General features: G+C 59.6%; 64 protein-coding genes and 2 pseudogenes (1 of these 66 running past the window's edge). 49 read left to right on the forward strand and 17 right to left on the reverse strand.

Annotation, left to right across the window (positions count from 1 at the left end; genetic code table 11):
- The 11 genes from HPY58_09670 to csaB form a co-directional block, all read left to right on the forward strand.
- A partial coding sequence (locus HPY58_09670; GenBank protein NPV29899.1) for a hypothetical protein occupies positions 1–935 on the forward strand: 935 nt, incomplete at its 5' end.
- A 146-nt stretch (positions 936–1,081) separates the two neighbouring features.
- Complete coding sequence (locus HPY58_09675) at positions 1,082–1,939, forward strand: decaprenyl-phosphate phosphoribosyltransferase (GenBank protein ID NPV29900.1); 858 nt, start codon at positions 1,082–1,084, stop codon at positions 1,937–1,939.
- A 174-nt stretch (positions 1,940–2,113) separates the two neighbouring features.
- Entirely contained in the window at positions 2,114–3,277 is a 1,164-nt protein-coding gene (locus HPY58_09680) for a DUF362 domain-containing protein (protein NPV29901.1), read from the forward strand.
- A 47-nt stretch (positions 3,278–3,324) separates the two neighbouring features.
- Positions 3,325–3,720, forward strand: a complete 396-nt coding sequence (locus HPY58_09685; GenBank protein ID NPV29902.1) for a hypothetical protein — start codon at positions 3,325–3,327, stop codon at positions 3,718–3,720.
- A gap of 134 nt (positions 3,721–3,854) precedes the next feature.
- The gene (locus HPY58_09690; GenBank protein NPV29903.1) at positions 3,855–5,549 is read left to right on the forward strand and encodes a hypothetical protein; all 1,695 of its coding nucleotides are present in this window, start codon (positions 3,855–3,857) and stop codon (positions 5,547–5,549) included.
- 139 nt (positions 5,550–5,688) lie between these two features.
- Positions 5,689–7,356 carry an HD domain-containing protein gene (locus HPY58_09695; GenBank protein NPV29904.1) on the forward strand — a complete coding sequence of 556 codons (1,668 nt, stop codon included), beginning with the start codon at positions 5,689–5,691 and terminating at the stop codon, positions 7,354–7,356.
- A gap of 257 nt (positions 7,357–7,613) precedes the next feature.
- Positions 7,614–8,930 (forward strand): efflux RND transporter periplasmic adaptor subunit, encoded by a 1,317-nt coding sequence (locus tag HPY58_09700; GenBank protein ID NPV29905.1) that lies wholly within the window; start codon positions 7,614–7,616, stop codon positions 8,928–8,930.
- Entirely contained in the window at positions 8,927–12,070 is a 3,144-nt protein-coding gene (locus tag HPY58_09705; GenBank protein NPV29906.1) for an efflux RND transporter permease subunit, read from the forward strand. The genes HPY58_09700 and HPY58_09705 overlap by 4 nt, the downstream gene beginning before the upstream one ends.
- The gene (locus HPY58_09710) at positions 12,067–12,708 is read left to right on the forward strand and encodes a TetR/AcrR family transcriptional regulator (GenBank protein ID NPV29907.1); all 642 of its coding nucleotides are present in this window, start codon (positions 12,067–12,069) and stop codon (positions 12,706–12,708) included. Before HPY58_09705 ends, HPY58_09710 begins: the two co-directional genes overlap by 4 nt.
- Positions 12,709–13,040: 332 nt before the next feature.
- The gene (locus HPY58_09715) at positions 13,041–14,636 is read left to right on the forward strand and encodes an FMN-binding glutamate synthase family protein (GenBank protein NPV29908.1); all 1,596 of its coding nucleotides are present in this window, start codon (positions 13,041–13,043) and stop codon (positions 14,634–14,636) included.
- Positions 14,637–14,864: 228 nt separating this feature from the next.
- Entirely contained in the window at positions 14,865–16,064 is a 1,200-nt protein-coding gene (gene csaB / locus HPY58_09720) for a polysaccharide pyruvyl transferase CsaB (protein ID NPV29909.1), read from the forward strand.
- Here the strand turns inward: csaB and HPY58_09725 are convergent.
- Positions 15,993–17,558, reverse strand: coding sequence for a polymerase (locus HPY58_09725; protein NPV29910.1), 1,566 nt, complete (start codon positions 17,556–17,558; stop codon positions 15,993–15,995). The genes csaB and HPY58_09725 overlap by 72 nt on opposite strands.
- Before the next feature lie 104 nt (positions 17,559–17,662).
- Between HPY58_09725 and HPY58_09730 the strand changes: the two genes are divergently transcribed.
- Entirely contained in the window at positions 17,663–18,802 is a 1,140-nt protein-coding gene (locus HPY58_09730) for a glycosyltransferase (protein NPV29911.1), read from the forward strand.
- Between the two features lie 82 nt (positions 18,803–18,884).
- On the opposite strand, the gene HPY58_09735 is transcribed toward HPY58_09730, so the two are convergent.
- Positions 18,885–19,367 (reverse strand): DUF4330 domain-containing protein, encoded by a 483-nt coding sequence (locus HPY58_09735; GenBank protein ID NPV29912.1) that lies wholly within the window; start codon positions 19,365–19,367, stop codon positions 18,885–18,887.
- Positions 19,368–19,563: 196 nt separating this feature from the next.
- Here HPY58_09735 and fabZ point away from each other — a divergent pair, with 196 nt between their 5' ends.
- The 5 genes from fabZ to HPY58_09760 all read left to right on the forward strand — a co-directional run bounded on the left by fabZ (position 19,564) and on the right by HPY58_09760 (position 23,834).
- The gene (fabZ, locus tag HPY58_09740; protein ID NPV29913.1) at positions 19,564–20,007 is read left to right on the forward strand and encodes a 3-hydroxyacyl-ACP dehydratase FabZ; all 444 of its coding nucleotides are present in this window, start codon (positions 19,564–19,566) and stop codon (positions 20,005–20,007) included.
- 223 nt (positions 20,008–20,230) lie between these two features.
- Positions 20,231–21,331, forward strand: coding sequence for an undecaprenyl/decaprenyl-phosphate alpha-N-acetylglucosaminyl 1-phosphate transferase (locus tag HPY58_09745; GenBank protein ID NPV29914.1), 1,101 nt, complete (start codon positions 20,231–20,233; stop codon positions 21,329–21,331).
- Positions 21,328–21,921, forward strand: a complete 594-nt coding sequence (locus tag HPY58_09750) for an SH3 domain-containing protein (GenBank protein NPV29915.1) — start codon at positions 21,328–21,330, stop codon at positions 21,919–21,921. The genes HPY58_09745 and HPY58_09750 overlap by 4 nt, the downstream gene beginning before the upstream one ends.
- Positions 21,922–22,090: 169 nt before the next feature.
- Complete coding sequence (locus tag HPY58_09755) at positions 22,091–22,345, forward strand: hypothetical protein (GenBank protein ID NPV29916.1); 255 nt, start codon at positions 22,091–22,093, stop codon at positions 22,343–22,345.
- Positions 22,346–22,691: 346 nt separating this feature from the next.
- On the forward strand, positions 22,692–23,834 hold the full coding sequence (locus tag HPY58_09760) for a hypothetical protein (protein NPV29917.1): 1,143 nt from the start codon (positions 22,692–22,694) through the stop codon (positions 23,832–23,834).
- 129 nt (positions 23,835–23,963) lie between these two features.
- On the opposite strand, the gene HPY58_09765 is transcribed toward HPY58_09760, so the two are convergent.
- Both HPY58_09765 and HPY58_09770 read right to left on the reverse strand, forming a co-directional pair.
- Positions 23,964–24,455, reverse strand: coding sequence for a hypothetical protein (locus HPY58_09765; GenBank protein NPV29918.1), 492 nt, complete (start codon positions 24,453–24,455; stop codon positions 23,964–23,966).
- Complete coding sequence (locus tag HPY58_09770; protein ID NPV29919.1) at positions 24,400–24,828, reverse strand: nucleotidyltransferase domain-containing protein; 429 nt, start codon at positions 24,826–24,828, stop codon at positions 24,400–24,402. The genes HPY58_09765 and HPY58_09770 overlap by 56 nt, the downstream gene beginning before the upstream one ends.
- Positions 24,829–25,107: 279 nt before the next feature.
- Here HPY58_09770 and HPY58_09775 point away from each other — a divergent pair, with 279 nt between their 5' ends.
- From HPY58_09775 to HPY58_09800, 6 genes are all read left to right on the forward strand, one after another.
- Positions 25,108–26,391, forward strand: a complete 1,284-nt coding sequence (locus HPY58_09775) for an S-layer homology domain-containing protein (GenBank protein NPV29920.1) — start codon at positions 25,108–25,110, stop codon at positions 26,389–26,391.
- A 236-nt stretch (positions 26,392–26,627) separates the two neighbouring features.
- Positions 26,628–27,215, forward strand: coding sequence for an HDIG domain-containing protein (locus HPY58_09780; protein ID NPV29921.1), 588 nt, complete (start codon positions 26,628–26,630; stop codon positions 27,213–27,215).
- 112 nt (positions 27,216–27,327) lie between these two features.
- Positions 27,328–30,447, forward strand: a complete 3,120-nt coding sequence (locus tag HPY58_09785) for a hypothetical protein (protein NPV29922.1) — start codon at positions 27,328–27,330, stop codon at positions 30,445–30,447.
- A gap of 138 nt (positions 30,448–30,585) precedes the next feature.
- Positions 30,586–31,017: a hypothetical protein gene (locus tag HPY58_09790; protein ID NPV29923.1), complete on the forward strand. Its 432-nt coding sequence runs from the start codon at positions 30,586–30,588 to the stop codon at positions 31,015–31,017.
- A 171-nt stretch (positions 31,018–31,188) separates the two neighbouring features.
- Positions 31,189–32,037: a hypothetical protein gene (locus HPY58_09795; GenBank protein ID NPV29924.1), complete on the forward strand. Its 849-nt coding sequence runs from the start codon at positions 31,189–31,191 to the stop codon at positions 32,035–32,037.
- Between the two features lie 115 nt (positions 32,038–32,152).
- Entirely contained in the window at positions 32,153–34,138 is a 1,986-nt protein-coding gene (locus HPY58_09800; protein ID NPV29925.1) for a polysaccharide biosynthesis protein, read from the forward strand.
- Here HPY58_09800 and HPY58_09805 read toward each other — a convergent pair.
- The 5 genes from HPY58_09805 to HPY58_09825 all read right to left on the reverse strand — a co-directional run bounded on the left by HPY58_09805 (position 34,023) and on the right by HPY58_09825 (position 36,181).
- Complete coding sequence (locus HPY58_09805) at positions 34,023–34,733, reverse strand: hypothetical protein (GenBank protein NPV29926.1); 711 nt, start codon at positions 34,731–34,733, stop codon at positions 34,023–34,025. The two genes, HPY58_09800 and HPY58_09805, sit on opposite strands and share 116 nt — an antisense overlap.
- Positions 34,723–35,244, reverse strand: coding sequence for an N-acetylmuramoyl-L-alanine amidase (locus tag HPY58_09810; GenBank protein NPV29927.1), 522 nt, complete (start codon positions 35,242–35,244; stop codon positions 34,723–34,725). The genes HPY58_09805 and HPY58_09810 overlap by 11 nt, the downstream gene beginning before the upstream one ends.
- A gap of 37 nt (positions 35,245–35,281) precedes the next feature.
- Positions 35,282–35,512, reverse strand: a complete 231-nt coding sequence (locus HPY58_09815; GenBank protein NPV29928.1) for a YvrJ family protein — start codon at positions 35,510–35,512, stop codon at positions 35,282–35,284.
- A gap of 156 nt (positions 35,513–35,668) precedes the next feature.
- The gene (locus tag HPY58_09820; protein NPV29929.1) at positions 35,669–35,890 is read right to left on the reverse strand and encodes a DUF2922 domain-containing protein; all 222 of its coding nucleotides are present in this window, start codon (positions 35,888–35,890) and stop codon (positions 35,669–35,671) included.
- 66 nt (positions 35,891–35,956) lie between these two features.
- The gene (locus HPY58_09825) at positions 35,957–36,181 is read right to left on the reverse strand and encodes a DUF1659 domain-containing protein (GenBank protein ID NPV29930.1); all 225 of its coding nucleotides are present in this window, start codon (positions 36,179–36,181) and stop codon (positions 35,957–35,959) included.
- A gap of 580 nt (positions 36,182–36,761) precedes the next feature.
- Here HPY58_09825 and HPY58_09830 point away from each other — a divergent pair.
- The 8 genes and pseudogenes from HPY58_09830 to HPY58_09865 all read left to right on the forward strand — a co-directional run bounded on the left by HPY58_09830 (position 36,762) and on the right by HPY58_09865 (position 40,405).
- Positions 36,762–37,298 carry a nucleotidyltransferase domain-containing protein gene (locus tag HPY58_09830; protein NPV29931.1) on the forward strand — a complete coding sequence of 179 codons (537 nt, stop codon included), beginning with the start codon at positions 36,762–36,764 and terminating at the stop codon, positions 37,296–37,298.
- Positions 37,295–37,459: a HEPN domain-containing protein gene (locus HPY58_09835; GenBank protein NPV29932.1), complete on the forward strand. Its 165-nt coding sequence runs from the start codon at positions 37,295–37,297 to the stop codon at positions 37,457–37,459. The genes HPY58_09830 and HPY58_09835 overlap by 4 nt, the downstream gene beginning before the upstream one ends.
- A gap of 184 nt (positions 37,460–37,643) precedes the next feature.
- Positions 37,644–38,108: a HEPN domain-containing protein gene (locus tag HPY58_09840; GenBank protein NPV29933.1), complete on the forward strand. Its 465-nt coding sequence runs from the start codon at positions 37,644–37,646 to the stop codon at positions 38,106–38,108.
- Positions 38,050–38,436, forward strand: coding sequence for a nucleotidyltransferase domain-containing protein (locus HPY58_09845; protein ID NPV29934.1), 387 nt, complete (start codon positions 38,050–38,052; stop codon positions 38,434–38,436). The genes HPY58_09840 and HPY58_09845 overlap by 59 nt, the downstream gene beginning before the upstream one ends.
- Positions 38,437–38,742: 306 nt before the next feature.
- Positions 38,743–39,009: a nucleotidyltransferase domain-containing protein gene (locus tag HPY58_09850; protein ID NPV29935.1), complete on the forward strand. Its 267-nt coding sequence runs from the start codon at positions 38,743–38,745 to the stop codon at positions 39,007–39,009.
- A 14-nt stretch (positions 39,010–39,023) separates the two neighbouring features.
- Positions 39,024–39,359 carry a nucleotidyltransferase domain-containing protein gene (locus HPY58_09855; GenBank protein ID NPV29936.1) on the forward strand — a complete coding sequence of 112 codons (336 nt, stop codon included), beginning with the start codon at positions 39,024–39,026 and terminating at the stop codon, positions 39,357–39,359.
- 51 nt (positions 39,360–39,410) lie between these two features.
- A complete protein-coding gene (locus tag HPY58_09860) occupies positions 39,411–39,815 on the forward strand; it encodes a HEPN domain-containing protein (GenBank protein NPV29937.1) in 405 nt (134 codons plus the stop codon).
- A gap of 341 nt (positions 39,816–40,156) precedes the next feature.
- Positions 40,157–40,405, forward strand: a pseudogene (locus tag HPY58_09865) (transposase).
- Positions 40,406–40,455: 50 nt separating this feature from the next.
- Here the strand turns inward: HPY58_09865 and HPY58_09870 are convergent.
- Entirely contained in the window at positions 40,456–40,677 is a 222-nt protein-coding gene (locus tag HPY58_09870) for a DUF1657 domain-containing protein (GenBank protein NPV29938.1), read from the reverse strand.
- Between HPY58_09870 and HPY58_09875 the strand changes: the two genes are divergently transcribed.
- From HPY58_09875 to HPY58_09885, 3 genes are all read left to right on the forward strand, one after another.
- Positions 40,670–40,855, forward strand: a complete 186-nt coding sequence (locus HPY58_09875) for a hypothetical protein (GenBank protein NPV29939.1) — start codon at positions 40,670–40,672, stop codon at positions 40,853–40,855. The two genes, HPY58_09870 and HPY58_09875, sit on opposite strands and share 8 nt — an antisense overlap.
- A gap of 638 nt (positions 40,856–41,493) precedes the next feature.
- The gene (locus tag HPY58_09880; GenBank protein ID NPV29940.1) at positions 41,494–41,772 is read left to right on the forward strand and encodes an AbrB/MazE/SpoVT family DNA-binding domain-containing protein; all 279 of its coding nucleotides are present in this window, start codon (positions 41,494–41,496) and stop codon (positions 41,770–41,772) included.
- On the forward strand, positions 41,720–42,139 hold the full coding sequence (locus HPY58_09885) for a type II toxin-antitoxin system VapC family toxin (GenBank protein ID NPV29941.1): 420 nt from the start codon (positions 41,720–41,722) through the stop codon (positions 42,137–42,139). Before HPY58_09880 ends, HPY58_09885 begins: the two co-directional genes overlap by 53 nt.
- Before the next feature lie 200 nt (positions 42,140–42,339).
- Here HPY58_09885 and HPY58_09890 read toward each other — a convergent pair whose 3' ends face one another.
- A complete protein-coding gene (locus HPY58_09890; protein ID NPV29942.1) occupies positions 42,340–42,801 on the reverse strand; it encodes a PIN domain-containing protein in 462 nt (153 codons plus the stop codon).
- Positions 42,758–43,063 (reverse strand): hypothetical protein, encoded by a 306-nt coding sequence (locus tag HPY58_09895; protein NPV29943.1) that lies wholly within the window; start codon positions 43,061–43,063, stop codon positions 42,758–42,760. Before HPY58_09895 ends, HPY58_09890 begins: the two co-directional genes overlap by 44 nt.
- A 315-nt stretch (positions 43,064–43,378) precedes the next feature.
- Here HPY58_09895 and HPY58_09900 point away from each other — a divergent pair, with 315 nt between their 5' ends.
- From HPY58_09900 to HPY58_09915, 4 genes are all read left to right on the forward strand, one after another.
- Positions 43,379–43,660 carry a hypothetical protein gene (locus HPY58_09900; GenBank protein ID NPV29944.1) on the forward strand — a complete coding sequence of 94 codons (282 nt, stop codon included), beginning with the start codon at positions 43,379–43,381 and terminating at the stop codon, positions 43,658–43,660.
- A complete protein-coding gene (locus HPY58_09905) occupies positions 43,661–44,062 on the forward strand; it encodes a PIN domain-containing protein (protein ID NPV29945.1) in 402 nt (133 codons plus the stop codon).
- A gap of 141 nt (positions 44,063–44,203) precedes the next feature.
- On the forward strand, positions 44,204–44,437 hold the full coding sequence (locus HPY58_09910; GenBank protein ID NPV29946.1) for a DUF433 domain-containing protein: 234 nt from the start codon (positions 44,204–44,206) through the stop codon (positions 44,435–44,437).
- Positions 44,434–44,691: a DUF5615 family PIN-like protein gene (locus tag HPY58_09915; GenBank protein NPV29947.1), complete on the forward strand. Its 258-nt coding sequence runs from the start codon at positions 44,434–44,436 to the stop codon at positions 44,689–44,691. Before HPY58_09910 ends, HPY58_09915 begins: the two co-directional genes overlap by 4 nt.
- Positions 44,692–44,821: 130 nt before the next feature.
- Here the strand turns inward: HPY58_09915 and HPY58_09920 are convergent, their stop codons facing one another.
- The gene (locus tag HPY58_09920) at positions 44,822–45,058 is read right to left on the reverse strand and encodes a DUF2283 domain-containing protein (protein NPV29948.1); all 237 of its coding nucleotides are present in this window, start codon (positions 45,056–45,058) and stop codon (positions 44,822–44,824) included.
- A complete protein-coding gene (locus HPY58_09925) occupies positions 45,043–45,348 on the reverse strand; it encodes a hypothetical protein (GenBank protein ID NPV29949.1) in 306 nt (101 codons plus the stop codon). The genes HPY58_09920 and HPY58_09925 overlap by 16 nt, the downstream gene beginning before the upstream one ends.
- 456 nt (positions 45,349–45,804) lie before the next feature.
- On the opposite strand from HPY58_09925, the gene HPY58_09930 reads away from it, so the two are divergent.
- The 11 genes and pseudogenes from HPY58_09930 (at position 45,805) to HPY58_09980 (ending at position 51,082) form a co-directional block, all read left to right on the forward strand.
- Entirely contained in the window at positions 45,805–46,035 is a 231-nt protein-coding gene (locus HPY58_09930) for a DUF433 domain-containing protein (protein ID NPV29950.1), read from the forward strand.
- Positions 46,036–46,052: 17 nt separating this feature from the next.
- Positions 46,053–46,379 (forward strand): DUF5615 family PIN-like protein, encoded by a 327-nt coding sequence (locus HPY58_09935; protein ID NPV29951.1) that lies wholly within the window; start codon positions 46,053–46,055, stop codon positions 46,377–46,379.
- A gap of 207 nt (positions 46,380–46,586) precedes the next feature.
- The gene (locus HPY58_09940; GenBank protein ID NPV29952.1) at positions 46,587–46,940 is read left to right on the forward strand and encodes a nucleotidyltransferase domain-containing protein; all 354 of its coding nucleotides are present in this window, start codon (positions 46,587–46,589) and stop codon (positions 46,938–46,940) included.
- Positions 46,937–47,137, forward strand: coding sequence for a HEPN domain-containing protein (locus tag HPY58_09945; protein ID NPV29953.1), 201 nt, complete (start codon positions 46,937–46,939; stop codon positions 47,135–47,137). Before HPY58_09940 ends, HPY58_09945 begins: the two co-directional genes overlap by 4 nt.
- 400 nt (positions 47,138–47,537) lie before the next feature.
- A complete protein-coding gene (locus HPY58_09950; GenBank protein NPV29954.1) occupies positions 47,538–47,732 on the forward strand; it encodes a hypothetical protein in 195 nt (64 codons plus the stop codon).
- Between the two features lie 70 nt (positions 47,733–47,802).
- Positions 47,803–48,237, forward strand: a pseudogene (locus HPY58_09955) (transposase).
- A gap of 571 nt (positions 48,238–48,808) precedes the next feature.
- Positions 48,809–49,237, forward strand: a complete 429-nt coding sequence (locus HPY58_09960) for a hypothetical protein (protein NPV29955.1) — start codon at positions 48,809–48,811, stop codon at positions 49,235–49,237.
- Positions 49,186–50,061, forward strand: a complete 876-nt coding sequence (locus tag HPY58_09965) for a hypothetical protein (protein ID NPV29956.1) — start codon at positions 49,186–49,188, stop codon at positions 50,059–50,061. The genes HPY58_09960 and HPY58_09965 overlap by 52 nt, the downstream gene beginning before the upstream one ends.
- Before the next feature lie 173 nt (positions 50,062–50,234).
- Positions 50,235–50,510 (forward strand): hypothetical protein, encoded by a 276-nt coding sequence (locus HPY58_09970; protein NPV29957.1) that lies wholly within the window; start codon positions 50,235–50,237, stop codon positions 50,508–50,510.
- Positions 50,511–50,567: 57 nt separating this feature from the next.
- Positions 50,568–50,834: a type II toxin-antitoxin system HicB family antitoxin gene (locus HPY58_09975; protein NPV29958.1), complete on the forward strand. Its 267-nt coding sequence runs from the start codon at positions 50,568–50,570 to the stop codon at positions 50,832–50,834.
- Positions 50,835–50,842: 8 nt separating this feature from the next.
- Complete coding sequence (locus HPY58_09980) at positions 50,843–51,082, forward strand: type II toxin-antitoxin system HicA family toxin (GenBank protein ID NPV29959.1); 240 nt, start codon at positions 50,843–50,845, stop codon at positions 51,080–51,082.
- Positions 51,083–51,301: 219 nt separating this feature from the next.
- Here HPY58_09980 and HPY58_09985 read toward each other — a convergent pair whose 3' ends face one another.
- The 3 genes in view from HPY58_09985 to HPY58_09995 are tightly spaced (at most 50 nt apart) and all read right to left on the reverse strand, a layout consistent with a single transcriptional unit that may run on beyond the window.
- On the reverse strand, positions 51,302–53,590 hold the full coding sequence (locus HPY58_09985) for an AAA family ATPase (GenBank protein NPV29960.1): 2,289 nt from the start codon (positions 53,588–53,590) through the stop codon (positions 51,302–51,304).
- A gap of 50 nt (positions 53,591–53,640) precedes the next feature.
- Positions 53,641–54,312: a hypothetical protein gene (locus HPY58_09990; protein NPV29961.1), complete on the reverse strand. Its 672-nt coding sequence runs from the start codon at positions 54,310–54,312 to the stop codon at positions 53,641–53,643.
- A gap of 13 nt (positions 54,313–54,325) precedes the next feature.
- Positions 54,326–55,166 carry the final stretch of a hypothetical protein gene (locus tag HPY58_09995; GenBank protein ID NPV29962.1) on the reverse strand. It continues 1,085 nt past the right edge of the window, so the window shows 841 of its 1,926 coding nt (coding positions 1,086–1,926); its start codon lies off the right edge, out of view; it ends in the stop codon at positions 54,326–54,328.

The following is a 55,166-nucleotide window of genomic DNA, read 5'->3' on the forward strand; positions in this document are numbered from 1 at the left end:
TCGACATGCGGATGGCCGAAATTAAGGTGACAAGGCAGGATTTCGAAGAGCTCAAAGGCGCGGTCAGGGAGCTGGCGGAGGCTCTAAAAGAGGCCCAGAAGGAGACGCGCCAGGAGGTGGCCCGCCTTGACAGGGCCCTTGCGGAGCTTGCCGAGTCCCACAGGGAAACCCGCGAGGAGCTGAAAGCCCTTGCCGAGTCCCACAGGGAAACCCGCGAGGAGCTGAAAGCCCTTGCCGAGTCCCACAGGGAGACCCGCGAGGAGCTCAAAGCTCTTGCTGAGGCCCAGAAGGAGACGCGCCAGGAGGTGGCCCGCCTTGACAGGGCCCTTGCGGAGCTTGCCGAGTCCCACAGGGAAACCCGCGAAGAGCTCAAAGCTCTCGCTGAGGCTCACAGGGAAACCCGCGAGGCCTTGAATGCCCTCGTGGAGTCGCACATGGAGACCCGCGAGGAGCTGAGAGCCCTCGCCGAAGCTCAGAAGGAGACGCGCCAGGAAATGGGCCGCCTGGAGCGGGCCGTCGCCGAGCTTGCAGATGCGGTGAAGAAGACCCGCCAGGAGGTTGGGCGCCTTTCTCAAACGGTTGGGTTTGGCCTGGAAGACATCGCCCGCGTGGTTCTCCCCGGGTACCTCGAGCGGCACCTGGGGGTGAAGGTGGACCGCCTTAAGCGGGGGCATTTTACCGTGAACGGCACAGAATACGAAATCGACCTTTACGGGGTTGGGAAGCGGGGCGGCGCCAGGGTGACCGTGCTGGGAGAGGTGAAGCACCGGATCTATGCCCGGGAAGTGAAGAGTTTCGTGCGCCTCCTGCGGCAGGTGATGCCCCAGATTAAAACGGAGGCCGTGAAGGTGATGTTCGGCTACCTCGTCCACCCGTCGGCAGAGGAAGCGGCGCGCCCCGAGGGGATTACACTGGTTGCTTCTTACGAGCGCTGAACCGCTCCCGGCTCTTCATCTCCCGTCTTTTTTGTCTCGCCGGAAGGTAAAACATCCCCCTCTGTTGAATAGTGATCGTACCTGAAGGATGATCGAAACCCGGGGAGAGGTAGCGCGTGAGGGATAGCTTCCGGGATTTCTTCCTGATGCTGAGGCCGAAGCAGTGGCTGAAAAATTTCTTCGTCTTTGCCGCCCTTGTTTTTTCCCGCAGCGCTTTTCAGCTTCCCCTGCTGGGGGCGACGGCAGCGGCCTTTGCTCTCTTCTGCCTGCTTGGAAGCGGGATGTACGTTTTCAACGACATCCTGGACCGGGAGCGGGACCGGGCCCACCCGGTGAAGTGCTGCCGCCCCATTGCGGCGGGCCGGATTTCCGTGAGGGCCGCCCTCCTTTGCGCCCTCCTCCTGGTGGGAACGGCGCTCGCGGGCTCTTTTCTGGTTGCTCCGGCCCTGGGTTTCGTTGCTCTCGGCTACGCCGTGCTGATGGCCGCCTATTCCCTCTACCTCAAGGAGCAGGTCATTTTCGACATTCTGACGATAGCTGCCGGGTTTATCCTGCGGGTGGCGGCGGGAGCGGCCGCGGCAGGTATTTCCCTTTCCCCCTGGCTTTTCCTCTGCACCGTCTTCCTTTCCCTCTTCCTCGCCCTGGGGAAGCGGCGCCACGAACTCTACCTCCTGAGCCGGGCGGCCGCCGGGCACCGCCCTGCGCTCGATCACTACTCTTTCGCCTTCATCGACCAGATGGTGGCCATCGCCACTTCCGCCACCATCCTGTCTTACTCCCTCTACACCTTCCTTGCCCCCACTTCGAGGGCGCTCATGGCAACGATCCCCTTCGTCCTCTACGGCCTCTTCCGCTACCTCTACGTGGTCTACCAGCAGAACGGGGGAGGCGCCCCTGAAGACGTGCTCCTGCGCGACCGCCCCCTCCAGGCGACGGTTCTTCTCTGGATTCTCGCCTGCCTTCTGATTCTCTATCTCCTTGCCCCACCCGGGGCCCCCGTTTAGGGAGCGCTGGCCGGGGCTCCGTTTCAGGCGCAGCGGCGGATGAAATAAAATGGGGTGCTTTTTCCGGTTGAAAGCCGGGGGCGGAGGCAGGAAAAGGCGGCGGCCTGTGGAACTGATTTAAGAGGCAGTTCAGAACAGGGCAGTTTTGATGAAGTGGTGTTTGGAGGAGATTGAATGGCACGGCACGGGAAAAGAGCGCGCGTCTGCGTCCTGCGGACGAGTCCGGAAACCGTTCTGGAGGACTACGAGCGCCTGCTGGAACTGGCAGGCCTGGAGCAGGCGCTCGACCGGGCTGCTCCAACCATCATCAAGCTCAACCTCTCCTGGACGAAGTATTTCCCCGCCTGCTCCACCCAGCCCTGGCAGCTGGAGGGGGTGTTGCGGTATCTTTTCAAGCAGGGCTTTGCGAGGGAAAACCTTTTCCCTGTGGAGAATAAAACCGTCGTCACCGATCCCCTGAAAGGGGCGGCCAACAACGCCTGGCTCCCCGTCCTCGCCCGCTACGGCCTCGACTTCATCCCCCTCCCGGGGGTGAAGTGGGTTCCCTTCCGGCCGCAGCGGAAGCTCTTGATGCTGGACAAAATCTTTCCGGAGGGGTTCTGCATTCCGGAGCTTTTTCTGGGAAAGCAGGTGATCCACCTCCCCACCATGAAAACCCACGGCCACAGCGTCACCACCGGAGCCGTTAAGAACTCCTTCGGCGGCCTCCTCCAGGAGGTGCGCCACTACTGCCACAAGCACATCCACGAGGTGCTGGCGGACCTCATGATCCTCCAGCAGGAGATCCACACCGGCATCTTTGGGGTGATGGACGGGACGGTGGCGGGGGACGGGGCGGGCCCCCGCACGATGGTCCCCCGGGTGAAGAACGTCATCCTGGCCGGGGCGGACTCGGTGGCCCTGGACGCGGTCGCGGCCAGGCTCATGGGATTCCGGCCGCTGGAGATCCCTTACCTGCGCATCTGCCACGAGCTGGGCCTGGGGGTGGCGGACCCGCAGGAGATCGAGGTGCTTGGTGAAGACGTTGCGGGGGTGGATTTCGGCTTCAGGGTGAGGCGGAGCCTGGTGATCTGGGGAGACCAGATGATCCGGAAGGGCCCCTTAAGGCCGCTGGAGCGCCTCCTGCTGCACACGAAGCTGGCGGCCTGGGCGCCCCTCGCCTCGAACATTTACCACGACTGGCTCTGGTACCCGACGGTGGGGCGCCGCCGCATCCGGGAGTTCCTGGCAACGGGGTGGGGGGAGCTCTTCCTCAAGTACAAAGACTTTTCCTCAGGCGAAGGGGCGAGGAAAAGCTCAGGCAGCAAGATGGGAAAAAGAAAACAGAGCGAAGAATAAAGGCTTTTTCAAGGAATGAAGGGAAAGAATTGAAAGGGGATGCGCTCTTGCCGGAAGCAACGGGAGCGGCGCAGGCCCTCTTTCCTGCCTATCTGCTGCTGGCGGGGAGCATGGGCCTGAACGCCTTCGCGAATTTCCTGATTAAGCTGGCGGTGCGGGGAAGAGAGCTTCACCTCGACCCGGCCCGGATCGCGGCGACTTTGAAGAGCCTCGCCCTCAACCCCTTCTTCTGGGGCGGGGTCGTCCTCTTTGCGCTGGCGCTGGTGGGGTACAGCGTTGTCCTCTCCCGCCTCAATTTGAGCACGGCCTACCCGGTGATGGCGGGGGGCGGGTTCCTTCTCGTTTACCTCTTGAGCGCCTTTTACCTCAGGGAAGCGCTCACCCTTGCCCACCTCGGAGGCGCCCTGCTCATCGTGCTGGGGATCTGGCTCCTGCTGAGATAGCCTCCCGGCCCGGCGCTGAATTGGTGCCGGGAGCCCGGCCGGGGCAGGCGGCGGGAGGAGGCCGTGTGGAGAACGGCATAGAGAAGTAGAGATAGAAGCGCGAGAAGACGCCGGGAGGGAGGAGATAGGGGAAGATGAACGGCCGGGTGGTGCTGCGGGCGCTGCTGCCCGGCGCGGGTGCCCTTGCCGTCGCTGCAGCCGCCCTCTGGTTCTGGCACGGGTACTATGAGGCCGCCTTTCGGGGCCTCATTTACAACGACGCCCTCGACTACGCCAGCCTTGCGCGGAACTTTGCCCGGGGGAAGGGGCTGGTCTCCCAGTACCTGACCCCGCTCGGCCTGGTCCACCACGGCGTCCCCCAGCCCGATCTCTGGCGCGCTCCTCTGTGGCCGCTGCTCCTCGCGGGGTTCCAGCGCCTGTTCGGCTTCATCGACGAGGCGTCTGCCCTTGCCGGAGGGTTTTGCTTCGCGGCCGGTGCCGGCCTCGTTTTCCTCCTGGGGCGGCGCTGGTTCAACCTGCCCGTTGCCCTCGCCGCTGCCGCCCTCTACGTTTTCAGCGGGCAGCTCCTGCTCTTCAGCACCTCGGGGCTGACCGAACCCCTCGCCCTCCTCATGATGCTGGCCTGGGTCGCCGTGCTTACGGGGGCGCCGGAACGCTCCTGGCGGGGATTCCTGGCGGCGGGGGGAATGACCGGCCTTTTCTATCTTGCCCGCTACAACGCCGTCCTTTTTCTCCTGCCGGGGCTGCTCTTTCTCATCTGGCGCGCCCGGCGGAGCCGCGCAGACGGGGGCCGGTCCGCGGGCAGGGAATTTAATCAGGCGCTCCGCATCACGGCTCTCTTCCTCTTCGGCTTTCTCCTTGCTGCCGGCCCCTGGCTGGGGCGCAACCTGCTGCTTACGGGAAACCCCTTCTTCTCGCTCCAGAAATACGAGCCTGCCATGTTCACCAGGACCTACCCGGGCTACAGCCTCTACATGCGCCCCGAGCGCGTTGACGTGGCGGCCTTCCTGCAGGCGCACCCGGAGGAGGTCGGCGCCAAAGTCGCCGCGGGGTGGCAGGCCTTCCAACGCGATCTTTTCAGCCCCGGCTTTACCGGGGTTGCTCTCCCCGTTTTCCTGGCTTTTCTCCTGGCGCTGGCGCTCCCACTTGACGGGGAGTTCCCCGCCCAGCGCGGGGTGCGCCCGCTCCTTGTCTCCTGCTTCCTGATCCAGCTGGCGGCCCTGCTTCTCATTCACTACATCCCCCGCCTCTTCATCATCTTCGCCCCCTTTTACATGATCTACGCGGCGGGGGGCCTCTGGTGGCTCGTTTGCCGGGCGGCTGCCTGTGCCGCCGGTTGTCTTGCCGCCTGTCCGGAATGGGGCCGTGCCTCCCGCCCGCCCGGGGCGCCGGAGGCGCGGCCTCCGGCACGCCTTGTCCTGGGGATTCTTGCCCTGGGGGCGTTTGCTTTCTTCGGGGCGCGCGCCGGCTGCCCTGACTTTCACTTCGACCTGGGCGGCCCCCACCCCCGGGTGCTGCGGGCGGAGGCGCTCCGGGATGCGGCGGCGCTCGTCCCCCCGGACCGGGTGGTCCTTTCCAACGAGGGGCACCTCTTCGCCTGGTACGGGGACCGCTTCGCCTGCAAAATCCCTTACACCCCGGCGCTCCTCCCCGAGGTCGCCAGGCTCGCTCCCGTTGGCGCCCTCTACCTGTCCAACTGGATCACCTGGAACCTCCCCGAGGCCGACCCGTTGTGGATCAAGTTTTACCTCACCCGCCCCCCTGCTTACGCCGGCTTCACCCTGGTCAAGGTTTACCCGGACGGGAGCCTCCTCTACCTCCGCAGGTGACTCCGCTTGCGGCCCAGGCTGAGCACCCAGCACTGCCGGGGAGGAATTCTGACGGGCTTCGTCGTATTCTAGCACTGCTGCCGTTGCCGGGCCGCGTCGGGCGAGAAAGAGCGGCCGGCAAAAGGTGCGCATGATTCCTATGAAGGAAGGAAAATCAGCGCTTTACTATCATAAGCTGAAGCAGACCGATTTCCAGGAACTTCAGGAAAGGATGAGCCGGGCCCTGGGGCTGGCGGCTCTGATCACCTATCCGGACGGGCGTCCGCTGACCAGACTGTCCGGCCTCTGCTCTTTCTGCGCCCTGCTCAACACCAGCCCGGAAGGGCGGGCCAGATGCGAGGCTTCATGGGTGAGCTCCGCCCGGGCGGCGGTGGCTGCGGGGAAGGAGGCTCTTCAAACCTGCCACGCCGGGCTGGTGCAGCTCGCGGTTCCCCTGCGGGTGGGCGGCGAAATCGCGGCCGTGGCGCTGGGCGGGGGCGTAGCCTTGCGGCCGCTGAGAGAGGAGGCGGCGGCGCGGCTGGCCCGGGAAACGGGCCTTGGCCTGAAGAAACTTCGGGAGGCAGCCGGGGCGGTGCCCGTCTGGACGGAAGAGCGGCTCCGGGCCGCCGTGGCGCTGGTCCAGGCGGCAGCGGACACCGTGGCCCGGCTGCTGCACGTCAGGCAGGAGCTCCAGAGGAAGGTGGACGAGCTTGCCGCCCTCTTTGAATTTAGCCGGACGGTTTCTGGCAGTCTCCAGGTGGCCGAAGTGGCGCAGCGGGCCCTGGCAGCGGTGCTGGGGTTGACCGGAGCGACCAGCGGGTCGGTGGTGATGCTGAACGAGGCGATGCCGGGGGTTGCGGCAGCAGAAACCGCGGCTACCCTGGAGTCCTGCAGCGAGTTCCGGGTTGTGCCTGCAGGCGAAATAGTCGCTGCTGTTGAGCGCGAGGCCCGCGCCGCCCACTTTGACAGCCGTCCCGAAGGAAGCACGCCTGCAGAAAGGCGGCCGGCGGTAGCCATCCCTCTCACGGTTGGAGGCAGGGTGACGGGCGTGCTGACCGTAGCGGGCAGGCCGGGAGGCGCGCGCTTCACCGAAGACGAGACCGTTTTTTTAACAACGCTGGGCACCAGTCTGGGGCTGGCGCTGGAGAACGCCCGTCTCTACTCGTCGCTGCGGGAGTATTATTTAAGCGCCGTGAAGGCGCTGGCGGCGGCATTGGAGGCCAAGGATGTTTACACACGGGGTCATTCCGTGCGGGTGGCGAAGTGGGCGCGGGCCTGCGCCCGCGTGCTGGGGCTTGGCGCCGAAGAGCAGGAACAGGTCTACCTGGCCGGGCTTTTGCACGATCTGGGCAAGATCGGCGTGCGGGAAGACGTTCTTCTCAAGCCGGCGCCCCTCACGGCAGAAGAAAGAAAGGAGATGCAGAGCCACCCCGAGGTGGGGGTCAGGATTCTGGAGCCGGCCAGGTTTCCGGCGGCGGTCATTGCAGCCGTGCGGCACCACCACGAGGACTACGACGGCGGCGGTTATCCTGCAGGTCTGGCGGGAGAGGAGATTCCGCTTCTGGCGCGCATCATCCGCGTGGCCGATACTTATGATGCCATGACTTCCGCCAGGCCCTACCGGCAGGCGCTTGCTTCCCGGCAGGCGCGAAGGGAGCTGCGGCGGCTGGCAGGCCGGCAGTTTGACCCGCGCGTGGTGGGGGCCTTCCTCCAGATTCCAGCTGATGAAATGGAAGATATTGCCAGAACGGGGGGGGGGGTAGCTACCCTGATGTCTCTGCTGGCAGAAGTGTTGTCTTCGCTGACTCATGAGGGGGCAAGGGGGTAGATGTCGGGCTGCGGAGAGATGCAGCCCGATTTTTGCCTTTGCATGAAAAATCCAGGAAGTGGAACCGGAGCGGGACGGGGTGACAAGGCAGAGCGAAAATGTTTGACAGGCCGAAGCGAGGAGGTTAAAATTGGGAAAGGAAGACTGACCGGTCGGTCGGCCCGGAGCGCGCCTCCGGGAGCTGCAGGCGGAGGCGGGAACCCGGAGCCGGCCCCGGCCTGTAGCTCAGAATATCGAAGGTGTGGGGGTCAGGGACGGTGGAGCTGCAGATGGGAGAATCGGGAATGGGTCAAAGGGAGCAGAAAAGGCCGGAGGCCGGGGGTTTGGATGCTTCAAGAGCGTTGCAGGCAGGTGCAGGGGAAGCCGGAGATCCCGGTGCGGGGGGTGGTGATCGGGCGGGTGCCGGCGCGGGGGCCGGAGCGCCGCGTCCGGTTAAAGGCCGGGTGAAAGGCTGGCTCCTCGCGGGGGCGGTTCTCGCCGTCTTAATCGGCGTTCCCCTTGCCGTCCGCTTTCTGAGGGGGGAGGCCCCGGTTGCCGAGCAGGGGCCAGGGGCGGTTCCTGTAGAGGTTGCCGCCGTGGCACGGAGGGATGTGAGCCGCGCCGTCAGGCTCACCGGCAGGGTTGCCCCCAGGGTGGAAATCAAGGTTCTCCCGAAGATCGCGGGCCGGATTAAGTCAATCGAGGTGGATGTGGGGGACCGCGTCCGGGCGGGCCAGGTTCTGGTGCGCCTGGACGACGCGGAGATCGCCGCCCAGGTGCGCCAGGCGGAGGCCGCCCTCGCGGTTGCGGAGGCCGGGGCGCGGGCTGCTGCCGCCAACCTCGAAGACGCCCGCCGGAACCTGGAGCGGATGAAGCAGCTGTACGAGGCCGGGGCGGTTCCCCTCCAGCAGCTGGAGCAGGCGCAGCTCCGCTACGACCAGGCCGCTGCCGGAGTGAGCGAGGCCCAGGTCGCGCAGGCGCGCGCCGCCCTCGAGGCCGCCCGGGTCCAGCTTGCCAACACGGTGATTACCGCTCCGGCCGGCGGCATCGTTGCGGCGCGTTCCGCCCAGGTCGGGGAGATGGCCGCGCCCACGCAGCCCCTCTTGACCCTGATTGACATCGACCAGGTCCAGGTGGAGGTGAGCGTGACCGAGGCCGAGGTCAACAGGCTCCGGCCCGGCCAGGAGGTTCCGGTGACCGTAGCGGCCGTGAGTGAAAAGCCCCTCACCGGGCGGATTGCCTCCCTTGCCCCTGCGGCAGATCCCCGCAGCAAAATGTTCCCCGTCAAAATCACCCTCTCCAACCCCGGCCACAGGCTCAAGCCCGGGATGTTCGCCGAGGTCAGCCTTACTGCCGAGGTGCGCCGGCAGGTTCTCGTGGTGCCGGTGGGGGCGGTTCTGGAAAAGGAAGGGAGAGCCGTTGTCTATGTGGTGGAGGGCGGCCGCGCCCGGGAGCGCCGGGTGGAGGCGGGCCTCTCCGACGGGAAATTCACGGAAATCAAGAAGGGGTTGAGGGAAGGGGAGCAGGTGGTCGTCTCCGGCCAGGAGTTTCTGGTTGATGGGGCAAGGGTAGCCGTGAAGGGGGCCCTTTCATGAACCTCCCGGAGCTTGCCGTGCGCCGTTCCGTTACGGTTTTTATGGTGGTTTTGGGGCTGGTCGTGCTCGGATGCGTGTCTTTGAGCCGCCTTGCCATCGACCTTTTCCCCAACCTGAAGCTCCCCGTCGCCGCGGTGATGGTGGAGTACCCCGGCGCCGGCCCCCAGGAAGTAGAGAAGGCCGTCACCGAGCCCCTCGAAGAGATTCTGGCGACCGTCAACAACGTGGATACCATCAAGTCCGAAAGCCGGGCGGGCTCCTCCATGATCATCCTCTGGTTTGCCTGGGGCACGGACATGGACTTCGCCACCCTCCAGATGCGGGAAAAGATCGACATGATCAAGGGGATGCTCCCCGAAGATGTGAAGAACCCGATGGTCTTTAAGATGGACCCGGCGATGATGCCTGTTCTCCAGGTCGGGATGAGCGGCGGGAGAGATCTTGCAGAACTGACGCGCCTTGCCGAAGACGTGGTGAAGCCCAGGCTGGAGCGCCTGCCCGGCGCCGCCTGGGTGATCGTCACCGGGGGGCGCGCCCGCGAGGTCCACGTGCTGGTCGACCCGGTGAAGCTGGACTCCTTCGGCCTCTCCCTCGAACAGGTGGCCCAGGCCCTGCGCGCCGAAAACGTGGAGCTTTCTGCGGGGAGCCTGGCGGAGGGGAAGAAGGAGTTCGTCATCCGGACCACCGGCGAGTTCCGGGACCTCGCGCAGCTGGCAGGCGTTCCCCTGATTACCCCCCAGGGGAGCGTCGTCTACCTGAAAGACGTCGCCGAAATCGCGCAGGGCTACACTGATGCAGCCCAGGAGACCTACATGAACGGGCGCCCCAGCGTCGGGGTCCACGTCCTGAAGCAGTCCGGGGCGAATACGGTTCAGGTGGCGGAGCGGGTGAAGCGGGAGCTGGAGGCCTTGAAAAAGGAGCTTCCGGGCAACGTGGAAGTGAACACGGTTTTCGACCAGTCCAGGTTCATCCGTGACGCCATCGACAGCGTTGTGAACAATGCCATGATCGGGGCGGTGCTGGCGGTTCTGATCCTCTTCCTCTTCCTCCGCCACGTCCGGACGACCCTCGTGATCGCTCTCTCCATTCCGATCTCGATCATCGCCACCTTCATCCTCGTCTACTTCGCGGGCCTCACCCTGAACATGCTCTCCCTGGGAGGCCTCGCCCTGGGCGTGGGGATGGTGGTGGACAACTCCATCGTCGTGCTCGAAAACATCTACCGCTACCGGCAGGAGGGGTACTCCCTGTGGGAGGCGGCGACGGCCGGGGCGCAGGAGGTGGCGATGGCGATTACCGCCTCGACCCTCACCACGGTGATCGTCTTCCTCCCGGTTGTCTTCGTCCAGGGCCTGGCTTCGCAGATTTTCCGGGATCTTTCCCTTACCGTTGCCTTTTCCCTCCTCGCCTCCCTCCTGGTGGCGCTGACCCTCGTGCCGGTGCTTGCCTACCGGCTGCTCCCGGCAGTTCCTGCCGCGGCGCAGCCCCGCACCTGGGCGGGGCGGGCGAGCAGCGCCGTCGGGCGCTGGCTGGAAGCGGTCCGGGATTTCTACCGGGTGGTGCTGGCCTGGGCGCTGGAGCACCGGAAAGCCGTGGTCCTCGGAACGCTTGCGGTTTTTCTTGCTTCCCTCGCCCTCGTCCCCGTGATCGGTGTGGAGTTTCTTCCCAAGATGGATGCCGGGGAGATTTCTATCAAGATTGAAATGCCCCGCGGGACTGCCCTCGCGGAAACGGGCAGGGTGGCCGGCCGGGTAGAAGAGATCTGCGCCTCCCTGCCGGAGGTCAGGACCACCTTCGTCAGCGTGGGTTCCGCCGAGGAGATGGGGGGCTTCGGCACCGCAGAGGCCGACAGGGCCAGGCTCAGGGTGCAGCTTGCCCCGCGCCGGGAGCGGCAGCGGAGCACCGAGGACGTTGTGGACGAAATCAGGCACCGGGTGGCAGGGATTCCCGGCGCCAGGATCGACGTGGCGGCGGTTGACCCTAAAATGGCCGGGATGCCCACCGAGGCTCCCATCGCTCTAACCGTCCGGGGGGAGGACCTGGGGGTTCTCAAGAATGCGGCCGAACTTGTGGCTCAAGAGGTGCGCCGCGTCCCCGGCACCAGGGACGTCAGGACCTCCCTCGAGGAGGGAAAGCCTGAGGTCGAGGTAAGGCTGGACCGCGACCGCGCCGCTGCTTATGGCCTGGGCACTGCCCAGGTTGCCCAGACGCTGAGGACGGCGGTCTTCGGGCAGGTGGTCACCCGCTACCGGAGCGGCGGGGAGGAGCTGGACCTGAGGGTGCGCCTCGCGCCGGGAGCGCGGCAGCGAGTGCAGGATCTGGGTGACCTGCGCATTGCCTCCCCTGCGGGAATTGCCGTTCCCCTGAGGGAAATTGCCGAACTCCGGGAGGTGGAGGGGCCCTCCATCATCACCCGGGAGAACCAGACCCGCGTCTGCTACGTCACCGGTGACCTGAAGGGGCGCCCGCTGGGGGATGTTATGAAGGACGTCCAGGCGCGGCTTGCCGCACTCAGGCTCCCCCCGGGGTACGAGATCATTTACGGCGGGGAGCACAAAGAAATGAAGGAGTCTTTTGGGAGCCTGACGTTTGCCCTGCTGCTCGGGGTGCTTCTGGTCTACATGGTGATGGCCTCCCAGTTCGAGTCTCTCTTCCATCCCTTCGTGATCATGTTCACCATGCCGCTGGCCTTCATCGGAGTGGTGCTGGGCCTTGTCTTGACCGGGAAGACCTTCAACATCGCCACCTTTATCGGAGTGATCATGCTGGCGGGGATCGTCGTCAACAACGCCATCGTCCTCGTTGACTATATTAATACTTTGAGGCGGCGGGGGATGGAGCTCCGGGAGGCGATTTTGCAGGCGGGGCCGGTGCGCCTCCGCCCTGTGCTCATGACCGCCCTGACCACCATCCTCGGGATGGTTCCCCTCGCCCTCGGCATCGGGGAGGGGGCCGAGGCGGATGCTCCCCTCGCCGTTGCGGTCATCGGCGGCCTGACCGTGGCGACCTTTCTGACGCTGGTGGTCGTTCCTGTAGTGTACACCCTGCTGGAGGACCTGGGGGGCCGGCTCCAGGGCCGGTTCGGCAGCGCCCGCCAGGCCGCCGGGCTTGAGGAATTTCCTGGAGGGGTTGAGAGGTGAAGGAAAGAGACAAGCGCACGGCAATTCTCAGGGCGGCAGCGGCGGTTTTTGCCGCCAAGGGGTTCCACCCCGCGACCGTTGAAGAGATCGCGGCCCGCGCCGGCGTCGGCAAGGGGACGGTCTACGAGTACTTCTCCAGCAAGAAGGAGCTTTTCCGGGAGTTGCTCCGGGCCGGGATGGAGTCCTACCTGGCTGCCGTCAGGAAGCGGCTGGAGGCTTCCGGCCCCGCCCGGGAAGTTCTCACCGAGATCGCCCGCGCCCACTTCCGCTTCGCGGCGGAGCACGGCGCCCTGGCCCGCCTCCTCTTTGAAGGGCAGGGAGGCCCCGCGTCCTGGGCCGGAGAATGGCTGAAGGAGGCGCAGGACAGGAAGCTGGCGGTGCTGATCAGGATCATCGCGCGGGGGATCGCCCGCGGGGAGTTCCGCCCCGTTGATCCCCGGCTTGCCGCGCAAATTTTCCTGGGGGCGCTGGGCGCCCTCTGCCTCCCGCTTTTCCTCGGCTCTCCCGGCGCACCTGCAGGCGGACCGGCAGCTGCAGCAGATGCCCCCGGCTTTCCCTGCGATCTCCAGGCGCAGCTTGAGCAGGGCCTCGATCTCCTCTTCCGCGGCCTCGCGCTTCAGGCCCCTCCGCAGGACTGAAGCTTTCTTCCCGTGATTTTTTCCGGTAAACCCTCTCTCACCACACGAGGCTCTTGTCAATTTTCCCGCTGCAGTTTCCGGCTGCCTTTTTTTGGGTCAGCTCTTCCCGGTGCCTTCCCTTAATTCCCGGAGGTGGTGAATACTGGATCGTCCATCATGTATACATGTATACATCGCACTGGATGCCAGGAATTTCGCGTTGTTCGACGAATTTTAAAACACGATTGTTAAAACAGGTATTCCTCAGGGCATATCCTGCCTGCGCCGGAAAAAAGAGATAAAAAGAGGGGCGCGCAGGGAGAAAGATCGAATTAAGGAGGATGAGATTGAGGATGTCTTTCAGCAAACCCAACGCCAGCGCTGCTACCCTGACGAGGAGCCGGACCAGGGAAAGCGTCTGCCCCTTCAGCGGGCTCTGCGCCACCTGCCTGGACGGGTGCGTGGGGCTCTGCGAGGTGGGGAAGTCCGCCTACCGGGGGAAAGAGGTGCTTTACCCCCAGCCCTTTGGAAAAACCACTTCCGCTTCGGAAAAGGATTACCCCGTTGACTTCTCCCATTTCAACATCATGGGCACCGCCGCCGGCGCCGTTGGCGTCGAGGCGGACAGCGACCGCGCCATCTTCCCGGCGGTGGATATCACCACCGAGATCGGGGCCGCAGAGAAGATCAGGCTCCGGGTGCCGCTGGTCATTGCAGGGATGGGGTCCACCGACATCGCCCGCATCCACTGGGAGGGCCTGGCCGCAGGCGCGGCGATCTCCGGGGCCGTGATCGTCGTCGGGGAAAACGTCTGCGGTATGGACCCTGACCTGGAGACGAAGAACGGGAGGGTGACCCGCTCTCCCCACCTGGAGGCGCGCCTCAAGGCCTTCCGCGACTGGTACGACGGCTGGGGCGCAATCGCGGTCCAGGCCAACGTCGAAGACACCCGGCTCGGGGTTCTTGAGTACGCCGTTGAGAAGCTCGGCGTTGAGGCGGTCGAACTCAAGTGGGGCCAGGGCGCGAAGGACATCGGCGGGGAGGTCAAGCTCTCCTCTCTGGAGCGCGCCCTCCAGCTGAAGCGGCGCGGCTACATCGTCCTTCCCGACCCGGAGGACCCCGCGGTGCAGAAGGACTTCGAGCGGGGAGTTTTCAAGGAGTTTGAGCGCCACTCCCGGGTCGGAATGGTGGAGGAGGAGGCCTTCCTGAAGCAGGTGGAATACCTGCGGAAGCTCGGCGCGAAGTTCATCTTTCTGAAGACAGGCGCCTACCGCCCTGCCGACCTTGCCCGCGCCGTCAGGCTCGCCTCCGAGGCGCGCCTCGACCTCCTCACCGTTGACGGGGCAGGGGGAGGCACCGGGATGAGCCCCTGGCGGATGATGAACGAGTGGGGGATTCCCACCGTCTACATTGAGGCCCTCCTTGTGCGCTGCCTCGACCGCCTCGCGGCGCGCGGCGCCTTCATCCCGAGCGTTGCCATTGCCGGCGGGTTCACCCTTGAGGATCACCTGTTTAAGGGATTCGCCCTCGGCGCTCCCTACGTCAGGGCGATCGGAATGGCCCGCGCTCCTCTCACGGCGGCCATGGTGGGGCGCAAGATCGGGCACGACCTGGCGGAGGGGAACCTGAGCAGGGAGCATGCCAGGTACGGCGACACCCTGGAGCAGATCTTCGTGACGAGCGGCGAGCTTAAAGCGCGCTTCGGCCAGGACTTCGCGAAGCTGCCGCCCGGGGCAATCGGGGTCTACACCTACTTCGAGCGCCTCAGCCAGGGGCTCCGCCAGCTGATGTGCGGAGCGCGGAAGTTTGCCCTGAAGTACATCGACAGGAGCGACATCGCCGCCCTGACGCGTGAGGCCAGCGAAGTTACGGGAATCCCGCACATCATGGACCTGGACCAGGAGCTTGTGGAAGAGATTCTCTCGTCTCAAGCCCTGTCCTGCTCTTAGGCGGGGCCGGACCCCCGCAGTGCTTCTGAAAAGGGCGCGCCCTGCGCCCTCTGTTTGCTTAAGAAAATTTTACCAGAGAGAAGGGGAGGAGTTGGCCCTCCGGTGTCGAAGACTTCTACCGGCGGCCCCTCCGGGGGCCCGGGTGCTCCGGGGCGCCCGCCCGGGGAGGCTGCCGAAAGGGTATTTCCCCTGTTGGGGGCTTTCTGAGAGAGAGGCGGGGGTGGAGGAATGCTGCGGGTTGCGGTATCTGGTTATTACGGCTTCAACAACACCGGCGACGAGGCGATTCTGCTCGCACTGGTTTCCACCCTGCGCACCCTTGCGCCCGGCATAGAGATTACCGTTTTTTCCCACCGCCCCCGCGAAACCCGCCGGCTTTACGGGGTGAAGGCGGTGAACCGGTGGAACCCCTTGAGCATCTGCTGGGCGCTTTTTCGTTCCGATCTTCTGCTCAGCGGCGGCGGCGGTCTGCTCCAGGATGTCACGGGGGTGCGGAGCATCTGCTACTATTTGGGGATCGTCCTGCTGGCCAGGCTCCTGGGGAAGCCCGTGATCTACTACGCCCAGGGGGTGGGCCCCATCAGGACGCGCTTCGGCCGCTGGCTCACCCGGGTGGTCTCCAACCGGGTGGAGCTCATCACCGTCCGCGACCAGGCGTCGCGGGAGGACTTTTTATCAATGGGGGTCACCCGCCCCCCCATCGTGGTGACGGCCGACCCCGCGCTTGCCTTGAGTCCCGGCCAGGTGGACCCGGAGCCGGGGGAAGCCCTGCTCGCCGACCTGCGCGCCGGGAGCGAAGGGAAGGGGCAGGAAAAAGGGCAGAATCCTGCGCCGCCGGAAGAGAAAGGGAGGAGGCGCCGCCTGGGCATTGCCCTCCGCGACTGGCAGGACTGCTGCCGGTACAAGCGGGAAGTGGCCGCTGCCGCCGACCGCCTCGTCCGGGAGGGATGGGAGGTTGTCCTGATTCCCTTTCACTTCCCCGTCGACCTCCAGGTGTGCCAGGAGGTTTGCTGGCTGATGCAGGAGCCCGCCCTGCTGGTGCGGTCGAAGCTCTCCGTGGAGACCCTCTTCAGCCTGCTCAGCCGGCTGGATCTGGTGCTTGCCATGCGCCTCCACGCCCTGATCATGGCGTCGGTGATGCGGACGCCGTGCGTCGGGATCTCCTACGACCCCAAGGTCGAGAGGTTTCTCGAACTGACGGGGCAGCCCCTCGCAGGGAGGGTGGCGGACCTGGATGCCGAAAAGATCTACCTGGCCGTGAACGACGCCTGGGAGCGGTGCCAGGAAATCACGACCCGCCTCGACCAGGTTCTCGTGAACCTGAGGCAGCAGGCCTGGGAGAGCGCCAGCCTGGCGCTAAGTGTTTTTTACTCCCGTTTCCCCCACAGGCGTTGGGAGGTGGGCCGCGCCACCCGGCGCGGGGCCTGACTCCGGCAGGTGCCGGGCGAGCCCCAGCAGGATCCAGAAAAGGGTCTGCATCATGGGCACCTCGAAGATGTTCTCGACACAGTTGTGGGCGAGAACCCCCAGCAGCCCGGCGGTGATCCCGCAGGCATAGGCCCGCCGGACCGGATCCAGGGCAGACTCCCGGATGCTCCCGCTCAGGTACCGGACGGCGTTCAGGAGGAGCCAGAGGAAGGCCCCAAGCCCGAGAACGCCCGTTTCCACCGCCAGCTTCAGGTAGTAGTTATCGACGTAGAAGGTGCCGGGGATCTGGAAGCGGGCTGCAGTTGCGCCCCCAAAGCGGCCCAGGCCGACGCCGGTTGCCGGGTGGGCGAGGAAGCGGTCGAGGGCCTGCTCCCAGCGGGCCATCCGCCCGCCCCGCTGAGAGCTCTCCACGTACTTGCTGCTGAAGGTGTACTGGAGGCGGTTCGCGACTCCCGGAGAGACGGCAGGGAGCAGGATGGCGCCTGCCAGGATCAGGGCCAGGAGGCGCCGGTCCTGGAGCGTCCCGTAGAGGAGGGCTGCGGCCAGAAAGGCGAGCCAGGCCCCCCGCGAGAAGGTGAAGACGAGGCAGGCGAGCATGGCGAGCAGGAGCCCGCCCAGGAGGAGCCGCGCCCGCCGCTTTCGGGCAGTCTGCCAGAGGGCTGCAGCAACCGGGATTAAAAGCACCAGGTAGCTTCCCAGGACGTTGGGGCTCCCGATCCAGGAGTAGACGCGTGTCCGCACTCCCGCCTCGGCCTGGTCGACCCAGCTGGCGGGGATGGGAACCCCCGCGATGTACTGGTAGATCCCGTGCAGGGCGATGATGCCGGCGACCAGCACGAAGCTCCACAGGAGAGCCTCCTTCTGCCTCCGGTTGAGGGGGAGGCGGGTTGCCAGGAAATACCAGAGGCAGTACTGGAAGGTGGCGCGGAACCCGTCCAGCGCGATTTCCGGCTCCGGCGCCCTGAGGAGATAGAGCAGCACTCCCGTCCCCAGAAAGAGGAGCAGGGGGAGATCGAGGGGGGTGAAGAGGGGCGGCGTCTCCCTGAAAAGAGTGAGGCGCGCCAGGATCAGGGCTGCGGTCAGGGCAAAGAGGAGTTCATCCCAGAGCCCGGCCAGACCGGCAAGGCCGGGAGTGTTTCTCAAGATGTAGTCGATCAGGGGGTAGGCCCCGGCGAGGATCAGCACGAGGTGAGCCTGTCCGGTAAGGGCGCCCAGGGCGCGCCGCGTGATGCTCCCCGCCCCAAACCGGGCCGGCAGCGCTCCTCCCCGCCGGAGGAGCAGGGCAAGGGCGCGCCCCGTCCCCGCCAGGATCCGGTAGGTGATGGTTTCTTGAAAAAAGCGGGACTGGGCGGCCAGTTCGGGGCCCAGCAGGAAAAGGGAGAGGCGGCTGCTGCGCCAGGCCGCGCCCAGGCTCCGGGCGCAGGCGGAGGCGCAGGCGGCAAAGCAGCTTTCTTCCCAGCACCGGGCGATTTTCTGGAAGCGGGATATGTTCACGGTGTCCTTGAACCCCCTTAAAGCAGTTTTAGAAGGCCTTCCGGCGGCCGGCTCCCGGGAAGCGGCGGGCGGCAGGCAGGGCGGGCCAGTGGAGGTGGCAGCAGGTGGAGAAGACAACAGGGCTCCGGGTGGTTCACATCATCGGGGGCGGAGAAATCGGAGGCGCGGAGCAGCACGTCCTGCGCCTTGCGGCGCGCCTCCCCCAGGCCGGCTTTGAAGCCCGCGTCATCTGCCTCTTTCCGGCCCCTTTTTACCAGGTGCTCCAGGAGGCAGGGATTCCGGCGCACGTGGTCCCGATGCGCCACCGCCTGGACTTCCGCGCCCTCCTGCGCCTGACAGGGCTGCTCCGGGAGCTGCGGCCCCAGATCCTCCACACCCACGGGGTGCGGGCAAACCTGGTGGGGCGCCTTGCGGCGCGCCGGGCGGGCGTTCCGGTGGTGGTGACGACGGTGCACAGCGTTCTCGCCCACGACTATCCCGCGTTCTTCAGCCGCCTTGCCAACAGCATCACGGAGCGGGGCACCTCTTTTCTCACCGACCGCTTCATCGCGGTCTCCCGGTTTATTAAAGATTACCTGCTGGCCGCAGGAGTCCCTCCCGCAAAGGTTGCGGTCATCTACAACGGGATCGAGCCCGGGGCCTGGCAGCGCTGGGCCGGGGATGCCTCCTTTCGCCTCCGCTGGGGGATCGACCCCGCAGCCCCGCTCTTCGGGATCGTGGCCCGGCTGCATCCCGTGAAGGGACACCGCTACTTCCTGGAGGCGGCAAGGGAAGTTGCCGCCCGGTTCCCCGAGGCCCGCTTTGTGGTCGTCGGGAGCGGCTTCTTCTGGCGCGAGGTTGACGCCCTGATCAGGGCCTGCGGCCTGGAGGGGAGGTGCATTCGCACCGGCTTTCAGCAGGAGATCGGCCCCGTTTACGCCGCCCTCGACTGCCTGGTCGTCAGCTCCCTCTCCGAGGGGTTCGGCCTGACCGCCCTCGAGGCCCTTGCGCTCGGGAAGCCGGTGATCGCCACGCGGGTGGGGGCGCTGCCGGAGGTCATCGCCGACGGGGAAACGGGGCTGCTGGTTCCCCCCGCCGACTCCGCGGCGCTTGCCCGCGCCATGTGCCGCATCCTGGAGGATGCCGCCGGGGCAAGGCGCCTGGGGGAAGCGGGCCGGCGGCTGGTTGAGGAGAAGTTCTCCCTCGCCCAAACCGTTGCAGAGACCGCCCGCCTCTACCGCTCCCTCCTTGCACCTTGCCCCTAGCGGAATGCGCGAGGGTCGCCCTGAATATTTCCTCCCGCACTCCCGTCGGTTGCCGGGCAAGCACTTCCACTCGCTCCTGATTCTACTTCAGGATTTTGATCCCCGTCACCTCTGCTTTGAGCTCCACCGTCTGAGTCTTCAGAAAAAACTCCTTTCCGATGCGGACCTCCTGCCCCCCGAGGCGGAGGTCAGGCTCCCCCACTGCCGCCTTTCCCCGGATGGTCGCGTAAACGTCCTTGTTGTAGGGATCTCTTGTGAGGAGCCGGGTGCCGTCGGCGCGGGTGGTTGCGATCAGCCCCGGTTCGATCCGGACGTCAACGATCCGGGCATCTGTGAAGCTGCCGCTTGCCACGAGCCGGTCCCCCACCTTCACCGCCTCTGCCGCATCCGGCCGGACGAAGGGCGCGATCACGGTCACCTCCACCTCGGCCACCTCGCGGGGCTTGCCGCCCGGGCGGAGCTTGAGGTACACCCCGGCGGCCACCGCGAGCACCAGCAGCAGGACCGCCAGGTCGAAGGGGTTCACCAGGCCGAACAGTTTTCCCCTTTCGTCTAAAAGGCGCACTTTCCGTCTACCCCCTTAAACTCGACTACCTTAGCCAACTTCGACAGTTGCGCCCCGATTCCTGCCGCTCTTCGCCGGAAGCCGGATTTGCCAAAAATTTATCCAGAAGAGAGGAGGAACTCTTCTCTTTTTGGCGAATTCGATCCGGAAATGGGCAGGGTGAACAACAGGAGGTTTTCTCATGGACGAGCAGCACATGGGCGGGCAGCGGGCGGTTCTGGAAGCCCGTGAGATCCAGGAAATCCTTCCCCACCGCTATCCCTTCCTGCTGGTGGACCGGATTGTCGAGCTGGAAGAGGGGAGGCGGGCCGTGGGGATCAAAAACGTGACCGTTAACGAACCCTTTTTTCAGGGGCACTTTCCCGGCTACCCCGTCATGCCGGGGGTTCTCATCGTTGAGGCGATGGCCCAGGTGGGGGCGGTAGCCCTCCTGAAGCTCCCCGAATACGCCGGGAGGCTGGCTTTTTTTGCGGGGATCGACGGGGTCCGCTTCCGGCGCCAGGTGCTCCCCGGCGACCAGCTCCGGATCGAGGTGGAAATCCTGAAGCTCAAGGGGAAAATGGGCAAGGGCAGCGCCCGTGCCTATGTCGGCGGGGAGCTGGCCGCGGAGGGGGAACTCCTCTTCGCCCTCTCCGGCTGAGAAGTGTGACAGGCAGGCCGGCATTCCGGTTTCCGGCTGGGCATATTCTTTATGAGAAGCTCAATCTCCCGCTCCCTTTGCTGTGTTGGGATGGAAGGTGCCGGGAAATTCCCGGAGCAATGAGGCGGAAAGTGGCGCCGCCCCCCCGGCGGAGCACCCGAAAATTGGCTTTTTCAAGGTTTTTTAAGCAGAAAAAGATGGTTTTTTAAGGAGATGGAGGAAGATGGAGCTCGATTTCAAAACCCTCGGGCTGCTGGCTCTGGCGTTCGGCATCCCCCTGGGTTTGACCCCTTTCGTTAAAAAGCTTGCGCTGCTGGCAGGCGCCGTCGACAGGCCCGGGGTGCGCAAGCTCCATACCGTGCCGGTCCCCTCCTGGGGGGGCCTGGGGATCTGGCTGGGCTTTACGGCCGCAGTGCTGCTCGCGGTCCCGCTCACCCGGGAGATCTGGGGGCTGCTGGCGGGAGGACTGCTGGTCCTGCTGGTCGGCCTCGTTGACGACCGGCGGGGGCTTTCCCCCTGGGCGAAGCTGGCCGGGCAGGTTGCTGCTGCGGGCATCCTGGTCGCCTTTGGGATCACCGTGGACTTCGTCACCAACCCCCTGGGCGGGATGATTTACCTGGGGATTTTCAGCATCCCGGTAACCATCGCCTGGGTGGTTGGAATCACGAATGCCCTCAATCTCGTGGACGGGCTTGACGGGCTGGCGGCCGGGGTGGCCGCGATCTCCGCCGTGACCGTTGCGGTTGTGGCCTTCGGGCAGGGAGCTCCGATCGTGGCCTGGTGCGCCCTTTATCTTGCTGCTGCCGCCCTGGGCTTTCTCCCCCACAACTTCCACCCCGCCCGCATTTTCATGGGGGACGGAGGCTCCATGTTTCTCGGCTTCATGCTGGCGGCCCTTGCGGTGCTCGGCCTCACCAAATCGGCAACCGCCTTTTCCCTGATTTTGCCGATCCTGATCCTGGGGATTCCGATCTTCGACATGCTCTTTGCCATCGTCCGCCGGATCTTAAGGGGGCAGCACATCTTTGCCCCTGACCGCGACCACCTCCACCACCGCCTGCTGGATCTGGGCTTAAGCCAGCGGCAGACTGCGCTCGTGATCTACGGCGTCAACCTCCTGCTGGGGGGGAGCGCCGTCCTTCTCACCCGCCTGACGACGGAGCAGGGGGTTGTGGTGCTTCTCATTTTAATCACTTCGGTTTTGCTGGCTGCCGACCGGGTCGGGCTCTTCACCGTTTCCCAGGCCGCGCCTGAAGCCGAAAGACCGGCGCCTGCCCCGCGGGGCGGAGGCCGGAGAAGCAGGGGAAGGGGGGTGAGGCTGTGATCAAAAGGGGAACTGCCGCAAGGAGAACTGCTGCAGCCGCCGGGCTCGTCTTCTTGGGAATCGCCGTCGGTTTCCTGCTGGGAGCCTTTTTAGGCGCCGATGTTTTTGCCAGCGGCGGCGAACCCGGCTCCCCCGCGGACCCGCTGGTAGCCCGCAGCTACGTGGACGAACAGGTGGCGGTCTACATCTCTGAGCTGGAAAAGAAGGTTGCAGCCCTGAACGGGCGCGCCCTGGAGCTGGAGCAGGCCCTTGCCCAACTCCAGCGCCAGGCGGGGCTCAAGCCGCTTGCGCCGGGCGGCGGGCAGGCGGGTGAAACGGGGGCCTCATCCGGCAGCTCTTCCGGGGGTGTGAGCGCGGGCGGGCAGGCTCCCGCGGGGCAGAAGCTCCTCTATGTAAAGCCGGAAAACAGCTACGTGAACTTGAGAAAAGGCCCCGGCACCGGCCACGAGCTTCTGGGGAAGGTGGAGCGGGGCAGCCCTGACTGTGAGCCGATGACCGTGCTCGCCCAGTCAGGGGACTGGTACCAGGTCCGCCTCCCCGATGGCCGCACCGGCTGGGTGGCGGGATGGCTGGTTTATGCCCCCGGGTAGGGTTCCTGCCGGGAGCGCCGAAAAGCAGGCGCGAAAAGCAGGTGCAGATCGAGTGCCCGCAAAATTTTGCCGGAAAGGCTCGCCCTCGCCTTGCCCGGTCGCTTGACCGGCGCAGTTTTTAAAGTTATGATGAAGATGAAAGTGATGAAGGTGAAAGGCGGTGGCGAGCATGGCCGAAATCCTGGTGATTCCCGAGGTCCTGCGCGCCAGGCTGGGGGATGATGGAGCCAGGGAACTGGTCAATCTTCTCAACCAGGCGGCTAAGGGGACCAAAGAAAATACTATTGAGTTGATGGTGGAACGGTTTGAGCGCAGGCTTGCTGAGACAAAGACTGATTTGATCAGGTGGATGTTTGTTTTCTGGACGGGGCAGGTTGTAATAATGATCGGCTTGCTGAGCTTTTTCTACAACCTGCTAAAGTAAAAAAGGATCCAGATGTGCTTTATGCGAAGAGTGTTCCGCTGGTATTGCCGGAGGAAGCAGGAGCTTAGCGGAGATAGACGACGCACAGGGGCATTTAGGCGGCTGCGCCGTGAAGGGCGGGCCGCCTCTGTATTTTTGGCCCCCCGGCGCTTCCTGCCCTGGTCCTCCCGCCCGCGGGTGGACCGGGCTTGCCCGGGAAGGCCTTTTCACGTATAATGGAGGCACCCCCTGATTCAGCCGATCTTAAAGTTCGCACCTGCCGGAGGCCTCCGGCAACGGTTCCGAGGCGGCGGAGAAAGGGAGAGAGATCACCGGAGGGGGAAATCACAAAGGGAGGGGGAGGTTTATGCTGACCAGGGAGGAGCTGGAGAAGCTGGCTGCCATTCCCGAAGGGGAAGAATTTTACTTAAGCCTTTACCTCACAGTCGATCCCGCTGCCAATCCCCGCCAGGAGTACATCAAGGTTGCCAAAAACCTCCTGCGCCAGGAACTCGGCAGGCTGCAGGAGGCCGGGGAGCTTCCGAAAGCTGCCCTCAGAAGCCTTGCCGCCGCAGGAGACAGGCTGCTTCAGTACCTCGCCCTGAACCAGAACAGGTTCCGCAAAGGGCTGATCGTGTTCAGCGATGGGGAGGAGAAATTCTGGCGGGAATACCACCTCGCCGTTCCGGTCCGCCCCTGCCTTGTCGTGGACCGGCGCCTTTACCTCAAGCCTCTCGCCCAGCTCTTCGACGACTACCAGCCCTTCATTGCGGTTCTGGTGGACCGGCGAAAAGCGCGCCTCTTCCTCGTCCAGCTAGGCGAGGTGCTGGTCTACGTGGAGGAGAGCCGCCCCGAAATCCCGGGGAAGCACAAGAAGGGGGGCTGGCGCGCCTGGGAGCAGGCCAAGTTCAGCCGCCAGATCGAGAAGATGGTGGCCTTCCACCTGGAGGACGTGGCGGTGATCCTGGAAGAGCTTCTCAAGAAGGAGTATATAAGCCGGATTGCGGTGGGAGGCCCGGTGGAGGCAGTTTCCCGCTTCAAAGAAATCCTTCCTCCCTGGGTGCGGGAGAAGGTAACCGCCTACCTGAGCGCCTGGGTTGCGGGCGGGGAGAAGGACATCCTGGATCAGGCCCTCGACCTGCTCGGCCGGGTGGAAAGGGAGCGTGAGGACGAATTTCTCGAGGAGATCGCAGACCGGGTGCACCGGGGGGACCGCGTCTCCGTCGGGCTCGACGACGTCCTGGACAGCGTGGTGCAGGGGGAGGTCTACAAGCTCGCGGTGGCGGCGGACTTCGAAAGAGGCGGCTTCCGGTGCCCCAACTGCGGGGGGCTGTTCACCCAGGCGCGGGAGAACTGCTACTACTGCGGCGGCCCCCTCGAAGCCGTTTCCAATTTCGTCGACTTTCTCGTCCAGCGCGCCGTGAACCAGGGGGCGCTCATCGAGGTGATCCGCCACAACCAGCCCCGCCTCCGGGAAATGGGCGGCATCGCAGCCCTCCTCCGCTTCTGAAAAAGGGCAGGGCGCAAGGCCAGGCACATCGCCAGGGGGATCGGCGCCGGCCGCTTTGCCCCGGACATCACCGTGACGCGGGCGGAGTTCGCAGCGCCAGTCGTACACCGACGCCCCGAGCATCGCCCCTCATTCCAGCTCTCCGGCCAGCCTGGTCAGGAACTTACCGAAGCGCTCAACCGCCCGGCACGTTCGAATTGACACCTGGGCCAGGTTTTGCATGAGGGGCGCGATTCTTTCCCATTCCAGGTGGTGGCCGTAGACATTCCGGAAAACGTGGCGAAAACGCAGGTATTCGTCCAGTTCCTGGGCCAGTTCCCTTGTGAGCAGGGGAGGGCGTACTCCCGGCACGTCGAGGGCCATGCTCTGCAAAAGGCGCTTGTGCCAGTCTTCGCCCCGGGGGCAGCCTCCGTTGATCACCTGTGCGATCAACTCAAACCCGTCTTCGAGGGCTGTGTAGAAATCATGCAGGATGCTTCCTGCTGCCCGGAGGTCGTAGATGTCGGGGTTGCTGCTCCTGGTCGCCAGCCATTCTCTGCCTTGCCGGGCAATTGTCTCGATCTCGTTAACCAGGGCCTGCAGTTCGCTGGCAAGGGTCAGCAGCCAGTTCCGGTCTCTCATAGAGGAGAATCCCCCTTTCCTGGACGGCCTCCTTCAGTGCCGCAGGGCAGGCATCCAGATCGATGAGGTCGACGTTTCGCTCCAGTTCCCTGTTCAGGCGGGCGAGGACCGGGAAATAATCTTTTGGCGGGAGGCCCTCCACCGCCAGGTCGATGTCGGAATCCTCTTCGAAGCGCCGGTACCCCTTGAAGTAGCCGGCCAGGGACCCGTAGAGCCAGACCCGCCTCACCCCCGGTTCGGCGGCCAGCATGCCGGCCAGTCGTTTTGCGGCAGCAAAGGCCTCCCGCGCCTGCTCCTCCATGCGCCTCCTGGCCTGGTCGGCCCGCCTGCGCCATCCTTCGATATACTTTTCCATTTCGGAATCTGAAATCATCCCGCCCACCAGTTTCAAACCCGCTTTTGCTCCCTTTTTCTGGCACCCTTTCGGTCTCAGTATATCTTTTCTTGCTTCTGCCCGTCAAGCAGAACCTTGGTGGCAGTCGCATTCTGCTTTTTTGCTCCTCGGAGGGGTTGGAGGGCCCCCGGGGTTGCCTTTTCCTTGCGGGCCCATTTTCTGCTTCGGGTTCCCTCCAGATTTTTGGGATACCCCCTCAAAAAATTGCTCCCCTGCGAATAACAAAACAAGAAAATTTTCCAGAAGAGGGGAGTGGTAGTGTTGCGGTTGTGGAAGAAGCGTTTGTTTTGCGTGGTTGCGCTGGTGGTTGCCGTTTGCATCGGGGGGACGGCGGCCCTTGCCCTTCCTGCCTGGAAGCTGCTGGATTTAACGGGCGGTGAAGCGGTGCAGGGTCAGGCCGGCAGCGGGCTGGAGCTGGCGAAGGGCCCCGGCAAAGGGCTCCTGAAGCTCAAGGACATCCGGGGCCACTGGAGCGAAGAAGCGGTTCTGGAGGCCAGTGCGCAGGGCCTGATCCGCGGCTATTCCGACCTCACCTTCCAGCCCAACAAGCCTGTGACCCACCTGGAGGCGCTGGTGATGCTGGCCAACACCCTCGCCCAGGACTCTCAGGTCCGGCAGGAAACCCGGGCGCGCGCCGAACTTCGGAACCGGCTCCAGTTCCGGCACAAGATCGCGCCCTGGGCGCTGGATGCCCTCGCGATTGCAGTAGAAAAGGGCCTGATTACCGAGGCCGAACTGGGGGCCTTTCGCCCAAACCAGCCTGCGAAGCGCTGGGAGATCGCCCGGTACCTGGTCCGCGCCCTCAACCTCGAGAACCAGGTGGAGGCCTCCAACCGCCTGGAGGTCGAGTTCCGGGATGCTGCAGCAATCCCGCCGGGGATCGCGGGCTACATCAACCTCGTCTTTAAGAAGCAGCTGATGGTGGGGATGCCCGGCGGCCTCTTCCAGCCTCAGAAGCCCGTGACGCGGGCGGAAATGGCGGCTCTGATCGTGAAGCTCCAGGATCTGCTGAAAGATCTCCGGGAAGATTTGCGGGACGTGCTGGAGCGGTATTACGTTGAGGGAGCCATTGCGGCCGTGGCTGCCGGCGAAATTACCGTCAAAAGGAGAGACGGCGCCAGCGTCACCCTCAAGGTTTACGAAGACACGGACATTTTCTGGCAGGGCCGGCGCCTCACCCCGGCAGACCTCAGGGTAGGGGACGAGGTGCGGGTCTTTGTGAAAGACGGGGCTGCCGTTTTCATCAGGGTGCTCTCGCGTCCCACCCGGGAGCAGGATCGGGAGCGGGATAGGGAGCAGGAGAGGGAGCAGCAGGAAGTCAAAGGCACCCTTAAGGCAGTGGTTATCGCGGAAGGAAAGACTTCTCTCACGGTGGAGAAGCCTGATGGAAAGGTTGTCACCTACCAGCTTGCTGCCGATGCCCGCATCGAGGTTGACGGGAAGGCCGGTTTGGTGACCGATCTAAAACCCGGCCAGAGCATTGAGCTCGAAGTTGAAGGCGGTGTAATTACAGAGGTTGAGGTGGAAGGAAGCGGCGATTAGCTGCCGGTGCACAAAAACCTCCCCACCCGAAGGGCGGCCCCTGCGGCCGCCTTTTAATCTTCCGGAGAAGACCGGGGATGTATTGGGGGCCGCCGGCTTCTTGCCAGGAGGTGCTTTACTGTATATGATGTATATGAAGTTTGTGGATGGTCCCCGCCCTTCGAAAGAGGCCGCGCCCTGCAGGGCGAGAAACGCACCCGGAGGCGGGACGAACTTTATCTGAGGAGGGAGTCTTCGTGACAAGGGAGGAAGCCTTTGAACTGGTCCGGGAAAAGGTGCAGGACCCCGATCTCATCCGCCACATGCTGGCGACCGCGGCGATCATGGAGGGGCTTGCCCGGCGGTTCGGGGAGAATGAGGAAAAGTGGTACCTCACCGGCCTGCTGCACGATATCGACTACGAGGTGACGAAGGATGACCCCGACCGGCACGGCCTGGTGGGGGGTGAGTGGCTGGCGGAGATGGGGCTGGACGAAGAAATCGTGCATGCCGTGAAAGCCCACGGCCTGAACGGCATTCCCCGCACCTCTTTGCTGGACAAAGCTCTCTATGCAACGGATCCTCTTTCCGGCCTGATCACCGCCGTCGCTTACGTGATGCCCGGGCGGACCCTTGGCGAGGTCCAGGTGCGCTCCATCAAGAAGAAGTTCAAGGACAAGGCGTTTGCGCGGGGCGCCAGCCGGGAGCAGATCAGGGGCTGTGAGGAGTTCGGCCTCCCGCTGGAGGAGTTTTTCGAAATCGCCCTGCGGGCGATGCAGGAGAGTCTGGGAAGTGGTGGCGCCCGTGGCGGCTGGCAGGATTTAGGCCCCGGCGCGTCGAAGTAGTAAAAGTATTGTTAATTAAAAAAATGCCGGCGAAGAGAAGTTCGGAAAAATTCGGAAAAAAAGAAAAGCGCCTGTTTTTGCGGCGCTACTTCGGAACAGGCGGGGGGAGCCTATGGCGAAAAGAAGGCACAAGCGCACGAAGCAGACCAGGAAAGCGGCGTCGGGCGGCAGGCTGAAGCCCCAGGCGCCGGCCGGGGCGCAAAAGGCCGCGCAGCAGCATCGGGTGCAGGCCGCCCAAAAGGGGAAGGTTGTTCCCCTGGGCGAAAAGGGCAGGCGGGGGAAGGTGGTCCCCCTTGATGTGAAGGGGCGAGGCAAGAGGCGGTTTCGCTTCCGCCTTCCTGCCGGGGCGGTTGAGAGGCTTGAAAAAATCCGGGAGGGGGTCGGCCGGAGCTGGCGGGAGCTCGCGATTCGCCTTCGCCTCGGCCTTCTCCGGCGCGGCGCGGCTTCTCCCGGCAAGGAGGCTCCGTCCGCCGGGCGCCGGCCCGCGCCCGAGACGCAGCGCCTCTCGCAGGTGAAGTGGAAGGGGAAGGGTGCGGCCCCCGGCAGGGGAAAGGGGCTGCCGCGCCCTGGAGGCAGACCTGGGAGCAGGACTGCCGCCGCGCTGAGGGCGCGCTGGGAGGCCCTTGGGGCGCGCCGCCCGGGCGTCCGGGCTGCGGCCGGAGAACTGGGGGCGCTGCTGCGCCGGGCGGCGGCCCCTGAAGGGATCGTGGCCCTCATGCTGGCCGCGCTTCTTTTCTACCCTCCCTACTTCCGCGGCCTTTTCTTCGCGCGGGAGCTTCTCCCCACCCATATGTTCACGGCCGTGATCTTTTCCTTTTTTGCTTTCTATAAGATCTCCAGGCGGGAGCTTGTCTTCTTCCGGCACCCGCTGGATTACGCCGTCTTCCTCCTGCTGGGGCTCTATGTCGCCTCAAGCATCAACGCCTGGAACACCCGCGACGCCGTCGGGGCGGTCCTGAAAATGGCGAACTACGCGGCCGTATACTGGCTGCTGGCCTTCAGCGTCCGCTCTCTGAACGCGGTCCAGAGCTACCTGAAGGTCTTCTTTGCGAGCGGCACCGGGGTCGCCCTGCTGGGGCTTGGCGCCGCCTTCGGCACCTTCCACTACAAGGATGCCTTCGTCGGGGGGCGGATCTTCTCCAGCCTCCAGTACCCGAACACTTTGGCCGCCTATCTGACCGCCATCAACCTCTTCGGCCTCTACCTCCTGGCCGGGGCCGGCCGCCTGGCATCCCGCATCCTGCTGGCCGTCGGAAACTACCTCCTCTTTCTCACCTTCCTGGGGACGCAGTCGCGGGGCGCCTACCTGATCTACCCCCTCGGGCTCCTCATCCTCCTTGCCGGCCTGCCGGGAAAGGAGCGCTGGCGCGCCCTGGGGAACTTCGGGCTTCAGGTGCTGGCCGTTTTCGCGGTTGCTGGCAGGGTGGTGGCTTGCACCGGGGGCAGGGCGGAGCTGGCGGGCTGGCTCTGGGTGCTCGCCGGGGCGGTGCTGGCCGCCGTCTTTCAGTGGGTCTGGGCATCCGCAGAGGCCCGGCTTGCCCGGCGCTCGAGTTCTTTAGGTACTGGGAACGCTTCGGCGGGGCGGAGGCGGCTCCGCCCCTGGGTGCTTCCTGCAGCCGCGGCTTTCGGTCTCCTGATCCTCGCCGGCGGCGCTTGCGCCCTCTGGCAGGAGCGGGCGGCCGTGGCGGCCTTCGCCGGGCGGGCCGTGCCGGAGGCCTGGGCGGCGCGGGTCAAGAGCATCTCGCTTCAGGAGAAGAACGCCCAGGAGCGCCTCCTCTGGAGCCGGGATGCCTTCAAGATCATGACGGCAAGCCCCCTGAACTCCCTGCTCGGCGCCGGGGGCGGGGGATGGAACGCCCTCTACCACAGGTACCAGGACTACCTTTACTTCTCCACCGAAGTGCACAACCACTTCCTCCAGGTGGGTGTGGAAACCGGCTTCCCGGGCCTCCTCACCTTCCTGGCGATCTGGGTCTTCTTCTTCGGGATTACGTGGCGCACTTTAAGGTGCACCGGAGGCAGCCCGCAGGCTCCTGCAGGCCCCGGCGGGGCAGACTCCCCACCGCTGCCGCAGCAGGCCGTGCGGGGGACGGCCTGGGCGATCTTCAGCGGCGCCCTCGCCCTCGGCCTCCACTCGCTGATCGACTTCAACCTTTCCCTGGGAGCGGTGGCCCTGCTCCTCTGGGGGCTCTTCGGGCTGGGCCGGGGCCTGGGGCGCCTGGCCGATCCGGCAGGCGAGATCGGGGTCGGGGCCCTGGGGACCGGAACTGCCGGGACCTCTGGCCGCGGCAGGACCGGCCGCTTTTCCCGCTTCCAGCTTTCCCCGGCGCTCCAGGGGGTTCTTGTCGGCAGCGTTGCCGCCGTGCTCTTTCTCACCTCTATGAGCCTCCTGCTCGGCCAGAAGTACGCCCTTGCCGCCTCGCAGGCCCTGAAGCGGCAGGACGTGCAGGGGGCCGTCAGTGCTTACGAGCGCGCCCTGGAGCATGACCCCTGGACCTCTTCCTACCGCGCCGGCCTCGCCCAGATCTACCTCTTCCAGGGGGAGCAAAAACAGGATGCCGGGCTGCTCCGGAAGGCGCAGGAACTGCTGGCTGACGCGGTCAGGGCAAACCGGGGCGATCCGCAGCTCCGGGTCCTCTACGGGCGCGCCCTCTTCAGCACAGGCCGGTTGGAAGAGGGGCTCGCGCAGCTGGAGGAGGCCGTTGCCCTGATGCCGTTCAAGCAGGATCTGTACGAGAGCCTGGCAGCAGGGTATCTCGGCGCAGGGCTCTTCCTGCTGGAGCAGGCCGGGCAGGCAAAGACCCCGCCCGTCAGGGAGCAGCAGGGGGACCCGGCAAGGTTGAAGGAGCGGGGGCGCCGCTGCCTGGAGCAGGCCCTCGCAGTGCCGGAACGCATCGAAAGGACAATGGCCTCCGTTCCGGAGAAACACAAGCAGTACTGGGTGCGCGCGCCGCTCCTTGCGGTTTCCCCGCAGATCCATCTCTATGCGGGAGAGGCTGCAGCCCTGCTCGCCCGCTGGCCGCAGGCCGACACCTGCCTGGCGGCCGCCGCCCAGGACCCTGCCCTCAAGCCGGAGGCCCTCCTCTGGCGCGGCCTTGCCCTGAAGAAACGGGGCCGCACGGAGGAAGGGGAGGAGCTGGTCACAGAGGCCCTGAAGCTGAAGCCCGACTTGGCAGGGGAGCAGGAGAAGATCGAGGCGCTCCTCCGGGCGGCTTCAGGACGGCCTTCCTGAAACGCTAACCATCCACCAGATGATAGAATGAATTTATGAAACAGTTGGGCTAAGGCAAGAAAAGTTATCGAAAAAGCCCAAAACCGTGGGAGATCGAACAGGATTTCTGAAACAATTGGGAGGAGAAAGGAAGGTTTCATGGAAGAGCTTTTAAAGCAAATCTTAGAAACCCAGAAACAAATTCAGGCAACGCTTCAGCAGCACGGCGAGATGTTGCAGCAGCACGGCGAGCTTTTGCAGCAGCAGAGCAAAACTTTGCAGCACCACAGCGAGATGTTGCACCAGCAAGGCAGGATTCTGCAGCAGCACAGCGAGACTTTGCAGCAGCACAGCGTGATTTTACAGCAGCACAGCATCCAATTAGACGCTTTGCAGAAAGGCCAGCTTCGCCTGGAAACCCGCCTCGAAAACGAAGTCATCGACAAGGTGCGTGCCCTGTTCGACGGTTTCACTTTGAGGGGCGAGCAGATCGAAAGATTGCAGAAGCGCCTTGACCAACGGCTGGACAGCATCGAAACCGATACTCGTTACCTCGTTGCCAGGGTTGCCATGTTGAAGCTGGCAAAGTGAACAGGCGATTGAAAGGTTCTCGACAATAAATTTTTTAAGAAGGAAAATTCGTCTAAGAAGCTGAAATAAGAAGCTGAAATGGTTTAAACGTTCTCCGGGAAAGGTGGTTGCCAGTTGGAGACTCCAGAAAATCGAGCAGCTTCGCGCGCCCATGCGCCGGCTTGGGGACATGTGCCTGCTTATGAAGAAGAGATCGACCTGAGGGACTACCTCCTCGTTCTCTGGCGCTGCCGCGGTTTGATCCTGGGAATTTTGCTGGCAGCCGTGGCTACCAGCGCCGTTCTTTCCTTTTTTGTGCTGGCCCCGGTTTACGAAGTCGGGGCAACGATTTCGCTGGGTTACCTCTCCCCTGCAGGCGCGAACCCCATTCACCCCCTTTACACCGATCCTGCCTTTGCGAAGGAGGTGCTCCTGAGCGACGACCTCCTTCACGAAGTGGTGGAGGACCTGAGGCTCGACGTCCCGCCCTCTCAGTTCCGGTCTTTCAAAGAGTCGATTAAGGTGGAACCTTTAAAAGAGACCAACCTGCTCCGGCTCACCGTCGAAACGGAGGACCCCGCCGAGGGGCAGGCGGTCTTGAAAAAAATGATCGAAATTTTCCAGCGCGGGAGCAGGGCGCAGATTGACCGCCACCGGGGCCTGATTGTGGGAGAACTGGACCGCATCAAGGCGGACCTGGCAGAAGCAGAACAAAACATTAAAGAGACTCAGGCCGCCCTCAAGCGCCTGGCGGCCGGGACGGGAATGGCCGCCGACCTCCAGCAGGCCCGGCTCCTCGACGCCCTGTCGCGCTTTGAGGAGCAGCGCCAGAGCCTGCTCCAGCAGCAGGCCGCCCGCCGGCAGGAGCTCAGCGGCATCGAGGGAATGCAGGTGATCGAAGCGCCCCGGATTCCGGCGGACCCGGTGCGCCCCCGCAAAATGCTGAACATCGCCGTAGCCGCCCTCCTCGGCTTGATGGTTGGCGTCTTCGCCGCCTTTGCCCTCGAATACTTCCGCAGCAACCCCCTGCGAACAACTTAAAGGCATCTGTTATTTAGAGGAAATTCTTGCAGGAGTTTCTTTTCTTTTGTCGAAGCTTTTATCAAAGTCGGGGCTTATACCTGAAGAGTTAAACTGGGAGATGTGTCTGAGAGAAATGGCGCGGAGAGCAGCAACTTTGCTGTTTTTTGTCCTTGATGCATTGTTCGTCAACGTCGCCTATCTGGGAGCGCTGGCCCTCCGTTTCGACGCCGCAGTCCCCGCCGAGTATCTGGCGGCTTATTTTACCCTCGCTCCCGCGGCCACTATCCTCACCATCGCAGTTTTTTATTTTTCCGGGCTTTACCGGAAGATGTGGCGTTACGCCGGTGTCCGCGAAATATATGCCATTTTACAGGCTGTGACCATTGCGAGCCTCCTTGTGGTTGCGGTTGCCTATATCCTCGTTTACCCCTCGGGGGCGGCATCTCCCCTCCCGCGGAGCATTTACCCCCTCGCCTGGCTCCTCAACATGGCCTTTGTCGGCGCCTCCCGATTAAGCTCCCGTTCGCTGCGGGAAGTGGAGCTGAATGGGAGCCTGGCCTTTTTGCCGGATAATGGTTGGGGAAAGCAGTTGAAGAGGTTTTTCAGGCTTTGCCCCCGGGGGCCGTTTCAGGAAAACGACCGCCCAGGCAACCCCGGACCCCGCCGGCAGCGGGTTCTGATTGCTGGAGCCGGGGACGCCGGAGCAATGGTCGTGCGGGAGCTGCGCAACCACCCGGCACTCGGCTATGAACCTGTCGGATTCGTGGACGACGACCCGCGCAAAAAAGGGCTTTACCTGCTGGACGTTCCGATTCTGGGGGACCGCTACGACATTCCCCGGCTTGTCGAGGAACTCCAGGTGGACGAGATCATCATCGCCATGCCCTCGGTCCCCGGCCGGGTCGTGCGGGAACTGGTGGAGATCGGCAAAACCACAAGAGCCCGGTTGAAAACCGTTCCGGGGATCTACGAGCTGATCAACGGCAGGGTGTCGGTGAGCCAGATCCGGGAGGTCCAGGTGGAAGACCTGCTGGGGCGGGAGCCGGTGCAACTCGATCTGGAGGAAATCGCCTCCTATCTTGCGGGGCAGGTGGTGCTGGTGACGGGGGCGGGCGGCTCGATCGGGTCCGAGCTGTGCCGTCAGATCGCCCGCTTTCGGCCCGCTTCCCTCGTGCTGCTGGACTGCAGCGAAAACAACCTCTTCGAAATCGAGCAGGAACTCCGGGAGCGCCATCCCGGACACATCTGCGCGGAACTGGCAGACGTCCGGGACGGGGCCAGGGTGGAGCAGATTTTTGAGAGGTACAGGCCGCAGGTGGTTTTCCACGCCGCTGCCCACAAGCACGTCCCGATGATGGAGCGCTGCCCGGAGCAGGCTGTTTCCAACAACATCCTGGGCACCTATATCGTCGCCGCGGCCGCCTTGCGCTTCCAGAGCAAGATCTTCATCCTCGTTTCCACAGACAAGGCGGTCCGGCCGCTTAGTGTCATGGGCGCCACGAAACGCGCCGCGGAGATGCTGATCCAGTACCTCAATGAAAAAGGCAGAAAGGAAAACCTCCCAACCCGCTTCGCGGCGGTCCGGTTCGGCAACGTCCTGGGGAGCCGGGGGAGCGTGATCCCGATTTTCAAGCGCCAGATCGCGCGGGGCGGCCCCGTAACGGTGACCCATCCGGAGATGGTGCGCTACTTCATGACGATTCCGGAGGCGGTGCAGCTGATCATCCAGGCCGGGGCGCTCGCCGAGGGCGGGGAGATCTTCGTGCTGGACATGGGAGAGCCGGTGAAGATCGTGGACCTCGCCCGTGATCTCATCCGCCTCTCCGGTCTGGTTCCCGGCCGGGACATCGAGATCAGGTTTACGGGAATCCGCCCCGGCGAGAAATTGAAAGAGGAGCTGTTTACCCCTCAAGAGGAGAGGACGGCCACCAGAAACAGCAGGATTTTCATCGCCCGGCAGTGCGGCTTCGACTCCGGGGTGGCCGCGGCCCTGATCGACCACCTCAGGCTTGGCTTCGGTCTGAAGTCCCCTGAAGAGGCGCTTGCCCTACTGGGGTGGCTCTTTCCCGCCTGGCGCCGGACTCCGGAAGATGCGGCACCGGAGCACGTGGTATCATGAAAACGCCAGGCTTCGGAGCGGGAGCCGGGCTCCGCTCTGCCACCCTTTCGAAGGCCCTGCTGAGAAGGGGATTTTCCCCGGGCCTGTCGGTAAAGAGCCTGTGGAGGGAGGGCCTGCCGGTGAAGAGGGAGGCCGCCTCCCTCTCGATGAGCCTGGCCTGGGCGAGCAGGTTCCGCAGGCTGGCCGGCCTCTGGGGCACGTCCAGGTGCGTCCCGTCCACAAAAATGAGCCGCGTCAGGCCGGATTTGCCTCCCGGGATGATCTCGGTGATTTTCCCCTTCACCACATAGGCCCGCGTTCCGTCGTCCTTCACCCGGGCGCGGCGGGCGCGCACCGGGATCAGGACGAAGTCGGGGCGCAGGGGGAGGGGGAGGGCGTAGCGCCGCCCGCTCACCTCTGCGTACTTTCTGTAGGCTGCCTGCAGATCGAGGGTGAAATGGCGGGCAAGCCGGCGGACCAGGGTCTTCGTCCTCAAGGGGCTGAAGACGGGCTCCTGATTTTCCAGGCGGATTTCCGTCCCGTTCGTCCCGTCTCGGGCGTAAACCGGAACAAGGCACAGGAGTTCCGGCCAGATTTTTAAGAGATCAGCGTTCATGGTTTCTCACCTCCCGGGCTATTTTATCCGAACATTTGTTCTGTGTCAAGCTGCCCCGGTCAGGGCTTATCTGGCGCCGGGTGCCCTCTGGGCGCGATGCAAGCAGGGCGCGGATCTGCTCCTCCTTGAAAAAGCGGCCCGGGCAGAGGGTTGCGGCCCCCGGGACCTCCCTGTGCCCCAGTACGTTGCCGGGCGGGATCCCGTGTTCCTTCAGGAGCCTCCTGAGGAGAGCCGCGAGGGCTTCCACCTGGGGCGGGAGCGGGGGGTGGTTTTCGAAGTTCCCGATGCAGGCGACCCCGATTCCCCTGAAGTTCATTCTCCCCGCCCGGCAGTGGGCGCCGGGAAGCGAAAGATCCCGCCCGGGTACCACCCTGCCGTCCCGCTCGATCAGGTAATGGTAGCCCACGTCCCGCCAGCCCAGGCTCTTATGGTAGGCCCGCACGGCTTGAGCGTCCTTCTCCTCAGCCCCCGTATGGTGGATGATGATGTGCGTCCAGCGCCTGTTTTTCATGCCTTTCACCTTCGTTTCTCCCTGTTTTCTCCGGTGCTCACAGCGCCGGGCCGGATGGAGTATGATAAGCCCGGCGGGCCGTCAGGACCTCTTCGCCCGGTGCGCTCACCTCGGCGCCCGGGAGGTGCAGGGCGACTGCAAGCACCTGCTCGAGGCGGCCGATGGCGCCGGTTAAGGCCTCCAGCTTTTTTTCCAGCCGCACCAGCAGGTAGACCGCAATCACCATCGGGAAGCCGTAATTGCCGAATTGCACCAGGATCTCCTCCATTTTTACTCCCTCCCTTCCTGTCCGGCACTCAATCCTTGGGTGCTGAGTGCTAGGCTTTTCCGTATTCTCCCGGCCCCCTTGAAGGGGTGCCCGCCTGCCGTTTTCAGGATCTTGAGCCTTGCCCCGGCAGGCGGGCTGTCCAGGCCTTCAGCCGAATTAAGCAGTAATCAGGTCTGTCGTGTCCCTGCTGACGATCCGGGCCCCGAGAATCGCCGTCGCGCTCCCCGTCCTTGATGTGAAGACGTTCCTGGCGATGATGGTGTTCATCGCCGCCTCTACCTCGGCGGGGGTGAGGTTCTCGCGGGGATCGGGCACGGCGATCCGGAGCCTCCCTCCTCCGGCGGTCTGGAAGATCAGCTCAAGCCTCCTGGTGAGCACCCTGTTTCACCTCCCTCATGAAAAGTATTTGCAGCACCCGGCACTCAGGAGTGCCGGGGAGGCGGCTTAGACGGCCACGAGGTCCACTTCATTCAGCCGCTGGATGGCGTTGAGCGGGTGGATCTGGAGTCCGGCCAGCACCTGCCCGACCTCGTAAACGTCCGCGTCCTGGGCCTCGGTCTTCACGTTCCGGTAGGAGCGGGTGCGGAGCACCGGGTCTCCGTTGGCGTCGATCCCCGTCTGCACCACCAGCTGGAGGGTGGACTGCACGGGCATTGCGTTCACAGCCATTCTCTTCACCTCCCTTCCCGATTGCTCGCCCCTATTTTAAAGGGGGGTTCGCGGGTGCGGCAAAATCCGCATCACGCAAATGCGAAGCCTCCGGCGGGGGGAATTTGAGAGATGCGAAGGGTGGAAGGACGGACCGGGGAAGCGGGCCTCTCACTTGGGCTGTCTGCGGACGGCGCACAGGGGCGCACTTCCCGGCCGCGTCAGCGGGAGGCCGCAAAGAGCGAAAGAGAGCCCGGAATTTCCGGAATACCACTTGCAGGTCAAACAAGGGGACGGTTCTCTTGTTTGCCTTCAGCCGCTCATCCGCTCATCGGCCGTCCAGCCGGGTTGCCCGGGGGCGGTCAAAAAGAGTGGTGGTAAAATTATTCATGAAAGGTTATAATGGCCCTGGGGCGGTCCCGGGGCATGCGGTAGCGGAGATTAAGGCAGGGCAGCCGTTTCTTCTGCCGGCTGCGTCGCCCTCGCCCCTGCCCAAAGCCGCGGGGAGCCCCGCGGCCGCCGGGGATCCGGGTTTCGCGCTGCTGGAAAGCGCCGCCTCGTTTTCTGGCTCTCGAGAAAAACTGGTCAAAGGGGGGTTTTAGTGAAGCATCCCAACGCTAAGGGGAGGACCTCCAGGGTTTTAAAAACTTTTTCAGAGCGCCACAGGCGTTACCTTGCGGCCGTGCTCCGCGAAATCAAGCAGTTTTACCGCGAGAACTTGCTTGGCCTTGCAATTTTCGGCTCTTACGCCCGCCAGGAGAACCGTCTGAACTCCGACCTCGACCTCCTCATTATTCTCGAGAAGGCACCTGGGCTTAGCTGTCGCCTTGAGGAGTTTGTGGAGCACGTAGAAATGAAGCACGAGGCCCTTGCCCAGGAGATGTACGAGCAGGAAGGCATCTTTTGCGAACTTTCTCCTTACATCCTGACGCTGGAGGAGGCTCTGAAGCTTCAGTCAATTTACTTCGACCTTGTGGATCACCACTTGATTCTTTACGACCCTAGGGGTCTGCTTGCGCGGATTATCAGCTCGACAAGGAAGTTTTTGGAGCAGGCGGGGGCGAAGAAGGAGCGGGAGGGAAACACTTGGGAATGGGACATAACAAAGTTTGGCTTCTCCGGGGGGGTTGAGCTGTGAGAAAGGATGCACTTGCTGCGGCTTACCTGAAGAAGGCAGAAGTGCGCTTCCAGGCGCTGCTTTTTTATAAGGAGCGCGGGGCTTATTCTGACGTGGTGCGGGAAGCCCAGGAGATGGTAGAGCTTTTGCTGAAAGCAGTGCTGCGGGGGATTGGCGCATGACCTGGTAAAAGATCCGGTACATGTTTTGATGATGAGAAATGACGGAAGCTAAACAGCGCCTGCGTTTACCTTAAGCCAGCTGCGGAAAAAGACCTGCGCTGCCTGCCGAAACCTGTTGTGAAAAACAGGTCGTTTGCTTCCTTTAAGAAAGTCACCCTTGCTTTTGTAAAAATCTGCCGTTATAATGAATCAGAGGGCCTCAGAGGGCCAGAGAAATAAGGCACCGGGAAGGAAGAGGAGGTCAGCCGTGGAGAGAAGTCGTGACTGGATGGATCAGGCCGAAGGGGATCTCCGGCACGCTCAAAGTGATTTAGAGCATGGTTTCTATGAGTGGGCCTGTTTCTCTTCCCAGCAGGCGGCCGAGAAGGCGGTGAAGGCTGTTTTTCAAAAGATGGGAGCCGAGGCCTGGGGGCACTCCGTGGCGGACCTCCTTAAAGAGCTTGCAAAGAGGCAGCCGGTTTCGGAGGACTTGCTCAATGGGGCTTACGAGCTCGACAAGGCCTACATCCCTGCCCGCTACCCCAACGCCCATCCTTCCGGCTCCCCCCGCGAGCGCTATACTCGAGAAGAGGCACGGAGGCTGATTAACCATGCAGAGAAGATCATCAAGTTCTGTAAAAGTCTTCTATCCCGAACTGACCAGGGCTGAGGTGATTCGCCTTCTCTCTGAGCGGCTGAAGGAGCTCAACGAAAAGCTCCCACTGGTGCGGGCGGTCCTTTTTGGCTCGTATGCCAGGGGAAACTATACGGCCGGAAGCGATATCGACCTCCTGATCGTCTACCGGGGAGAGGAGCGGGAGGAAGCCTACACCCTTGCAAGGAAAGTGTTGGACCTGCCCCGGCTGGAGCCTCATGTCTATGCGGAGCCGGAGTACGCGGAGATGGAAAAGACGGTGCAGGCGATGACCAGGGACGGCATCGTGCTCCTGCCGTCGGCCGGCGGCGAGCGGTGTTCTCCCGACGATTGGAAAAATTAAAATCCTTCGGCTCCCCAAATTTCGGCTTGCCCGGATGGAACCGCTGCTCGGCGTTTCCTCCGTTCGTCTCTCCCGTTGAGGTGCTTCCCGCCGCATGTGGACACCGGCGCCGCGATCCCGCCGTCTCGAAGAGCCGCTGAATGGCCGCGCGTCCTGAATCAGCACCATCATCCCCCGGCAGTCAACCCCGTGAGGAGGTTCGAACGGGAGTCGTGGTTTTGAGCGGTGGAATTTGTGATAAACTATTGATGAGAAGTTGAGGAATGTTTTGTCAGGGCAGGTGGTTTCTGGTGGACGCATCGAGGCTTGAGGAAGAAAAGGGGAAGGCACGCAGCTCTGCTGCGCTCGGAGGTCGCTCGTCTGACGGAGGAACTCTGCAGGCTGGGGGCGAAAAAGATCGTGCTTTTTGGCTCGCTGGCGCGCGGCCGCCTGGACCTTTTCACGGACATCGATCTTCTGGTTGTGATGGAGAGCGACCTGCCGTTTGTTGAAAGGAGCGGCTGGGTCTACCGGAAGCTCATGCCCCGTGTGGATGCCGATATTATAGTCTATACCGGGGAAGAGTTTGTGTGATGGGCGGGATCGTTGTGGAATATCTGACTGCCGGTGAAAAAGAGGCGGTTGCCGAGTTAAAAGAGGCGCTTCAGGATATGCTGGGGGACCGGCTGGTAGGGCTTTATCTCTTCGGCTCCAAGGCGAGGGGGGATTACGGCGCCGGTTCTGATATTGACATCGCGGTGATCGTACGAGGGCTGACGAGGGATTTAAAAAACGCCGTATTCGATAAGGCTGCCGATATCGAGCTTGAGCGCGATGTTTCTCTTTCAACACTGGTTCTTTCCGAGGAGCAGTTCGAGTTTTTGAAGCGGCGGGAGAGAAGAATAGCCCTGGATATCGAAAGAGAAGGGGTGCCTCTTTTATAGTCTTTTATGGTTCTTTTAGAGCCATTTTTAAGGACCGGCGGGGTGAGTTCTGTGACCGATGAGAACAAGCGGGAAAATATCAGGGAGGAAATCAACCGGGCAAATAATCTCCTCGATGCTGCGGACTATTTGAGCGCGGGCGGCTTTTACAACGATGCCGTTTCCCGTTTGTATTATTATCTTTTTTATCACTTCAGGGCGCTGCTTTTAACGGAAGAATTGGAGCCGAAAACCCGTGAAGGGATGTCGAGGTTGATAGGAATACGTTTTGTCAAGCCGGGAATCCTTGATGCAAGGAGCTCTCGCGTCTTTTCGAGGCTGATGAAATACAGGGAGGAAGCGGATTACAACCCGGCTTTTTTGTTTTCAGAGGATGATTATCTTGAATTAAGGGGAGAGGCGGTAGAAGTCGGGGACGCCGTCAGGAGATACCTGAAAGAGAAGGGTTATTTGTGATGCTTTTCGTCTGCAGCGGCAGCAGAAAATTTAGAGGTATCGTGGTTTAGTATGACTTTCCCCATAAAACCCTCCAGAACCAAGAGGTTCTTGTCAAAATAAATTTCTTCTCAAGAGAGATGTTGCCTTCCTATTGTGCTAAAATTATGGCACATTTTTTATCCCTTCTAGGGAGGCAACTTGCTTTGCAGATCATGCATACTTTTATCCCGCGCAATGTTGCCTGATCCTGGTCCGATTTGGCATGAGTTTGGCAACAGACCCTTGTGGATTAACAGCCCTTTTCAGTTCAGGTGCAGGCAGGCTTTCTTCAAAGGAGAGCCTGTGCCTTCCTGCGAAATTCGTCGAAATGCGCCGTCTGCGGCTCCCCCGTCAGGCGTCCCGTCCGGCACAAGATAGTTTGCGAAAAGTGCAACCGCGTCTGGCACGCCGATGCCAACGCGGCGCTCAACATACTGCTTTCGGGCCCCTCGAAGAGGCACGGGGTGGGGGCCACGCCCCAGCGGCCGCGAGTACTCCGGTGGAACTGTCACCGGTGGGAAAGCCGCCGCAAATCCGCCGCCAAAAGCGGCGCTCCCCTGGCGGCGTGAGCCGCCTCGGGAATCCCCGGGCTTTTGCCCTGGGGAGGAAGTCAATCTTACTACTGGTTCTGTTTGTCAAAAACCTTGTACTGAGGCTCCTGCTGTTCGATGTAGTTGATCCGGCCCTTGATGCCGTCCCTGATCCTCTCCAGTTGGGAGGCGTAATCGGAAAACATCTTCTGGGCATTCTTGTCCTGGGTATCCAAAGCAAAGGACTTCAGTTCGGCGGTGACGGTTTCCAGTTGTGCCAGTAGCTGGTTCATTTTGACACCGATGGTCATCACGATTTCCTCCTTTGAACATGTTGATTTTATTACTATTTTGCGCGCTTTTGGGAAAAAAATTTATGGTAAGGAAAGTTATATCCCAATTTCGCACCCTGAAATGAAACGGCCTTTAATTAATTTTTATGATGGCAGAAATGGAATGGCACCAATAAAAACTAGCAGCCCGTGTTAGTAATAAGGTTTATTGAGCACTTTAGCATCTTCCCCTTTTGGTCCTCAGTTTCCGGCGCCTGCGGTCCTTCAGGGTAAAGTTCTTGGGGATTCTCCCTCTTAAGAAGAAATCCACTTTTCTCAAAGATACCACATCACTAAATCCACGTAAATTTTTTGGATCAGGAAAAATCGCAGTTTCGGAAAACAGGAGAATGGCATCCCCGGACAAAGAGTCTTAGAAAATTGGAACTTCCACCATCACCAGCCTCCTACGAGTCCTGGCGCTGCTTAAAGGTTACACCACTCGCTTGTTGCTTCAGCTTCACGAACCACTGTCCCAGGGAGGAGGGACTTCAAAAAGCTCAACAGAATCCGAATGGGAGTTCCCTCAAAATTCTGGATTCGACCCACACCAGAACCTTCCGTGCCCTCTGCCGGCAGCTTGAGGGCGGCACCTGCCGCCGCTGCTGCCTCTCCTGCTGCGCCGCCAACTGTTTTCTGCCCCTGCTTCGGGAAAGCATTCCTCGGGACTTTCCTCACTTAATTGTACCCGTGAAAGGATGTCGGTGATCGCCTTTGCAGTTAGCTGCGCTTGACGACCGTGCCCCGGCAGGGTTATACTGGTGAGTGAGAAGTTATCCAGGGGGGCTCAAAGGTATGCCTTATATTGCTACCGTATCACAAAAAGGGTGGGTGGTCATACCGAAGGAACTCCGCGCAAAGCTCAAGATCCGCCCGGGAAGCAAGGTCCTCCTCGTGGAAGGGGAGGAGGGCCTGGTGATTACACCTCTCCCCGAGGACCCGATTGCTGCTTTCAGGGGGATGCTCAAGGGCTTTCCCCTGGTGGAAGAGCTGCTGGAGGCCAGGAAGGAGGAGGCTGCCCGTGAAGAGCTACGTGCTGGACAGCTACGCGGTGCTGGCGTACTTCCAGGATGAAGAAGGGGCAGCCCAGGTGGAGGGACTGCTCCGGGAAGCCGCTGCAGGAAAGGCATCCCTGATCCTGTCTGCCGTCAACCTTGGGGAGGTCGCCTACATCACCCAGCAGAAGGCCGGGGCGAAAGGCAGGCGCAAACTTCTGGCTGCGCTGGACGCCCTTCCGGTTACGGTTGTAGACGCCGACCGGGGCCTTGCCCTCGCGGCGGCGGAGATCAAGGTAAAACACGCCGTTTCCTACGCCGATTGCTTCGCGCTCGCCCTGGCCCGGCGCAGCGGGGGAACTGTGGTCACGGGGGACCCCGAGTTTAAAAAGGCAGAGGGGGTCGCGCCGGTTCACTGGCTCCCGGAAAAACCCAAACAACGCTAAACCCCTCAATTGATTTACCTTTATCTCAGCGGCCCCCGCAGCTCCAGGGGGGATGGAGTGCGAGGTAAGTTTGGTTTTTGCCTGCTTTTTGCAAACAAGAGCAAACAAGAGCAAACAAGAGAACCGACCCCTTGTTTTTTCTGTGCAGTCTGACGCAACAGGAGAACAGGACCGTTCCCTTGTTGCCCTTTGTTGCTCTTTCAATATACACGGAGGATGTTCTTTGAAGTTAAGAAAAAATGGCTGTCAAATGTGAATACATCCTTAATATCAGTTTGCTGCTCTAAAATCACAAAGCTCACGGCATCCACATACGAAATGGCTTGATCACTGTATTTTTTTATTAGACGAAGCGCTTCTCTTTCAATCTCCGGTGTTGAATAAACCACCTGCAAAAAACTCGTGTTTTCGGCTTCTTTTATGCTCTCCAAAAACCGCAGTGCCGTGCGATAATTAACATTATAACGAATAAATGTATAAGTTTCAGATATAACAAGGTTGCTGGTAACCTGCACAACCCTGCCGGCAACCATTGCTTTGAAAACTGTTTTGGCCGTTTCATGGTTGGCATCATGCCTGAGCGCTAACGCAATCCAGGCACCGGTATCTACAAACACCTTATGGCCTGCCATATAAATATCTGTCATGGTTAACCGACCCATCCTGCGGCCCCTCTGTTTCGTCGCTTATGCCGACAATCTCCAGCAGGGGGTTTTCCTGAAGCCTTTTTTTCTCCTGGCTTATGAAATTATCCAGAGCTTCCCGGATGATCTCAGCCTCCGTTACCATTTTGATCTTTGCCAGCTTCTTCAGCTCTTCATCCTGCTCCGGGAAGATGTATGTCTGTTTCCTCACCATGCGTTGAGCCCGCTCCCGGCTACCGCTCACAGCATCCCTCCTCCATTTAGAAATTGTTATATACATTGTAAATTATCGTTTATGATGTTGTCAAACCACAAGCAAGCACACCTGCGCGCCACATCCTGGATCAGCACCTTGTAACCAGGATTTCCCCAAGCGCCCCCCACAACTTCAGGGGGATGGAGCGCGAGGTAAGTTTGGTCTTTGCCTGCTTTTCGCAAACAAGAGGACCGTCCCTGTGTTTGTGTAAAGATACCATATTTGCATCCCTTGCCTGCCTCTTGTTGCCCAAGCCGGAGGAATCGGCATCTTGTATCCCGGGCCGGCAAATGTTATACTTGTAGTAATACTTGCAGTAGTACAAAGGAGGTGCCGGGAATGGGTGAAGGTTCAAACAAGAGCAATACCAGCTTAAAAAAACCAAAAAAGCAGGCCTCTCAAATTACGGCGGTGAGACTGCCCTCCGAGGTTGTCTGCCGGATCGACGCCCTTGTGGGGAGGGGCAACCGCTCCAGGTTCATCGCAGCCGCCGTTGAAAAGGAATTAAAGCGGCGGGCGCGCCTTGCACACCTCGAAGAGGCGGGGGGTTTTATCCCTGACGACCTGGATGCCTTAGCCTTTGTGAACCGGCTGCGAGCTTGGGATGAGAGGGCTGATTGAGTGGCTTCCCGCGGCTTTCTGCTCGACACCGATTTCTTGATCGATTTGAACCGGAGCAGGCGCCACGTTTTGCGCCAGCGGGCGGAAAAGCTCTTGCTCAGCATCAATGACGCCGACCTCTACATTTCCAGTGTGGCGGTTGCGGAATTCTTGACCGGGGTCCCGGAAGACAGACAGGAAGAAGTGCAGAAAATGCTCCAGGAGCAATACTTTTACCTTGCTCCTGCTTATGAGGAGGCTGTCTTTGCCGGAAGGCTGCGCCGGGAGTGGCTTGCGCGGGGCTATACCCTGGCTCTTTCCGATGTCACCAATGCTGCCCTGGCAATCTCCCGGAAACTGGCCCTGGTGACGAGGAATGTTTCTCACTACCCCTTTTCTGAGCTTGCGATTATTGAATGGTGACAGACTGATGCAAGGAAGACTGAAGGAAGAAGATATGCTAGACGACATAGCAAAAATTGCCAAAGCCTTATTTACGTTTTCATTACGATGGTAGAACACCTGCTTTTTCTGAGATATAATATGCCCAGGAGGTGCTTGTAAATGATTGAGCGTATTTCCATTGACCCTGCTGTCTGCCACGGGCAGGCTTGCATCAAAGGAACACGTATTCCTGTGCACCAGATTATTAGTATGCTGGCAAACGGAGATACCATTGAGGAATTGTTAGAGGAGTACCCTTCCCTTAAAAGGGAAGATATTTTGGCATGCCTTGAATATGCTGCTTTACTTGCGGAAGAACAAATTATCCCGTTTGAGGCTATGAATAAGCCATGAGGATTTATGTAGATGAAAATATCCCTGCAAAGACAGTCCGTGCTCTGCGAGAACTTGGTCATGAAGTATTTGATCACCGGGGTACGCCAAGAGAAGGGATCGCCGATCAATCAGGGGGTCAGGCCCCATCTCAAGAAAGAAGAAGTCGCGGAGGCTTATGCTGTTCTGAAAAGCAGCGGCTTGCTGGAAAGTTGAACTTTTACGCTCGCGATTTCCCCCGGCGGCCCCCGCAGTTCCAGGGGGATAGGGCATGAGGTAAGTTTGGTCTTTGCCTGCTTTTCCTTTTCGCAAATCGCAAACAAGAGAACCGTCCCCTTGTTTGCCCTTGTTTGCCAGTAAAATAAAAAACAGCAGGCACATATCGCCTGCAGATGCCTTTCCCAGTTACCGCTTGCTCGCGTTCAAAATGGTCACACCAACGACTTCGTTTCCCCGGTAGCGCACCACGATGTCGTCCGCAACGAATTCGCTGTCGTCAGCAGCAACCGGCTGCTCGGTGAAGTGCACATACAGAACGTCTCCTACCGGGTCGTAGGATGCCCGCAGGAGGGGAAGGCCGGATCTTACGACCGCTTGCGATACCGTTTCGGCAAGCTTAATATAGCTCATTGCTTCGGCCATACAATCACCCTCTTTTCCAGTTGCCTAACCTTCCGGGTTAGGAATGCTGTTATGATGAATCCGTCACCAGGGCCTGTTTCCTTATACACCACTACCAGGAACTTCCCGGCCGTTATTTCCCGGATGGCCAACAACTCACCGCGGCTCCCTGACAAAACTTTAAGGGGTCTCCTGACGGTGAGAAGCACCTCCCGGCGCAATTCTTCGAGTTCCGGATGCTCCTCGACTATATGCTGCCACCGTTCCTCTGACAGTCTAATCCAGATACCGGAAACAGCATGTGTTCCCATCCTCTGCTCGGTCACTATTCTCCAGCTCTCCTTCTATGACACTAGTCTATCAGAAATCTGGCAGGTCAGCAATATTATGATAAAATCAGAACAAAAGTTCCCTTCCGTTTAGGCATTTCCCCGAACGCTTCTGGTTGTACCCGGGGATGTCGTCCTGCGTTGCAGCCCCAATGCTTTTGAGCTTTTACGCCCGGGATTTCCCCCGGCGGCCCCCGCACCTCCAAGGGGGATGGAGTGCGAGGCAGGTTTGGTCTTTGCCTGCTTTTCGCAAACAAGAGCAAACAAGAGAACCGTACCCTTGTTTGCCAGTCCCCTTGTTTGCCCCCTTGGTTGCCCTTGGTTGCAACCCTGCAAAGGGCGCAATGTTTGGGGGCGCCTTCGCATTAGATCAGGAAACTGGTATAATATAACTGATATTAATATAGATGAGAATAAGAATTCGTGGAGGTTTGTAGCATGGATTTACTGGAGCGTATTACAGTTGATCCTTCTGTCTGTCACGGGAAGGCCTGCATTAAAGGAACAAGGATTCCTGTCAGCGTTATCTTGGACAACCTGGCCGCAGGAAATAGCAAGGAAGAAATATTAAGAAGTTATCCTTCCCTGACACCTGAAGATATTCAGGCAGCAATTGCCTACGGAGCGATGCTGCTAAAGAACGCCATATTGCTCTGTAAAGCTGGGTAGATGCCCTTCCTGTTGAAATCGCCTGTCTGCTCAAAGAAGCAGGTTATGAGGCCGAAACGGTTTGGTCGGAGCAAATTCAGGGGTGTTCCGACATTAAAATTTTAGAGCTTTGTAAGGCTGAAAACTGTGTTCTGGTAACTCTCGATATGGATTTCTCAGATATCCGGAGATATCCGCCTGAAAACTATCGAGGAATAATTTTGATTCGAACGCCCTCTCAAAGCAAGGAAAGTGTTATTAATCTCTTCAGAAAAATTATTTATCTGCTTCAGCGTTATCAGCTTATTGGATGTTTATGGATAGTACAGGAAAATAGTGTCAGGATTAGAGGGCCAGAGAAATAAGGCACTGGTTCATGAGCAGCTCCAACGGGGGGAGGTGGACGTGCTCCGCCCGTATCTTTTGCTTGAGCGTTACCGGCAATTACTGGAGGATCTCCACGAGCCTTGCCGTTGTGGCGGAGCGGCATGAAGAAAAACCGGTCGGCTGCTGGAAAGTTAAACTTTGCGCCTAATTTTCTGTTTTATACTTTATGCTAGAGAAAAATCGGAGTGAGGCTTATGATTTCCGGCTTGAATCCTTTGCGGGAAACCGATAAAAAGGCTGTCGTGGAGTTCTGCACCCTCCTCCGGAGGAAGCTGAAAGACAACTTGCGGCAGATCAGATTGTTCGGCTCTAAGGCCAGGGGAGATGACGACCCCGAGTCGGATATTGACATCCTGCTGCTTGTGGAAAAACGAGATCCTGTTGTAGAAGATCAAATTATTGACATCGCCTATGAGGTAAGTTTGAAATACGATGTTGTCATGATGCCGGTAGTGCTGTCAGTTGACGAGTATTTGAGTTCCTTATCGAGAGCCAGCCTTTTTTACCGTCATACTCAAAACGAAGGTCTGGTATTATGAATGAGGATTTTCTCGCATTGGCTCGGTTTCGCGTGAACAGAGCAAAAGAGACGCTGTCCGAGACCAGGCTGTTGTTGGATGCCGGGCATCTAAACGGTGCGGTTAACCGCTTGTATTATGCTGCTTTTTATGCCGCCCGTGCTATCCTGGCTACCAAAGGGCTCGATTCATCGAAACACAGCGGCGTAGAACAGTAGTTCCCTTCTATTTAGACATTTCTCCGAACCCTTCTGATGTATACCCCAGGATGTCGTCCTGCGTCGCAGCCCCAATGCTTCTTGCATACTTTGGCAATGACGTTAAAGCAAAGGTGGAAAAGCTGCTTTCGATCTTGGGAGACAAACCGGTGCGGTTCCTGGAGTGCGTAGCCACCACCCATTATGCTTACCGTTCCTGCTCCCTGAGGAAAACAGGTCATTTGCTTCCCTTGAGAAAGTCGTCAGGGGGTCAGGCCCCATCTCAAGAAAGAAGAAGTCGCGGAGGCTTATGCTGTTCTGAAAAGCAGCGGCTTGCTGGAAAGTTGAACTTTTACGCTCGCGATTTCCCCCAATGGCCCCCACAGCTCCAGGGGGATGGGGCATGAGGTAAGTTTGGTCTTTGCCTGCTTTTCGCAAACAAGAGAACCGTCCCCTTGTTTGCTACGTCCCCTTGTTTGCCATTTTGCCCGGGGCATTCGCAGTTTTTGCCTTTGAAGATCTTGAGGGGGATTCCATTTTCAGTACCGGCCGGGAAGACAACCGGGAAGGCAAAAATTTGCGTGATTTTCGGCGGGGCAGTGATTTTACTTTTTAAGGAAGGGCGCTGGGAATAGCCGACTCCACTCCCTCACGGGCCCCCTGGATGACTCGAGGATCTTTAAACTTTGGGCTTTCAGCCGGAAGAAAAAGTAAAGGTGAAAGTGGAATTCATGCGCATGCTGGCCCGGATGAAGCTGGACCCGGCCCGGATGGAACTGTTGGCCGGCTTTTTCGAGACTTACTTGAAACTGAACCGCAAGGAAGAAGAACAATATAACCGGGAACTGGGTAAACTGGATAGCAAGGAGGTTGACGTAATCATGCAGATTACTACTGGTTGGCATGAAAAAGGTCGTGCGGAAGGCAAAATCGAAGCCAAGCGGGAAGTTATATGCAAATACCTGTTCCGCAAGTTTGGGGATAAATCGTCTGACCTGCAACAAAAGGTCCAGCAGATAACCAGTCTGGAAGTGCTGGACTATGTCCTGGAGGAGCTTTTTGCCGCCAATACCATCGAAGAAGCCCGGGCCGTTGTCAATAACGGTGCAGGTGTCATTTAAATAGGCGGGATTAGCGAGAGATAATTTTTTTGGTCGAGGAAGCCCCGGAAGGTGGTTACACAGCACGAGCCCTCGGCCACTCTATATTATTTATTTTTTACTCTCGTTTTAAGCAGCAAGGCCCCTCCCGAGCACCATGTCAGAACATTCCGCGTCGCCCCTTGGAGTTCAGCGCACCAACCCCCGTTTCGCTTGCCTGCCGATCGGTGCTGTGTTTTTAAAATCCCAGATTGCCTTGTTGATCGGGCAGGAAGTTCCGGCTTTTTGTCGAATTTCCTTTTTGTGGTTTTTCTTTACAGCGATGACGAATTAGTTCCTGAAGCTTGAGAGGTCATTGGGACTGAGTGGGATGCGCTTCAAGATCCCAGAGTTGGAATGATTTGCTTTCGGTGCCAAGATGAGAAAGGAAGATTATTGGAAAATTTCTGCAAATCAGCACAAAAGGCAGGAAAATCCTGCCTTTTGTCGAATCCTAAATTCTAAATCCTAAAACTATAAGACCTCAGGTCCAAATAAAAATTATCCTCCGTTTCAAGAGCCAAATTGTTTATCAAGGAGTCAAATCGTTTGAATGAGAAAAAAGCATGTCACCGTCATAATTACTTCTCTTAGTTTGTCTGTGCTTCTTCTCATTCTTCTTTTGCATTACAATAGCTGGCTGGTCGGTGCCGTTAAGAGGCAGGCAGAAGACGTTCTGGTGAGCGTAATTACCACCATTTTAGTATCAGCTGGAAGCGGAGCGGTAATCTGGTTCCGCAAGTATTATAAGCAGCGCAGGAAACACCAGATACCGTACCACCGCGAATTCAGGATAGGCAGATGGACACCTTCCCGCGACGTTCCCTTTATTTTTGCCGATGGAGTAGATCTCGATAAGCCCCGGCGCCTGTCACCGGCCGAGATTCACTGCGGGGAGGTCGAATCCCGTTTTAAATCCCTTCTGACTTATTGCCTTACCGGGAGACGATCGTTGAAGCCTACAGCAGAGAGGGGTTTTTAAGGCTTACCGATGGCCAGATCGTCAGACTGGAGTCATTTACTTTGGTGCGCCCTCGTGCTGACGAGCCGCCTGAATGGATTTTATCCTTCAGTCCGCTCTCATATTTTGACTTCATCTGCACAAACCTGGCCCTCACCCCTACATTTAAGCCCGTTGTTCTGCCTGCGCCTGTTTTAGATGCGCTTAACAAGCACCGGGCGAATGTCGAGCAAAAAATAACCTTTAGAGAAGTACTGGACTGTTCTTGCCTGGGCAACGGGCTGACCCTGCACCTGAACGTGATCGACGCGGATAACAAGCTGCTCGTCGGGCGCCGTCCCAAAGACCTCCCGATTTACGGCGGGAAGCTGGTTACTTCTGTCACCGGCGCCGTGAGCTGGAACGACCGGAGGTGTGAAGGGGTGCCGCCGGATCCTTTCCTGGCTGCCGTAAGGGAGGCCCGTGAGGAAACGGGCATCACATTGCTCAAACGCGATGTTTTCTTCTACGCTCTGGGAATGCAGGGAGACCAGCGGCATCCTCTGCTGTTAGGTGCGGTCAGGCTGGAAGACAGGCTGGAGAATGTTCTCAAAACCTGCCGGGATGCCTGGGAAAACGAGGTGTTTTATTACCTGGACCTGGACGATCTTGATACCTGCGCTGCGGTTCTCGTTTACGGCGACTGGATACCCGCCAGCGCCGTTGCCGTGGCCTTGTCCCTGCTGGACCAGCACGGCTATAAAAGCGTTGAGGATGCCTTCAACCGGGCCGAGCAGCGGAAGTACAAGGCGTGGCTTTCGAGGACGCCCTGGCACCGGCGGAAAAGATGGTCTTTGCTGGCTTAAGCGAGGTTTTGCTTTAAATCAGGGACAGCGGCTATGTTAAGAAAAAAGCAGGAAACATAGGGTCTCTGTTGAATATGTAATAATTGACAAATGAACCGTTAAAAAGAAGTTTTTTGGGACCTAGATATAGTGAAGTGATAGCTTTTCGAAATTCTTTTTTCCAATGCTGAAGGGTGGCATTAATGCCTATGACTAGATATTCCGATTATTATTTTTTTCGATATTTTATTCTGCCAGCTGTACAAATCAGTTTTAATTTTGAAGACGATCAAAGCGAACTGAAACCTAAAGATAGGATCAAAAGGGCCATTGATGTGCTGGAAGAAAAAAGGAAAATAACAGAAGTATTTAAAAACCGTAAGTATTTGCTCTATTTTTCAAAAGGGCGCAATGTTTGGGGGCACCTTCGCATTCTTCGCATTATAGATCAGGAAACTGGTATAATATAACTGGTATGAATGTAGATGAAAATAAGAGTTCGTGGAGGTAAGAGGAGCGTGAAAGATATGAAACAGCGCGTCGTCGTGCGGGTGGAAATCTTCCGCGAAGGTGATCTGTACGTGGGTCTCTGCCCAGACTTGGAAGTCTCAAGCTTTGGGGAGACGATCACCGAAGCGAAGGATTCTCTTCGAGAGGCTTTGGAGGCTTTCCTCGAGGAATGTGAAGCGATGGGGACCCTGGAGGAGGTTTTAGAGGAAGCGGGCTACCTCCGGCAGGATGGGACTTGGCTACCGCGTCAACCGGTCTCAGCTGAACTGGTCGCCCTCGGGTAAACAGGGTTATGGCTTCTCGTAAGATTACACCCATTCCCTATCAGAAGCTGGTAAAAATTTTCGAGCTAGACGGCTTTACCATCAAACGCCAAAAGGGGGACCACCTGATTTTGACGAAGCCAGGGGCGAAGCGACCGGTTGTGATTAAGAAAAGCCCACGTGAGGTGCCTGTAACCCACATCTTAACGAATTTAAAAACCGCAGGGATGAGTCGTGAGCGCTATTTGGAACTGCGGGCTCAGGTATAGTGCTGGAGCCGCGGGTTCCCGCGCCTGCCGAGACTTTGGCAACTTTCAAGACCCTTTTCAGGAGGTACTCTCCCGAGCGCGTCCTCTGGCGCTACGACCCGATTGTTTTGAGCAAGTTCACCCTGCCAGCGGGGGAACTGTGGTCACGGGGGACCCCGAGTTTAAAAAGGCGCAAGGGGTCGCGCCGGTTCACTGGCTCCCGGAAAAACCCAGATAACGCTAACCCCGATGTTGTCCTGGCCCGCCGGGGGGCGTGTTCTCTTTCAAAACATCCTTTAGAAATCTTCCTAACGCTTTCCTCCCTTCCCTGGCGGGTTTTGCAGATTCCATCTGATACTGTTCGATTTCCGGCCCATTTTCCGGGTTCCAATCAACAAAATTTAAAATGTGCATTTTCTTTCCCTGGGGCGGTATGAGGAAATCCATTAACCTGTGGGTTAGTTCCTCATGGTGGCTCACGATAAACAGTTGGCGCCGCGGGCTGTCATCATCGCCGGTCCCATAAACGATTTGCCTTAACAGTGCAGCCTCCCGGGGTAGCTGTGCCATGTCGAAGGATGTCGTGGTATCATCCAGGGCAATGATCCCGTGACGCAAAAAACTGATATCCAGGGATATGTTCAGCCCCAGGAGCAGCGAAAGGGCAAGTTGAGACTGCTGCCCTGTAGAAAGTGAGGTTAAAGTGCGACCGTCTGCGGTTTTAAATTCCCAGATTCCCTGTTGATTTCTTCCTTGTTTTCTTTGCGAGCTTTGGATTCTCACAGGGAGAATACCCCGAACCAGGCGAAACCTGTAGAGAATTTTGTTTATCAATTCTGCAAGCTTTTGGGCTTCGCTATCCGGAACCTGACGGATGCTTTCTAGAACTGATTTCTCCGGTGTAATCTCCCTATTCAATGCATCCTTCAAAATTCTAATTTGCTCTTTTGCCTTCCTGTATTGGCCCGACTTCTTCAGTTGTTCCTGGCGATTCAGGTCTCTTTTTTCAACGTCAATCCATTTGTCCAAAGCCTTTAGAATGTCATCGGCCAATTTAACAGGATGCGTTTCAGATTTTGATGTGGCATCGCGAAAAGCCTGACCGGCTTCGAGTTTCGCTCTCTGTCCGGCCCTTTCCTGCGCTTTTTTTAGAAGTTCCTGCGCGTCGGCAGAAGTATTTGCCATCTTCTTGATTTCTTCGAGTATATCAATGGTTGTCTTGCACTCAGAAAGCTCTCTTTCCTGTTTATTAACAGCTGTTGAAAGCCTGCTTCGCTCGTTTTCCACCTGTTCCTGCCAGCTTGCCAATATTTCATCGAGGTGCTTTCCATTAACAGCAAGGGAAGTATAGGCTGTATTAAGCCAATTCATAACTTCCACAGGTGGACGCATATATTCATTATTGGAACCAACATCTAATTGTTGCCATTCGTGCCCGTGCTGGCGAAGTGATTGCATAATTTCCAGCAAACCGGGCCCTTCAGGACTCTTGAAATGATTCTCCACTTTTAACAGCAATTGAAGCCTTTCTTTGTTTTTGGCCAACTCTTTCCCCAACTCCAGGCAGTTATTCTTCAAAGCGTCAATTTGTTTCAATTTCAGTATATTCGTGGCGTCGGGAAGGCTGGCGATCAGGTGATTCAGCCGTTCCGCCGTATCGCTTTTTGGGAGGATATGCTTTATTTTGAGCTCATTGATGAGGGTTTGAAAGTATATCAAGGTGGATGTTATATTCATGTCTTCGCTTGGTTTCTGCAGGCCCATATAATTGCTGAAGCTGAGAGTAAAATCGGCGAGCTTTTTTTGCCAGTCCTTTCTCAAGTCTCCCCCGGTCTTTAAGACGTCGATGACGGGAAGTTCCCGTGGTGCAATATTGAAATTTTCCACTACAAAGATGAGTTGCCGCCATAAATCTGTTACGCTGCGAGCAATTTCCTCCCTCTCTTTGTTTAATGCCGCCTCGCTTTCAACTCCGGTTATGACCAGCGTTCTCTCCTTTTGCTCTACTTGTTTTAGGGCCTCTTTAAGCGCGGAACGCGCTACTTCAACCTCCTCAGGTGGGGGCGCCAGAAAGTCCTTAAGGGTTGTTCCTCGTGTAAAATTATCAAAAGTCTCCTCAACCAGATCCTGATAGAAAAAACTTGCCTTTGCTGTAATTTCTCTTGCAGAAGGTGATCGATGCCAGATCGGGTCGCTGCATTCGGGGGAACCTTTTTTAGGAACAGTAACCGTCACATTTTTTTCAGCACCACTTGTTTTTAAGATGGTTGCTTCTAACGTAGTCTTTTCAGGGAAGTACTTTATCTCTGGCAATTCAAAGATAACAGGTTCCCTGAGCGGGTGAAGGTGACCTGTAAGGAGCAGGCAGAGCGCATCGATCAAGCTGGTTTTACCGAATCCGTTGGGCCCGGTAATTAAAACAACATCTGCATCGGTGTTTAACGGTTTATTAAGCTTTTTTATCCCGCGAAAATCGCAGATGTTGATAGACTTAACTCTTAAAATACCTTCATTACTGGTGGTAAACATGTTCCCCCCTAACCCCCCTGTGTTAAAATACCCGTTCGTTTTTGCTATGTTTATTTCTCTCCGGCAATTCTGTCGATTTCTGAGAGCGATTCAGCAGTCCACTCTAATATTGCGTCTTTAATAGAGTTGCCGGTTTCCCAGGATTGGATTATTGTGTTCATTAACTCCCGGTGTTTGTCAGTTGATTTTTCAGACCTGTATGTGTCTTTCAACATTTTGAGATATACCTTTGATTCAAGTTGTTTTATTTTATCCGACTCTGTCCAGAGGGCGGTTGCGCCGGATAGCAGAGAGTAGATAACCTTTGTCTCATCACCGCTTGGAGCATAAAACAGGGAAAAATCGCCGCGATGCCAGTCCTGATCTGCCGCCCATAAGGTTACATCGTTTTCCAGGATCTCCTCATCCATGCCTTCAACGGGAGAAATAACTCCTATTACCGGTACTATCACCCCTTGCTGCTCTGCATAGCCGCTTAGCAATCGCAGAATCCCGGCAATTGCTTCTTTAATTTCAGAAATGCTGTCATGAAGCTTCTGTGTTGCTAGTTTTACGGTAAAGTGCACGGCGAGTGCCACATCGGTAAGGTAAACCTCACTGACGGCCAGGAGTTTTTCATCTCTTTCTAGTAGTGAGGATACAAGCCTGTTTTTTGTGTTCTTATCAAGCTTAAGCCGCCAGTTGGCAATTGACTTTGGATCAATTACGATATCCTCATACAAAGCGATCACCCTGCTATAAGATTTTCTTTGCCCGCCATCTAATCCCGCGGCGAGCATTGGCCGCAATAAGCTTAGCCGCTCTCAACGATGCGAAGAACTTTTCTCTTGTTGCATCAACGCTCGATGGTGCTTTGGAATCCCAGCAGAAGATGTCTCTAAAAGGGAGTTTGTAAATAGTAACCCTCTTTTTCATATTGAGTTCCCGGGCACTATTTGATTCCTGGAGATCGACTTTTTGGTGGATAATTTCCGCTCGTTCTACTGATTTAGAACTGACAACGATTCCAATGCTGATGTTGTTGTTAAGCAAAACATTTTTATTTCCAAGAGCTTTTTGCAGCACGCTTGTATCGTGAACAATAAAAACCGGCAGGTTCGCAAAGATTTTCAGGATGAAAAGGTTATTCTCAATACACACCACCCTGTTTATTTCTTCCCATTTCCTTCTATTGCCGGCAACGAAAAAGAGGATTAAAAGAACCAGGGGAAGCAGTACGGGCTTTTCTAGCAATGGCAGGTAGGCCCCCGGGTTGCAGTATGTTCTGCTGTACCTGATGCAGTTTATCCATTTTGTTAGTGTAGTTACATGTAAATGGTTATCTAGTGCCAGCAGTTGCGGGAAACGCCCGAAGGGTGCTTTGGCAGGGGCGAGCCAGTTAGTAAAATCGGACAGCAAAGCGTCTACAGGGTGAATGCAAGAAGAGAGGTAAGCATAAAACGGAGTATCCGGTCTACAGCATTTTTTAAACAGCTGCCAAAAAGCTGCCTGGTATACTTTTTCCCAAAATACGTCAGCTGACAAACAACTATCTTTGATTCCTGGATCGAGATCTTTGGCATCAGCGCCCGTAAAT

The sequence above is a fragment of the Bacillota bacterium genome, from assembly GCA_013177945.1.
Classification (GTDB): Bacteria; Bacillota; DSM-12270; order Thermacetogeniales; family Thermacetogeniaceae; genus Ch130.

Bases quoted from the DNA above. Each gene is read 5' to 3' on its own strand.
- HPY58_09675 (NPV29900.1), top strand. From the start codon at position 1,082: ATGCTGAGGCCGAAGCAGTGGCTGAAAAATTTCTTCGTCTTTGCCGCC.
- HPY58_09680 (NPV29901.1), top strand. From the start codon at position 2,114: ATGGCACGGCACGGGAAAAGAGCGCGCGTCTGCGTCCTGCGGACGAGT.
- HPY58_09690 (NPV29903.1), top strand. From the start codon at position 3,855: ATGAACGGCCGGGTGGTGCTGCGGGCGCTGCTGCCCGGCGCGGGTGCC.
- HPY58_09695 (NPV29904.1), top strand. From the start codon at position 5,689: ATGAAGGAAGGAAAATCAGCGCTTTACTATCATAAGCTGAAGCAGACC.
- HPY58_09705 (NPV29906.1), top strand. From the start codon at position 8,927: ATGAACCTCCCGGAGCTTGCCGTGCGCCGTTCCGTTACGGTTTTTATG.
- HPY58_09715 (NPV29908.1), top strand. From the start codon at position 13,041: ATGTCTTTCAGCAAACCCAACGCCAGCGCTGCTACCCTGACGAGGAGC.
- csaB (NPV29909.1), top strand. From the start codon at position 14,865: ATGCTGCGGGTTGCGGTATCTGGTTATTACGGCTTCAACAACACCGGC.
- fabZ (NPV29913.1), top strand. From the start codon at position 19,564: ATGGGCGGGCAGCGGGCGGTTCTGGAAGCCCGTGAGATCCAGGAAATC.
- HPY58_09745 (NPV29914.1), top strand. From the start codon at position 20,231: ATGGAGCTCGATTTCAAAACCCTCGGGCTGCTGGCTCTGGCGTTCGGC.
- HPY58_09755 (NPV29916.1), top strand. From the start codon at position 22,091: ATGGCCGAAATCCTGGTGATTCCCGAGGTCCTGCGCGCCAGGCTGGGG.
- HPY58_09760 (NPV29917.1), top strand. From the start codon at position 22,692: ATGCTGACCAGGGAGGAGCTGGAGAAGCTGGCTGCCATTCCCGAAGGG.
- HPY58_09765 (NPV29918.1), bottom strand. From the start codon at position 24,455: ATGAGAGACCGGAACTGGCTGCTGACCCTTGCCAGCGAACTGCAGGCC.
- HPY58_09770 (NPV29919.1), bottom strand. From the start codon at position 24,828: ATGATTTCAGATTCCGAAATGGAAAAGTATATCGAAGGATGGCGCAGG.
- HPY58_09785 (NPV29922.1), top strand. From the start codon at position 27,328: ATGGCGAAAAGAAGGCACAAGCGCACGAAGCAGACCAGGAAAGCGGCG.
- HPY58_09790 (NPV29923.1), top strand. From the start codon at position 30,586: ATGGAAGAGCTTTTAAAGCAAATCTTAGAAACCCAGAAACAAATTCAG.
- HPY58_09800 (NPV29925.1), top strand. From the start codon at position 32,153: ATGGCGCGGAGAGCAGCAACTTTGCTGTTTTTTGTCCTTGATGCATTG.
- HPY58_09805 (NPV29926.1), bottom strand. From the start codon at position 34,733: ATGAACGCTGATCTCTTAAAAATCTGGCCGGAACTCCTGTGCCTTGTT.
- HPY58_09810 (NPV29927.1), bottom strand. From the start codon at position 35,244: ATGAAAAACAGGCGCTGGACGCACATCATCATCCACCATACGGGGGCT.
- HPY58_09815 (NPV29928.1), bottom strand. From the start codon at position 35,512: ATGGAGGAGATCCTGGTGCAATTCGGCAATTACGGCTTCCCGATGGTG.
- HPY58_09825 (NPV29930.1), bottom strand. From the start codon at position 36,181: ATGGCTGTGAACGCAATGCCCGTGCAGTCCACCCTCCAGCTGGTGGTG.
- HPY58_09840 (NPV29933.1), top strand. From the start codon at position 37,644: ATGAATCAGAGGGCCTCAGAGGGCCAGAGAAATAAGGCACCGGGAAGG.
- HPY58_09845 (NPV29934.1), top strand. From the start codon at position 38,050: ATGCAGAGAAGATCATCAAGTTCTGTAAAAGTCTTCTATCCCGAACTG.
- HPY58_09875 (NPV29939.1), top strand. From the start codon at position 40,670: ATGGTCATCACGATTTCCTCCTTTGAACATGTTGATTTTATTACTATT.
- HPY58_09870 (NPV29938.1), bottom strand. From the start codon at position 40,677: ATGACCATCGGTGTCAAAATGAACCAGCTACTGGCACAACTGGAAACC.
- HPY58_09880 (NPV29940.1), top strand. From the start codon at position 41,494: ATGCCTTATATTGCTACCGTATCACAAAAAGGGTGGGTGGTCATACCG.
- HPY58_09890 (NPV29942.1), bottom strand. From the start codon at position 42,801: ATGGGTCGGTTAACCATGACAGATATTTATATGGCAGGCCATAAGGTG.
- HPY58_09895 (NPV29943.1), bottom strand. From the start codon at position 43,063: ATGTATATAACAATTTCTAAATGGAGGAGGGATGCTGTGAGCGGTAGC.
- HPY58_09900 (NPV29944.1), top strand. From the start codon at position 43,379: ATGGGTGAAGGTTCAAACAAGAGCAATACCAGCTTAAAAAAACCAAAA.
- HPY58_09910 (NPV29946.1), top strand. From the start codon at position 44,204: ATGATTGAGCGTATTTCCATTGACCCTGCTGTCTGCCACGGGCAGGCT.
- HPY58_09915 (NPV29947.1), top strand. From the start codon at position 44,434: ATGAGGATTTATGTAGATGAAAATATCCCTGCAAAGACAGTCCGTGCT.
- HPY58_09920 (NPV29948.1), bottom strand. From the start codon at position 45,058: ATGGCCGAAGCAATGAGCTATATTAAGCTTGCCGAAACGGTATCGCAA.
- HPY58_09925 (NPV29949.1), bottom strand. From the start codon at position 45,348: ATGGGAACACATGCTGTTTCCGGTATCTGGATTAGACTGTCAGAGGAA.
- HPY58_09930 (NPV29950.1), top strand. From the start codon at position 45,805: ATGGATTTACTGGAGCGTATTACAGTTGATCCTTCTGTCTGTCACGGG.
- HPY58_09945 (NPV29953.1), top strand. From the start codon at position 46,937: ATGAATGAGGATTTTCTCGCATTGGCTCGGTTTCGCGTGAACAGAGCA.
- HPY58_09960 (NPV29955.1), top strand. From the start codon at position 48,809: ATGAGAAAAAAGCATGTCACCGTCATAATTACTTCTCTTAGTTTGTCT.
- HPY58_09975 (NPV29958.1), top strand. From the start codon at position 50,568: ATGAAACAGCGCGTCGTCGTGCGGGTGGAAATCTTCCGCGAAGGTGAT.
- HPY58_09980 (NPV29959.1), top strand. From the start codon at position 50,843: ATGGCTTCTCGTAAGATTACACCCATTCCCTATCAGAAGCTGGTAAAA.
- HPY58_09985 (NPV29960.1), bottom strand. From the start codon at position 53,590: ATGTTTACCACCAGTAATGAAGGTATTTTAAGAGTTAAGTCTATCAAC.